Source organism: Pseudomonas sp. S12(2018) (assembly GCF_024355235.1).
Classification (GTDB): domain Bacteria; phylum Pseudomonadota; class Gammaproteobacteria; order Pseudomonadales; family Pseudomonadaceae; genus Aquipseudomonas; species Aquipseudomonas palmensis.
Genome location: NZ_QLAD01000010.1, coordinates 184483 through 227106, shown reverse-complemented (window position 1 = coordinate 227106; position 42624 = coordinate 184483). Strand labels below are relative to the sequence as shown.

The 42624-nt window shown below is 67.5% G+C and carries 28 protein-coding genes; 17 read left to right on the top strand and 11 right to left on the bottom strand.

Annotated features, from left to right (window positions below; all coding sequences use genetic code 11):
- Positions 1-4582 (bottom strand): non-ribosomal peptide synthetase (locus DN388_RS22640; RefSeq protein ID WP_255002123.1); only part of this gene is annotated, 4582 nt, incomplete at its 3' end.
- 172 nt (positions 4583-4754) lie between these two features.
- Here DN388_RS22640 and DN388_RS22635 point away from each other — a divergent pair.
- From DN388_RS22635 to DN388_RS22595, 9 genes are all read left to right on the top strand, one after another.
- Positions 4755-5717, top strand: a complete 963-nt coding sequence (locus DN388_RS22635) for a siderophore-interacting protein (RefSeq protein ID WP_255002121.1) — start codon at positions 4755-4757, stop codon at positions 5715-5717.
- 198 nt (positions 5718-5915) lie between these two features.
- The gene (locus DN388_RS22630; protein WP_058542014.1) at positions 5916-7115 is read left to right on the top strand and encodes a PepSY domain-containing protein; all 1200 of its coding nucleotides are present in this window, start codon (positions 5916-5918) and stop codon (positions 7113-7115) included.
- The gene (locus tag DN388_RS22625) at positions 7112-7651 is read left to right on the top strand and encodes a thiamine pyrophosphate-binding protein (RefSeq protein WP_078480229.1); all 540 of its coding nucleotides are present in this window, start codon (positions 7112-7114) and stop codon (positions 7649-7651) included. Before DN388_RS22630 ends, DN388_RS22625 begins: the two co-directional genes overlap by 4 nt.
- Complete coding sequence (locus tag DN388_RS22620; RefSeq protein ID WP_043862411.1) at positions 7651-7989, top strand: hypothetical protein; 339 nt, start codon at positions 7651-7653, stop codon at positions 7987-7989. The genes DN388_RS22625 and DN388_RS22620 overlap by 1 nt, the downstream gene beginning before the upstream one ends.
- Complete coding sequence (locus DN388_RS22615; RefSeq protein WP_054915566.1) at positions 7986-8564, top strand: DUF6162 family protein; 579 nt, start codon at positions 7986-7988, stop codon at positions 8562-8564. The genes DN388_RS22620 and DN388_RS22615 overlap by 4 nt, the downstream gene beginning before the upstream one ends.
- A gap of 35 nt (positions 8565-8599) precedes the next feature.
- Complete coding sequence (locus DN388_RS22610; RefSeq protein ID WP_043862409.1) at positions 8600-9526, top strand: metal ABC transporter substrate-binding protein; 927 nt, start codon at positions 8600-8602, stop codon at positions 9524-9526.
- Positions 9523-10284, top strand: a complete 762-nt coding sequence (locus DN388_RS22605; RefSeq protein ID WP_058542016.1) for a metal ABC transporter ATP-binding protein — start codon at positions 9523-9525, stop codon at positions 10282-10284. The genes DN388_RS22610 and DN388_RS22605 overlap by 4 nt, the downstream gene beginning before the upstream one ends.
- Positions 10284-11183 (top strand): metal ABC transporter permease, encoded by a 900-nt coding sequence (locus tag DN388_RS22600; RefSeq protein WP_043862407.1) that lies wholly within the window; start codon positions 10284-10286, stop codon positions 11181-11183. Before DN388_RS22605 ends, DN388_RS22600 begins: the two co-directional genes overlap by 1 nt.
- The gene (locus DN388_RS22595; protein ID WP_255002119.1) at positions 11180-12088 is read left to right on the top strand and encodes a metal ABC transporter solute-binding protein, Zn/Mn family; all 909 of its coding nucleotides are present in this window, start codon (positions 11180-11182) and stop codon (positions 12086-12088) included. The genes DN388_RS22600 and DN388_RS22595 overlap by 4 nt, the downstream gene beginning before the upstream one ends.
- A 75-nt stretch (positions 12089-12163) precedes the next feature.
- On the opposite strand, the gene DN388_RS22590 is transcribed toward DN388_RS22595, so the two are convergent.
- Complete coding sequence (locus DN388_RS22590) at positions 12164-13690, bottom strand: MFS transporter (protein WP_255002118.1); 1527 nt, start codon at positions 13688-13690, stop codon at positions 12164-12166.
- Between the two features lie 214 nt (positions 13691-13904).
- Here DN388_RS22590 and DN388_RS22585 point away from each other — a divergent pair, with 214 nt between their 5' ends.
- Complete coding sequence (locus DN388_RS22585; protein WP_255002117.1) at positions 13905-14777, top strand: LysR family transcriptional regulator; 873 nt, start codon at positions 13905-13907, stop codon at positions 14775-14777.
- Between the two features lie 15 nt (positions 14778-14792).
- Here DN388_RS22585 and DN388_RS22580 read toward each other — a convergent pair whose 3' ends face one another.
- The 4 genes from DN388_RS22580 to DN388_RS22565 form a co-directional block, all read right to left on the bottom strand.
- A complete protein-coding gene (locus DN388_RS22580; RefSeq protein WP_213607239.1) occupies positions 14793-16205 on the bottom strand; it encodes an aspartate aminotransferase family protein in 1413 nt (470 codons plus the stop codon).
- 125 nt (positions 16206-16330) lie between these two features.
- Positions 16331-16804, bottom strand: a complete 474-nt coding sequence (locus DN388_RS22575; RefSeq protein WP_255002116.1) for a GNAT family N-acetyltransferase — start codon at positions 16802-16804, stop codon at positions 16331-16333.
- Between the two features lie 68 nt (positions 16805-16872).
- Positions 16873-18204 (bottom strand): ATP-binding protein, encoded by a 1332-nt coding sequence (locus tag DN388_RS22570; protein WP_255002115.1) that lies wholly within the window; start codon positions 18202-18204, stop codon positions 16873-16875.
- Positions 18201-18884, bottom strand: a complete 684-nt coding sequence (locus DN388_RS22565) for a response regulator (protein ID WP_043862400.1) — start codon at positions 18882-18884, stop codon at positions 18201-18203. The genes DN388_RS22570 and DN388_RS22565 overlap by 4 nt, the downstream gene beginning before the upstream one ends.
- A gap of 175 nt (positions 18885-19059) precedes the next feature.
- Between DN388_RS22565 and dsbD the strand changes: the two genes are divergently transcribed.
- Genes dsbD through dsbG form a run of 3 tightly spaced genes read left to right on the top strand, consistent with a single transcriptional unit; the run spans position 19060 to position 22375 of the window.
- Positions 19060-20778, top strand: coding sequence for a protein-disulfide reductase DsbD (gene dsbD / locus DN388_RS22560; RefSeq protein WP_255002114.1), 1719 nt, complete (start codon positions 19060-19062; stop codon positions 20776-20778).
- Positions 20778-21623 carry a TlpA disulfide reductase family protein gene (locus tag DN388_RS22555; protein WP_043862398.1) on the top strand — a complete coding sequence of 282 codons (846 nt, stop codon included), beginning with the start codon at positions 20778-20780 and terminating at the stop codon, positions 21621-21623. Before dsbD ends, DN388_RS22555 begins: the two co-directional genes overlap by 1 nt.
- Complete coding sequence (dsbG, locus tag DN388_RS22550; RefSeq protein WP_255002113.1) at positions 21620-22375, top strand: thiol:disulfide interchange protein DsbG; 756 nt, start codon at positions 21620-21622, stop codon at positions 22373-22375. Before DN388_RS22555 ends, dsbG begins: the two co-directional genes overlap by 4 nt.
- 153 nt (positions 22376-22528) lie before the next feature.
- Here the strand turns inward: dsbG and DN388_RS22545 are convergent, their stop codons facing one another.
- Positions 22529-23902 (bottom strand): sodium:proton antiporter, encoded by a 1374-nt coding sequence (locus tag DN388_RS22545; protein ID WP_229590412.1) that lies wholly within the window; start codon positions 23900-23902, stop codon positions 22529-22531.
- A gap of 160 nt (positions 23903-24062) precedes the next feature.
- Complete coding sequence (locus DN388_RS22540) at positions 24063-37013, bottom strand: non-ribosomal peptide synthetase (protein ID WP_255002112.1); 12951 nt, start codon at positions 37011-37013, stop codon at positions 24063-24065.
- Between the two features lie 329 nt (positions 37014-37342).
- Here DN388_RS22540 and DN388_RS22535 point away from each other — a divergent pair, with 329 nt between their 5' ends.
- A complete protein-coding gene (locus DN388_RS22535) occupies positions 37343-37882 on the top strand; it encodes an RNA polymerase factor sigma-70 (RefSeq protein ID WP_043862395.1) in 540 nt (179 codons plus the stop codon).
- Between the two features lie 145 nt (positions 37883-38027).
- Here the strand turns inward: DN388_RS22535 and DN388_RS22530 are convergent, their stop codons facing one another.
- Together DN388_RS22530 and DN388_RS22525 are read right to left on the bottom strand one after the other, a co-directional pair.
- Positions 38028-39041, bottom strand: a complete 1014-nt coding sequence (locus DN388_RS22530; protein ID WP_255002111.1) for a GNAT family N-acetyltransferase — start codon at positions 39039-39041, stop codon at positions 38028-38030.
- Positions 39042-39106: 65 nt separating this feature from the next.
- Positions 39107-39862, bottom strand: coding sequence for an ABC transporter substrate-binding protein (locus DN388_RS22525; RefSeq protein ID WP_255002128.1), 756 nt, complete (start codon positions 39860-39862; stop codon positions 39107-39109).
- Positions 39863-40051: 189 nt separating this feature from the next.
- Between DN388_RS22525 and DN388_RS22520 the strand changes: the two genes are divergently transcribed.
- Together DN388_RS22520 and DN388_RS22515 are read left to right on the top strand one after the other, a co-directional pair.
- The gene (locus DN388_RS22520; RefSeq protein ID WP_043862393.1) at positions 40052-40603 is read left to right on the top strand and encodes an exonuclease domain-containing protein; all 552 of its coding nucleotides are present in this window, start codon (positions 40052-40054) and stop codon (positions 40601-40603) included.
- 70 nt (positions 40604-40673) lie between these two features.
- Complete coding sequence (locus DN388_RS22515; protein ID WP_043862392.1) at positions 40674-40958, top strand: pyrimidine/purine nucleoside phosphorylase; 285 nt, start codon at positions 40674-40676, stop codon at positions 40956-40958.
- 81 nt (positions 40959-41039) lie between these two features.
- Here the strand turns inward: DN388_RS22515 and DN388_RS22510 are convergent, their stop codons facing one another.
- Positions 41040-41729 carry an alpha/beta family hydrolase gene (locus DN388_RS22510; RefSeq protein ID WP_255002110.1) on the bottom strand — a complete coding sequence of 230 codons (690 nt, stop codon included), beginning with the start codon at positions 41727-41729 and terminating at the stop codon, positions 41040-41042.
- A gap of 49 nt (positions 41730-41778) precedes the next feature.
- Here DN388_RS22510 and DN388_RS22505 point away from each other — a divergent pair.
- The coding region (locus DN388_RS22505) for a cbb3-type cytochrome c oxidase subunit I (RefSeq protein ID WP_254506387.1) at positions 41779-42624 on the top strand (846 nt) is incomplete at its 3' end.

Here is a 42624-nt window from a genome sequence, read left to right as displayed (position 1 = left end):
GGTCGGTGGCGTAGACCAGAATCGCCGAAAGGCCATCGGCCGTTTCCGTGGTGTCCAGCGTCAGGTCGAACTGTGCAGTGTGGTTGTCCCAGTCCAGACGCTCCACCTCCAGGCCCGGCAGTCGCTCGATGGCGCGCAGTTCACCGGCATCTTCGCTGTGGTGGTTGAACAGCACCTGGAACAGCGGGCTGTGTGACAGGCTGCGGCCCGGTTCCAGGGCTTCCACCAGTTGCTCGAACGGCAGGTCCTGGTGGGCCTGGGCCTGCAGGGTGGTCTGGCGCACCTGCTGCAGCAGTTCGGCGAACGACAGATCGGCACCAATCCTCGCCTCCAGCACCAGCGTATTGACGAAGAAGCCGATCAGGCGCTCGGTTTCAAGACGGTTGCGGCTGGCCACCGGCACCCCGACCCGCACCTGCGCCTGGCCGCTATAGCGGTGCAGCAGGGTCTGGAACGAAGCGAGCAACAGCATGAACGGGGTCACTCCTTCGCGCTGGGAAAGCGCGCGCAGGCCACGGGCCAGTGCGGCATCGAGCACGATATCCAGCTTCGCGCCCTTGAAGCTGCGCGTGGCCGGCCGCGGTCGATCGCTCGGCAGCTCCAGCACCGGCTGCTCGCCGCCCAGTTGCCGGCACCAGTAATCGAGCTGGCGCTCGCGCTCGCCGGCCTCCATCCACTGGCGCTGCCACTGGGCAAAGTCGGCGTACTGGATCGGCAGGGCCGGCAACTGAACTTCGCGCCCCTGGCTGTAGCCCGCATACAAGGCGATCAGCTCGTCGACCATCACCTGCATCGACCAGCCATCGGAAACGATATGGTGCTGAACCAGTACCAACACATGGTCTTGCGCCGCCAGCCGCAGCAGCCTGACCCGCAGCAGCGGCCCCTGGTCCAGGGCAAACAGGCGGCCGTTCTGGGCCTCGATACAAGCCTGGATCTGCGCCGCCGGATCGTCCCCTGCATACAGCACCTGGAGGTCGATATCGACACGGGCCTGCTCGGCAATCAGCTGACGCGGCTCGCCCTGCACCTCGACGAATGTGGTGCGCAGGCTTTCGTGCCGCGCCAGCAGGCTGTCGAAACTGCGCTGCAGCGCCGCAACGTCCAGCGCCCCGCGCAGGCGCAGGGCGGCCGGCAGGTGATAGGCACTGCTCTGCGGATCCAGCTGCCAGAGGAACCACTGGCGCTCCTGGGCATACGACAGCGGCAATGGCCGGCCGCGCTCGACACAGGTGAACGGGGGCTCGCCGGCGGCCTGCCGCCCCCCCAGCGCTGCCACGAAGTCGCCCAGCCGGCTGCGCTCGAAAAGGGTACGCAAGGCAACCTCCAGCCCCAGCACCTGACGCACCCGCGACACCACCTGGGTGGCCAGCAACGAGTGCCCGCCGATCTCGAAGAACGCATCGTCCAGCCCTACCCGCTCCAGCTTGAGCACGTCCTGCCAGATCGCCGCCACCTGTTGTTCCAACGCGCTTTGCGGCGCCACGTAGGTGTGCTGGGCCTGGCTGGCATCGACCGGTGGCAGGGCCTTGCGGTCCAGCTTGCCGTTGGGGCTCAGCGGCAAACGTTCAAGAAACAGCAGGTACGCCGGCACCATGTAGGCGGGCAGCACCGCGCGCAAGTGTACGCCGATCGCTTCGCGCAACGCCGCCTGGGCCTGCGCCTCCAGTGCCTGGCGGCTGTCGCCGGGCACCACATAGGCAACCAGCTGCAGGCCGTCGGCAGCGGGCTGGGCCAGCACCACCGCCTCGCGAATGCCCGGTTGTTCGAGCAGGCGCGCCTCGACTTCGCCCAACTCGATGCGAAACCCGCGAATCTTGACCTGATGGTCGATACGCCCGGCGTACTCGAGCACCCCTTCGGCATTGAAGCGGGCCAGGTCGCCACTGCGGTACAGGCGCCCACCCGGCTGCGCGGCGAACGGGTCGGGGATGAAACGCTCGGCCGTCAGGCCCGGGCGGTTGAAGTAGCCACGGGCGAGCAACTCGCCGCCGATCACCAGCTCCCCCACCACCCCCACCGGCGTCGGTGCGCCGCTTGCATCCAGCACATGGAGGCTGCGCCCGCCGAGCACCCGACCGATCGGCATGCTCAACGGGGTGCTGCGCACACCGCTGACATAATCATCGCATTCGAGGGTGGTGACACAGACCGTGGCCTCGGTGGGGCCATAGGTGTTGAGCAGCGCCACCTGCGACAATCCGGCCTGGCGCCACGCTGCCACCCCTTCAGGTGGCATTGCCTCGCCGCCGATGTGCACGCGCCTGAGCTTGCCGTAATCGCGTGGGCCAGCGGCGGCAAAGTCCTTGGCCAGCAGGTTCCAGTAGGCGGTGGACAGGTCGGAAACGCTGACCTGCTTGTCGATGACCTCGTGGTAGTAGCGTTCGCTGTCCCAGAGTTCCTGGCCGCGCAGCACCACGGCAGCGCCGCAGATCAGCGCAGGGTAGAACTGCTCGACGAAGGCATCGAAGTTGAAGGTGGCAAACTGCAGGATCCGGTCGTCCGGCCCGAGCCTGGAGAACTCACGCGCGACCTGCGCATGCCCGGCCAGCGCCAGGTGGCTGATGCCCACCCCCTTGGGGCGCCCGGTGGAGCCGGAGGTGAACATCACATACGCCAGGTTGTGCGCATGGGCGGTATTGGCCAGGTCGCTGGCGTCGAGCTGGCGCCAGGCCGCATCCTGGTCCAGGCACAGGCTGCGCACCCCGCACGGCAGGCCCAGGCGCGCCAGCAACGGGGTCTGGGTCAGCACCAGCGGCGTGGCGCTGTCCTCGATCATGCACAGCAGGCGGTCCTGCGGGTACTGCGGGTCCAGCGGCACATAGGCGCCACCGGCCTTGAGCACCGCCAGCAGCCCGACGATCATGTCGATGCCGCGCTCCACCGCGATGCCGACCGGCACCTCCGGCCCTACCCCGCACGCCACCAGGTGGCGCGCCAGGCGGTTGGCACGCTGGTTGAGCTCGGCATAGCTCAGTTGCGTCGACTCGAAGATCAGCGCCAGGGCCTGCGGGCGCTGCGCCACCTGCGCCTCGAAACGCTGGTGCACGCGCAGGTCGGGACAGGTCAGCGGTGCACGCCCCCATTGCTCGAGCAGACACTCGCGCTCCTCGCTCGAGAGTAACGCCAGTTCGTCGAGGCGACACGTCGGGGTGGCGACCACGGCCTGCAGCAGGGCCACCCAGTGGCGTGCCATGCGCTCGATGGTCGCGGCCTTGAACAGGTCGCTGGCATAGGTCCAGGCCACCTGCAACTGGCCGCCCTGCTCGTAGGTGTCCAGGCTCAGGTCGAACTCGGTGGTACGGCTGCGCCAGTCGAGCATCGACAGTTGCAGGCCCCCAGCCAGCCTGAGCGCGGACACATCGGCCACGTGCGGCTGGTGGTTGAACATCACCTGGAACAACGGCGAATGGCTCAGGCTGCGCTCCAGTTGCAACCCTTCGACCAGGCGCTCGAATGGCAGGTCCTGGTGCGACTGCGCGCCGCTCACTGTGTCGCGGGTAGCCTGCAGCAACTCGAGAAAACTCATGTGCCCTGCCAGCGGGGTGCGCAACACCTGGGTATTGATGAAGAAGCCGACCAGGCCTTCCAGCTCGCTGCGATTGCGGTTGGCCACGGGGCTGCCGAAGCGCACGTCGGTCTGCCCGGTGTAGCGATAGAGCAGCACGTTGAAGACCGCCAGCAGCACCATGAACAACGACACGTTGTGTTGCCGGGCAAAGCCACGCACCTGCTCGGCCAGCCCTGCGTCCAGCGTCAGGCAATGGCGCTCGCCGTCGAAGCTGGGCGACGAGGGGCGCGGGCAATCGAGCGGCAGTTCCAGCACCGGATGCTCGTCGCCGAGTTTTTCACGCCAGTACGCCAGTTGCCGAGCCTGCTCGCCGGCCTCCAGCCAGCGACGCTGCCACAGGCCGTAGTCGGCATACTGGATCGGCAGCGCCTCGAACTGCGGCGCAAGGCCTTGGGCACAGGCGTCATAGCTGCGCGCGAACTCGTCGATCAGGATATTCATCGACCAGCCATCGGCGACGATGTGATGCAAGGTCAGCAACAGCACGTGCGCCTGTTCATCCAGCTTGAGCAGGCGCAGGCGCAGCAGCGGGCCCTGTGCCAGATCGAATGCACGCAGCGACTCCTGCTGCGCCTCGTTCTGCACCCGCGCTTCACGCGCAGCGGCCGGCACCGCGCTCAGGTCCAGTTGCTCCAGGCGCACCGCATGCTCCAACGGCACCTGCTGCACGCTGCCATCGGTCTGCGAGCGGAACACCGTGCGCAGCACCTCGTGACGCGCCACCAGCAGGCTGAACGCACGCTCCAGGGCCGCCACATCCAGCACGCCGTTCAGGCGTACCGCACCCGGCAGGTTGTAGGCGCCGCTGTGCGGGTCCAGCTGCCACAGAAACCACATGCGCTGCTGCGCATAGGACAACGCCTGGCGGTCCGGCACCTGGACCCCGGCAGGAATCGGGAACTGCGAAAAGTCCAGGCCTTCCTTGCTCAGGGCCTGCAGAAACAGGCTGCGCTTTTCCGGCGCCAGCTCGATGAAACGACAGGCCAGTTGGAGGGACTTCTCAGCATTCATCGAATGGTTTCCGTGCAGGGTGGATAGCGGGCAGCGCCCCGGTTATCCCTACGAAACGGATACACCCCAGGAAAAATTAAACACCGCCACGGCCCCCGTTCATTGCTCGCGGCTAAATCAGCCGTGCCGCTAGCCGTCTATCTATGGAACCCGTAGCAAGAAGGTGCATGCCATGACTTCCGCCTCCTCCCTGACCCGCGCCGTCGGGCGCGGCCTGCGCAAGCTGGCCGGCGCACAGCCCGAGCGCGCCTACCGCCTGTTCGATGTCACCCTCAAGCAACGCATCCAACTGAGCCCGTCGCTGAGCCGCCTGGTGTTCACCGGCCCGGACGTGGCCCGGATGCACACCCTGGCTGCCGATCAACGGGTCAAGCTGTTCTTCCCCGCCGCCGACGGCAGCCCGCCCAAACTGCCCAACGACCTGCACTGGAACGAAGCCCGCCGCGCCCTGGCCGAGGCCAGCCGCCCGCCCATGCGCACCTACACCATCCGTGCCCTGCGCCGCGAACAGGCCGAGGTGGATATCGATTTCGTACTGCACGGGGTCAACGGCCCCGCCTCGGCCTGGGCCACCCACGCCCGCACGGGCGACCGTCTGCAGATCCTGGCACCCAACCTGGACTTCGCCGGCGACCCCGGGGGCTACGAATGGAACCCGCCCGCTGGGGTGCGCAACATTCTGCTGGTGGGCGATGAAACCGCCTTGCCAGCCATTGCCGGCATTCTCGAAACCCTCGCCGGGCAAGATGACCCGCCCCAGGTCGAAGCCTATGTAGAGGTGCCGCTGCAACAGGACTGCCTGGCCCTGCGCTGCAATGCCAGCACCACCTTGCACTGGCTGCCACGCGACCAGCAACAGCGTATCCAGGGCCAGGCCATGGTGCATGCCGTGACCCAGCTGGCCACCCTGCCCGCCAGACGCCCGCCCGCCGACACGCGCCTCGAGGAGGTGGACATCGACCAGCAGATCCTCTGGGAACGTGCCAGCGCCAGCCACCAGAGCTTCTACGCCTGGGTGGCCGGGGAATCGGCTGCGGTGATGCAGATCCGGCGCTTTCTGATCAATGAACAGGGCCTGGACCGCAACGCGCTGACCCTGATGGGCTACTGGCGCGCCGGCCGCACGTTCGAGTAGGACCGCAGGCGTTTTCCAGGGCTCCGGGCGGCAGGCCGGGAGCCTTGGAAACATTTGCTTGCATTTTTTAGTGCAGGATTTCTGCTTCTCATTCGTCCTAACAATTACCACTGCACCCTTTCGAGCGAGCCTGAGCCCAGACACCCCGTGCTCCGGAACCTCATGCTCACCACACTCCGAATCGAAGTTGCCTGCCCAATGTCGAAAAAGTCACGTTCAAAACTCTGGTTTCTGGTCCACAGCTGGCTAGCCCTGCCGATCTGGTTCTTCGTGCTGATCGTCTGCTTCACCGGGACGCTGGCCGTGGTCAGCCAGGAAATCGTCTGGCTGGCGCAGCCCGAGGTCCGCGCCTCCAAACCCGACGGCGACCCGCCGATGCTGGGCTTCGACCAGGTGCGCGCCGCCGTCGAGGCCGCGCAGCCGGGGGTGTATGTCAGCACCATCGTGCGCCCGGACGAATCGCATTTCGCCCTGACCGTCAGCGTCACCTACCCCGACTCGCGCTCCACCACGCTCTACGTCAACCCGTACACCGGGGTGGTCCAGGGCGAGGCGGCGCAGTTCAACTTCCAGGCCTTTACCCGCGCCCTGCACGGCTGGTGGCTGGTGCCGTTCACCAATGGCTACAGCTGGGGCTGGTACCTGGTGTCGCTGCTGGGGCTGCCGATGCTGGCCTCGCTGGTCACCGGGCTGGTGGTGTACAAGCGCTTCTGGAAGGGCTTTCTCAAGCCGACCCTGCGCCTGAAGCACGGTGCGCGGATTTTCTGGGGCGACTTCCACCGCCTGAGCGGGATCTGGTCGATCTGGTTCATCGCGGTCATCTCGATCACCGGTACCTGGTTCCTGATCCAGGCGATTCTGTTCGACAACCAGATCTCGATTTCCAGCAACCAGGTGCTGCCGGTGATCGCCCGCGAGAACGTGCCCACCGCGCCCGCCGGCCAGCCGGCCCCGGTGCTGAGCCTGGATGCCATCGAAAAGATCGCCATCGACAAGATCCCGGGGCTGGACGTGAGCTTCATCAGCCTGCCGAGCAACGCCTACAGCCACACCGAAGTGGGTGGGCGCAGCTGGTACCCGCTGATGTTCCAGACCGCATCGGTCAACCCCTACAGTGGCGTGGTCGAGGCCCATGAGCTGCTGTCCGACCGCAGCAAGCTCGAATTCGTCACCGAGTCGATGCGCCCGTTGCATACCGGCGATTTCGGCGGTATCTGGATCAAGCTGATCTGGTTCGTGTTCGGCCTGCTGCTGAGCATGATGGTGCTCAGCGGCCTGCTGATCTGGACCAAGCGCACCGCCATCGCCACGGCCACCGCCCTCAAGCGCAGCGAAAAACCGGCACGCGCCAAGCGCGCCGCCGCTGCCACCCCTACCCCTTCGGAGAGCCAGGCATGAGCAAGGCAATTGCTGCACAACCGCCTTCGCGCCTGCGCCAGTTCTGGCTGAAATGGCGTTTTCACATCAACATACTGCTGTTGCTGGTACCGCTGGGTTTCATGCCCAAGTACTTTGCCGATGCGGCGCTGTTTCGCGGCGACGTGGGCCTGGGCGAGCGCGAGATCGGCGAGGTCCAGGTCGGCCCCTGGAGCCTGAAGCTGGCCGAGCTGCGCAACGAGGCGCCGCGCCAGGACGGGCCGGCCGGCTACATGAAGAGCTTCAACGCCAGCCTGTGCGAAGCCTGTATCCCACAGGTCAAGGCCACCTACCTGCGTATCGGCAAGCCGCGCAGCCTGCGCGCCGCCGGCGGAATCTTCTTCGGTTCCCCTTACCGCATGGGCGCCACGGTGCCGGTGCCGCTCAAGACCAGCCCCGACGCCGAACTGTGGGTGACCATGGAAGGCTGGGACGGCAGCATGCACCAGGGTTCGGTCCCGCTCAGCAAGGCCTCGCCAAGCACTGTCGCCTGGCTTCAAAAACAAGGAGGCAAATGATGCCTGTTTCTGACCTGCTGCGTCGCCTGGGTGGCGCGGCACTGCTCACTTCGCTCGCCACCTTCAGCAACCTGGCGCTGGCCCACAACCCGATCTGCGAATGCAAGCAGATCGAAGGCGGCCAGATCCAGTGCACCGGCGGCTTTTCCGACGGCAGCGGCGCCCCCGGCGTAACCCTCGACGTGATCGGCTACGACGAAAGCATCCTGGTGCCCGGCAAGCTGGGCGAAGACTCCAAGCTCACCTTCAAGCGCCCCGATGCCGAGTTCTACGTGCTGTTCGACGCAGGCCCCGGTCATGTGGTGGAAATCGACCAGGCCGACATCGAGGCACCATGAGCACCCCGACCACGACCCAGACCATCCGCCCGGCCGGTGCCGGCCATGAAACGCTGTACGTGCTGCTGTTCTGCGCCCTGGTGCTGCTGGTGGCCGGCGCGGTGGTCAGCTGGCGCGGCGAAACCACCGAAACCAGCGAAGTGGCGGCCCATCAGTTCGATGCGCGCCGCGACCTCACGGCCGGCGAGCAAGGGGTGTACGCCGACCTGCGGGTTACCCTGGAGGAGATCCAGCTGCGTCAGCAGGAAGAACAGCGCCTGCCCACCCCGGCCGAGCTGGATGCCGAGGGCTACGCCCCGTTCGCCCGCGACGCCAGCGCCGTGAGCCGTGGCGGCCACACCTGGCAGTTGCTCGAAGGCGGCGCCTACCTGGGGCTCAGCCAGGCCAGCGAAGTGGCCGGCTCGTTCCTGATGCGCCTGGGCGCACAGCCCGACAGCCCGGCCGATATCTGGCTCAACCGCAGCACCGACCTCACCGCCCCCCACGACCTCAGCGACGCCGCCTTGAGCGCTGCGGGCTGGCAACAGGTCGTCGCGCAATTCGATGCCGGGGTCACTCGCCAGCATCGGCACTGAACCCACGGATACACCTGAGAGAAGACCGCCTGCCCATGTCTATTTCATCGTTTCTGGTCAACCGCCGACGCATCCTGGCCGGCGTGCTCGCCCTGTGCCTGGCGCCCCTGGCGCACGCCGAAGAGGCCAAGCGCCTGCGTATCGGCATCACCCTGCACCCCTACTACAGCTACGTGGCCAACATCGTCGGCGACAAGGCCGAGGTGGTGCCGCTGATTCCGGCAGGCTTCAACCCGCACGCCTACGAGCCACGCGCCGAGGACATCAAGCGCATCGGCACGCTGGACGTGGTGGTGCTCAACGGCGTGGGGCATGACGATTTTGCCGACCGCATGATCGAGGCCAGCGAAAAGCCTGGCGTGGCCACCATCGAGGCCAACGCCAACGTGCCGCTGCTGGCGGCCACCGGCATCGCCGCACGCGGCGCGGGCAAGGTGGTCAACCCGCACACCTTCCTGTCGATAAGCGCCTCGATCGCCCAGGTCAACAACATCGCCCGCGAGCTGGGCAAGCTCGACCCGGCCAACGCCAAGGCCTACACCGCCAATGCCCGCGCCTATGGCAAGCGCCTGCGCCAGCTGCGTGCCGAGGCCCTGGCCAAGCTCACCAGCGCGCCCAATGCCGACCTGCGCGTGGCCACCGTGCACGCGGCCTACGACTACCTGCTGCGTGAATTCGGCCTGGAAGTCACCGCCGTGGTCGAGCCCGCCCATGGCATCGAACCGAGCCCCAGCCAGCTGAAGAAGACCATCAACCAGCTGCGCGACCTGGACGTGAAGGTGATCTTCTCGGAGCTCGACTTCCCGTCCACCTATGTGGACACCATCCAGCGTGAGTCCGGTGTGCGCCTGTACCCGCTGTCGCACATCTCCTACGGCGACTACAGCGCCGAAAAGTACGAAAAGGAGATGACCAGCAACCTCGATACCGTGGTGCGCGCGATCCAGGAGGCCGGGGCATGAGCGCCATCGAGCCGATCACCCTTGCCAGCCAGGGCCCCGGCGTGGAGTTCGACGCCGTGGGCCTGACCCTGGGCCGCACCACCATCCTCGACCAGGTGAGCTTCAAGGTGCGCCCTGGCAGCGTGCATGCGCTGGTGGGGCCCAACGGCGGCGGAAAGAGTTCGCTGATCAAGACCCTGCTCGGCCAGATGCCCCACCACGGCCGCCTGAACCTGCACTGGGCCGGCGCCCCCGGTTGCATCGGCTACGTGCCGCAGGCCCTGGAATTCGACCGTGGCCTGCCGATGACCGTGGACGACTTCATGGCCGCCATGTGCCAGCGCCGCCCGGCGTTCCTGGGGCTGTCGCGCCACTACGCAGCGAGCATCGGCCAGGCGCTGGAGCGCGTGGGCATGCAGGACAAGCGCAAGCGGCGCATGGGCGCCCTCTCCGGCGGCGAGCGCCAGCGCGTGCTGCTGGCCCAGGGGCTGATTCCGGCGCCGCAACTGCTGGTGCTGGACGAACCGATGTCGGCGCTGGATGAAGCCGGCATCCGCATCTTCGAACAACTGCTGCTGGACTGGCGCGCCAGCGGCACCACCGTGCTGTGGATCGAACACGACCTGGAGGCGGTGAAACGCCTGGCCGACCACGTCACCGGCCTCAACCGGCGCATCCTGTTCGACGCGCCGCCCGAGCAGGCCCTGCGCCCGGAGGCGCTGTTGCAACTGTTTTCCACCCACCCGCGCAGCGCTGCGGTGACCGGGAGCCACGCCTGATGAACTATGAAGAATTTCGCCTGATGATCCAGGGCCTGGCGTCCTCGGGCTACCTGCCCGAAGCCCTGGCCTATGGCTTCGTGGTCAACGCGCTGCTCGCCGGCCTGCTGATCGGGCCGGTGCTGGGCGGGCTGGGCACGCTGGTGGTGGTCAAGCGCTTTGCGTTCTTCTCCGAGGCGGTGGGCCACGCGGCCCTGACCGGTGTGGCCATCGGCATCCTGCTCGGCGAACCCTATACCGGCCCCTACGGCAGCCTGTTCGGCTATTGCCTGCTGTTCGGCGTGCTGCTCAACTACCTGCGCAACCGCACCGGGCTGGCCCCGGACACCCTGATCGGGGTGTTCCTGTCGGTGTCGCTGGCGCTGGGCGCAAGCCTGCTGCTGATACTGGCGGGCAAGATCAACGTGCACATCCTGGAGAACGTGCTGTTCGGCTCGGTGCTGACGGTCAACGGCAACGACCTGCTGGTGCTGGCCATCGTCGGCGCGCTGGTGCTGGGCCTGAGCCTGCCGCTGTACAACCGCATCATGCTGGCCAGCTTCAACCCGCAGCTGGCGGCAGTGCGCGGGGTGGCAGTGAAGACCCTGGACTACCTGTTCGTGGTGCTGGTGACGCTGATCACCGTGGCCGCGGTGAAGGTCATCGGCGCGATCCTGGTGGGCGCACTGCTGGTGATCCCGGCCGCTGCCGCCCGCCTGCTGAGCCAGTCGCTCAAGGGGTTTTTCTGGACCTCGGTGGTGATCGCCACCCTCAGCACCCTGAGCGGCATCCTGCTGCCGATCGTGTTCGACCTGCCGTTGCCTTCGGGCGCCGCGATCATCCTGGTCGCCGGCATGGCCTTCGCCCTGGCCGCCATCGCCCGTGGCACCCTGCCCAGCCTGAAAGGAAACATCGGATGAAGCCGACATTTCGCCAACTGACCCTGGTACTGGCCCTGAGCGGCGCCTTCAGTGTTGCCGCACAGGCCGCCGAAGCCGCGCGCCCGGTGCAGGTACTGGCGTCCCTGCCCATCACCTACGGCCTTGGCCAGTTGCTGCTCAACGGCAGCGAGGTGAAGCTGCAACGCGCCGCCGCGGCCAACCTGCCCGGCTCGCGCCAGACCGCCTACTTCAGCGGGCGTGGGGCGCCGGCCCTGCAGAAGCTGGCCGTGAACGCCGATGCGGTGATCGGCCTGCGCTCGGTATGGGCGGACGACCCGCTGTACCCGATGGCGCGGCGCAGCAATATCCGCATCGTTGAAGTGGATGCCGCACGCCCGGTGGATGGCAGCCTGCCCGGCATTGCGGTGCAGCCGGGGGCGCCAAAGGACGGCCTGAACAGCCAGCCGTGGCTGTCGAGCAACAACCTGGGGCGCATGGCCGACGTGACCGCCGCCGACCTGGTGCGCCTGGCGCCGGCCGCCAAGCCGAAAATCGAGGCCAACCTGGCCACGCTCAAGCAGCAGTTGCTCAAGCTCAGTGCCGACAGCGAAGCGCGCCTGGGCGAAGTCGACAACCTCAGCGTGGTAAGCCTGTCGGAGCGCTTCGGTTACCTGATCGGCGGGCTGAACCTGGAGCAGGTGGCCTACAGCGTACCCGCCGAAGACCAGTGGACCCCCGAGGCACTGCAACAACTGACCGCCCTGCTCAAGGACAACGACGTGGCGCTGGTGCTCGACCACCGCCAGCCGAGCGAGGCGGTAGCTGCGGCAGTCGCCAAGGCCGGCAGCCGCCTGCTGGTGCTGGAGGGCGGGGGCGAAAACCCGGTGAGCGAACTGCAGGGCAGTATCGATGAAGTGATCAAGGCACTCGCCGCGAAGGCCTGAAGGTCGGCAAAAACAAAGCCCCAGTGCGCAACGCCTGGGGCTTTTCAGTTGCGCCGAACGCCAGCGTGCGCACGATCAGCGCGCCGGCAGCGGTTGCGGCACCGGCAGCGGCCTGCCAAGCAGCACACCGACCACCACGGCGAACACCAGCGCCGCCACCCCGGCGCTTTGCAGCACCGTCTCGAAGCCGCCGATGAAGGCGTGCTGCGCCAGCGGCGCGAGGGTTTCGCGCAGTGCCGGGTCGACCATAGCCAGCGCTGCCGGCAGGTCACCGGCGGCAACCCGGGTGGCCATGTCGCCGACCTTGTCCAGTTGCCCAGGCGCCACCCCTGCCACCGCCTCGCGCAGCAACTGCCCGCTGCGCGCCGCCAGGATGCCGCCCAGAATGCCGATGGCCAGCACGATCGCGCCAAAGCGCGTGGTAGTGCTCAGGCCCGAGGCCATGCCGGTGCGCTCGCGCGGCACGCAGGCCATGATGTTCTTCTGCGTGTCGCCGTTGAGCAGCCCGGCCCCGGCGCCCAGCACGATGCTGGCCAGGGCGAAGCTCAGGTAGCCGCCATAGCTGGCCGCCGCGCCGCACAGCAGGTTGCCCGCGCCCACCAGCAGCAGGCCCAGGGCGAACACATGGGCGCTGCTCAGCCGCGCCGACAGGCGCATGCCCAGGCGCGGGGTCAGCAGCATCGCCAGGGCAAACGGCAGCATGCCCGCGCCGGCGGCCAGGGCCGACAGTTGCAGGCCGTTCTGCAGGTACAGCGGCAGCAGGGTCATCATCACCTGGGCGCAGGCGGCGTAGGCGAACATGCCCAGCAATGCACCGATGAAGCGTGCGCTGCGCATCAGTTGCAGGTCGATCATCGGCCGCGCCTGGTTGCGCTCCACCAGAATGAACAGGCCGAACAGGAACGCTGCGATCACCAGGCGCCCCAGGGTCTGGGCACTGCCCCAGCCGACCTGGTTGGCATCGATCAGCGCCCAGATCAGGTAGCCCAGGCTGCCGGCGAAGGTCAGGCTGCCAAACGGGTCCAGCCGCGCAGCGGCGCTGTCGCGGGACTCCTCGACACTGCGCCGCACCATCACCGCCAGCACCGCCACCAGCGGCAGGTTGATGTAGAAGATCCAGCGCCAGCCCAGGGTGCTGGCGATCAGCCCGCCCAGCAGCGGCGCGAAGGTGATGGTCGCGCCCATGCACGCGCCCCAGAACGCCCAGGCCCGCATGCGCGCCTCGGGCTCGTGGAAGCGGTGGCCGATGGCAGCCAGTGCCGAGGTCAGCAGCAACGCCGCGCCCACGCCCTTGGCGGCCCGTGCGATGTCGAGGAACACCAGGGTGGGCGCCGCGCCGCAGGCCAGCGAGGCGAGGCCGAACAGGCCCAGGCCCAGTTGCAGCATGCGCCGGCGCCCGAAGCGGTCGGCCAGGCTGCCGGCGGGCAGCAGCAGCGCGGCGAAGGCCAGCAGGTAGGCGCTGACCACCCATTCGATGTCGGCGAACGAGCCGGACAGGTCGCGGGCGATGCTCGGCAGGCTGACGGCGACGATATTGGTGTCGAGAATGATCAGGGCGCACACGGCCGAAGCCGTGAACAGGGTGAAACGGGCGGAGGACATTGCAAGGCTCCCGTGCAAGGCGATCTGGGGCCAGTGTCGCGGTGTCCGAGCAGGCTGCCGCGACAGGGCCGGTGTAGCCACCGGATGCTCATAGGCGCAGCGGCTTTGCCGCCACGTCACGCATCTTGTAGTGTTACTACACATTACCGCCGCAACGGCCTGGCCTTGTTAGCCAGGATCGCCTGCGTCATTAGCCTGCAGCTAACGAGACCCCATGGAAATCCGCCATTTCCGCTATTTTCTCAGCGTCGCCCGCCTCGGCCACTTCACCCGCGCCGCCGAGCAACTGGGCATCGCCCCGCCGACCCTGAGCCGGCAGATCCAGGACATGGAAAGGCAGCTGGGCGTGCGCCTGTTCGAGCGCAGCCAGCGCGAGGTGTGCCTGACCGCCGCCGGCGAGGCGCTGCTGCCCGAGGCCGAACAGGCGGTGCACCAGTTCGATGCCGCGCAGCTGGGCGCACAACGGGCCGGGCGCGGTGACGTGGGGCGTATCGAGTTGGGGTATGTGGCCTCGGCGGCCTTTTCGGGGCTGCTCCAGCAGCAGGTGACGCGCTTCAGCCAGTCGCACCCGGGGGTGGTGCTGAACATCCGCGAGCAACCCATGGCCGAGTCCCCCGCGCTGGTGCGTGACGGTGTGCTGGATATCGCCTACGTGCGCACGCCGATGGACCTGCCCGACGAACTGGTCGCGATGGACCTGCACGAAGAAGGCTTTGTCCTGGCCCTGCCGGCCAGCTCGCGGTTGAACGAGCTGCCGCAGATCATGGCCGCACGCCTGGCCACCGAAACCTTCATCTTGCCCGAGCAGATCTCCGGCACCCTGGCCGTCGCCGCCCAGGGTGGCTTCGTGCCGCGCCTGGGGCCGCAGCCGGGTAGCCTGGTGGCGGTCATCACCCTGGTTTCGCTGGGCCAGGGCGTGGCGCTGGTGCCCGAGTCGGTGCTGCAACACATCACCCTGCCGCAGGTCAGCTACCGGCGCATCGCCGACAGCCAACCCACCTCGTGCCTCACCGTGCTGCATCGGCGTTTCGAGAAGGCGCCCGCGGTGATGCGCTACATCGAGGCCCTGCGCACCGGCCAGGGCTGATCGCACCCGCGCGCCTTACAGACGCTGCAGGGCCGCCGGCACGGCGCGGGCGAAGCGCTCGGCCACGTCGTCCACCTGCGCGGCGGTAATGATCAGCGGCGGCAGAAAGCGCACCACGCAACCGTTGCGCCCACCCAGTTCGATGATCAGCCCGCGCTTGAGGCATTCGTTCTGGATCAGCGAGGCCAGCTTGCCGAACCCCGGCGCATGCCCCAGCGCATCGGCGGCCCCTTGCGGGTCCACCACCTCGACGCCGAGCATCAGCCCGCGACCGCGAATGTCGCCCAGTTGCGGGAAGTCGCGCTGCAGCACCGCCAGGTGCTCGCACAGCCGTGCGCCCATGGCCTCGGCGTGGGCAGCCACGTCGTGTTCCTTGAGATAACGCATCACCGCCGAGCCTGCAGCCATGGCCATCTGGTTGCCACGGAAGGTGCCGGCGTGGGCGCCCGGCAGCCATGTGTCGAGCCAGTCGCGGTACACCACCACTGCCAGCGGCAGGCTGCCGCCGATGGCCTTGGACAGCACCACCACGTCCGGCACGATGCCGGCGTGCTCGAAGGCGAACATCCTGCCGGTGCGGGCAAAGCCGCTCTGGATCTCGTCGACGATCAGCGCCACGCCCGCCTGCTCGGTGATGCGCCGCACGCCGCGCAGCCAGTCGAGGTCGGCCGGGATCATGCCACCCTCGCCCTGCACCACCTCGACGATCACCGCCGCCGGCAACTGCACGCCGCCTTCGGGGTCGCTCAGCAGGTTTTCCAGGTAGCGCAGGTTGACCTGCACGCCCTGCTCGCCGCCCAGCCCGAACGGGCAGCGGTAGTCGTAGGGGTATGGCAGGAACTGAACGCCGTTGCCCAGCAGCGCGCCCATCGGTTTCTTCGGCCCCAGGCTGCCCATCAGGCTCAGCGCGCCCAGGCTCATGCCGTGGTAGCCGCCCTGGAACGACAGCACCGTGCTGCGCCCGGTGGCAGTGCGTACCAGCTTGAGCGCGGCCTCCACCGCATCGGTGCCGGTCGGCCCGCAGAACTGGATCCGGGCCTGGGCGCTGAAGGCCGGTGGCAGCAGGCCGAACAGGTCCTGCACGAACTGGTCCTTAACCGGCGTGGTCAGGTCCAGGGTATGCAGCGGCAGGCCGTCGGCCAGCACCTGCTGGATCGCCTCGATCACCACCGGGTGGTTGTGGCCCAGGGCCAGGGTGCCGGCGCCGGCCAGGCAGTCGATGAACTGGCGGCCCTCGACGTCTTCGACGTAAAGCCCCTGGGCACGCTTGAGCGCCAGCGGAATGCGCCGCGGGTAACTGCGTGCATTGGACTCTTGCTGCTTCTGTCGCGTCAGCAGCGGCGAATCTTCGAAGTGATAAAGCGTTTCGCCAGGCTCGTCGGCTGAAGAAGCCGGCTGTGCCTGGGCAAGGCAGGTAGCGACTGACATCGGAAGTAACCCTCGCAAGCAAGCGGATGGTCCCGCCACGCGCCGATGGCCAGCGTTGTGTCGGGATGTGTACTCGCTTGAAAGACGCACCGACGCCCTGCGGATTTAGCGCGCGGGGCGGTCTTCTAGAAGGTTTTGTGCATCAGTTGCAGGTGCAGGCCATGAAATCCCAGCGCCTCACCGCTGGGCGAATAACCCAGGCGTGCGAAAAAATCCTGGGCCGAGGCGGTGCTGTACAGCGATGCATGGGTACAGCCCCAGCGGCGCAAGGCGTGTTCCAGGTCCAGCACCAGTGCCCGACCGATGCCATGCCCGGTGTAGTCGCGCTGCACGAAGCACTGGCAGATCTCGCCGCTGCGCAAGGCCAGCGCGGTAGCCACCGGGCGACCCTGCCAGCGCCCCAGGTTCAGGTACAGGGCCGGGTCGCCCAGCCAGTCGGTGATCTGCGCACGCTGCTTGCTGCGCGACCAGGCGTCGATCACCTGCAGGTCACCGTGATAGTCCTGGTCGGCTGCGGTGGCGATGCTCTGCTGCATCAGCCGCTCGATCAGGGCGGCCTCGGCCGGCCGGGCCCTGGCAATGCGAATCCGTTCGTCCATGAGTGCTCCCTGGTGCTGTGCGGTCCACACCTTACGGGGGCGACCGGCGCCTGACGAGGCCGGCGGGGTTACATTTGATGTGCACGCAACGGCATCTGCAGCAACACGCGCAAGCCGTCGGCGTGGCTGTCGAACGTCAGCGAGCAGGCGCAGCGCTGCACGATCGCCTGCACGATCGCCAGGCCCAGGCCACAGCCTTCGCTGTGGCCATTGCGCCAGAAACGCTGGGTCACATGCTGCAGGTTCTGTGCATCGATGCCCGGCCCATGGTCGCGTACCAGAAAGCCCACGGTGTTCGCCTCGACCTGAACCTGCAGCTCCACCGGCGCATCGGCGGCGCTGTGGCGCAGGGCGTTGTCCAGCAGGTTGCGCAAGGCCGCCACCGCCAGCGCCGCGGGCATGTCGGGAAACACCTGGGTCGCCGGCGCCGCAGCCTGCAGCACGATGCGCCGGTTGTCGCCCAGGCCCGCATCCTGGATGGCCTGGCGGGCGATCTGCTCGGCGCTGTACTGCACGCCATCATCGAACGACAGGCTGCCCTCCACCCGCGCCAGCAACAGCAGCTGCTCCAGGGTACGGTGCAGGCGATCGGCGCCCTGCTCGGCATGCTCCAGGGCCTGCTCACGCACCTTGCCATCGGTCATGCGGGCCACTTGCAGGTGGGTCTTGATCGCCGTCAGCGGGCTGCGCAGCTCATGCGCGGCATCGCCGGTCAGGCGCCGTTCGCGCTCGATGGTCTGGCCGATGCGCTGGAACAGCTGGTTCTGGGTTTCGAGCAATGGCTGCAATTCGCTGGGCAGGGCACGCACCTGCAACGGCTCCAGCGAGTCGGGGCTGCGCCTGCGCAGCGCGTCGCGCATGCGGTTGAGCGGCGCCAGGCCCTTGCCCACCCCCAGCCACAGCAGCCCGAGGCTACCCAGCAACGCCACCAGCACAGGGGCCGAGGCCGCCAGCAGGATCGAGCGGTTCAGCGCCTCGCGCTCCAGGTGCCGGTCGGCAGTTGTGATGCGCACATCACCGCGTGCATAGGTGAAGCTGCGCCACAGTGCGCCATCGATCATCTGGTCGTGAAAGCCGCTGCGCTGATCGTCGAGGGTCTGGTCGGCATGGTTGTGGCTGCGCGCCAGGATCTCGCCGCGCAGCGAGCTAACCTGGCAGGCCATGCCATCGGGGATGCTGAACTGGTCGGTGCTCAGGCGCGTGCCCTCGCCCTTGCTGGTCAGCGGCTGCGGCAACTGGTCGATCAGCCCGGCGACCATGCGCGCCGACGCCACCAGGCGCTGGTCGAGGGAGAACATCATCTGCTGACGCAGGTCGCACAGCATCCACGTCGCGGCCAGGGCCCAGATCAGGATGAAGGCAGTGCCCAGAATCAGGCTCAGGCGCAGGCGCAGGCTCATCGTTGCAACGCCTGCGGCACCTGGGCCGGCCCCAGGCGATAACCCAGGCCGCGCACGGTCTCGACGATGCCGTTGCCCAGCTTGCGGCGCAGGTGATGGATGTGCACGTTCAGGGCATTGCTTTCGACCTCGTCGCCAAAGCCGTAGACGCTGTCCTTGAGCTGCTCGCTGGACAACACCCGGCCGCGGTTCTGCAGCAGGGCCTGGAGCAGCGCCTGTTCGCGGCGCGACAGGTCCACCGGCTGACCGGCCAGGTGCGCTTCGCAGCTGGAGGGGTCGAAGCTCAGCGGGCCGTGTTCGATGACGTTGACACAGCGCCCGGCCACGCGGCGCAGCAGGGTGTGCAGGCGCGCGGCCAGCTCGCGCAGATCGAAGGGTTTGAGCAGGTAGTCGTCGGCGCCGGCCTGCAGCCCGTCGACCCGGTCGGTGACCGCATCGCGCGCGGTCAGGATCAGCACCGGCAGGCTGTGGCCCTGCTGGCGCAGGCGTTGCAGCAGCTTGAGGCCGTCTTCGTCGGGCAGCCCCAGGTCCAGCACCATCACGTCGAAATGCGCGGCCTGCAGCATCGCCCGCGCCGCACTGGCGCTGGCCACGCGGTCGACGGTCAGGCCCTGGGCACTCAGGCCGGCAATGATGCCGCTGGCGATCAGGTCATCGTCTTCACAGAGCAGTACGTGCATGGGGCGGGCTCGGTCGTTGGCAGAAAGGCCCAGTGGGCCACAGGCGGATTAACCGGGGATTATGCCGCGCCCAGGCGCACACGTCGCCTGCGAGGCGACGGCTGCCCATCGGTTAACCCTGGGTTAATCCATGCCGGTCAGTCTTGCGGGCTTATCGCACTGCCAAGGCGTCGACATGCGCGTATTTCTGCTAGCCCTGCTGTGGCTGTTCAGTTCGCTGAGCCAGGCCCAGCCCTTCAACAACCCTTTTGCCCAGAGCGAATTCCTGCCCGTGGAAAAGGCCTTCGTGTTCAGCAGCGAGCGCCTGCCCTCGGGGCAGATGCGCCTGCACTGGCAGATCAGCGACGGCTACTACCTGTACCAGAAGCGTCTGAAGTTCGATGGCCTGGCCCCCGAGGCGGTACCACCATTGCCGCCGGCCCTGCCCCACAGCGACGAGTACTTCGGCGAAACCCAGGTGTACCGCGGCGAACTCGAGCTGCTGATACCGGCCAACGCCACCGGCCAGTTGCGCATGGGCTGGCAGGGCTGTGCCGACGCGGGGCTGTGCTACCCGCCCCAAACCAGCCCGGTCGACCTGGGCGGGCAGGCCGCAGGCGCCGAGCAGGCCAGCGACCAGGCCCTGGCCGGCAGCCTCGGCGAACACCCGCTGGCCTGGAGCCTGCTGGCATTCTTCGGCCTGGGACTGCTGCTGGCCTTTACCCCCTGTTCGTTGCCGATGCTGCCGATCCTGGCCGGGCTGGTAATGGGCAACGGCGCCAGCACCCGCCGCGGGCTGGTGCTGGCAGGCGCCTACGTGCTGAGCATGGCGCTGGTGTATGCCGCCCTGGGCGTGGTCGCCGCACTGCTTGGCGCCAGCCTGCAGGCATGGCTGCAGCATCCTTGGCTGCTGGGCAGCCTGGCCGCGCTGTTCGTGCTGCTGGCCCTGCCGATGTTCGGCGCCTTCGAGCTGCAGCTGCCCACCTTCGTGCGCGACCGCCTGGAGCGCGCAGGCCGCAACACCCGTGGCGGCAATCTGTATGGCGCGGTACTGCTGGGGGCCTTGTCGGGCCTGCTGATGGGGCCGTGCATGACCGCCCCGCTGGCCGGCGCGCTGCTGTACATCGCGCAGAGCGGCAATGCCGTGCATGGCGCGCTGGTGCTGTTCAGCCTGGGGCTGGGCATGGGCCTGCCGCTGTTGCTGCTGGTGACCGTGGGCAACCGCTACCTGCCACGTCCGGGGGCCTGGATGAACCGGGTCAAGGCGGTGTTCGGCTTCGTGTTCCTGGGCATGGCGTTGTACACCCTGCGCGCGGTGCTCGACCCTGCGCTGTGGCTGGGCCTGTGCGGGGCCTGGCTGATTGCGCTGGCCTGGGGCGCCTGGTCCGCGGTCCACACCCTGCGCGCCCTGCAACCGGCCGTGCTGCTGGCGGGCCTGTGGGGCGTCTTGCTGGTGGTGGGCGCGGCCGGTGGCGCGAGCAACCTGCTGCAGCCCCTGCAACCCTATGCCGGTGGCACCGGCAATGCCGTGGCTGCGCCCCACGCCGACGCCTTCACCACGGTGCGCACCCCGGCCGAGCTGCAGGCGCAGCTGGACGCCGCCAAGGCCCAGGGGCAGTGGGTGTTCCTGGATTACTACGCCGACTGGTGCGTGTCGTGCAAAGTCATGGAAAAACAGGTGTTCGCCCGCCCCGACGTGCTCGCCGCGCTGGAAGGCGTGCGCCTGGTACGCCTGGACGTGACCGCCGATGCCCCGGCCAGCCAGCAGCTGCTGCAGCGCTACCAGGTGCCCGGCCCGCCGAGCATGCTGTGGATCGGCCCCGAGGGCGACGAGCGCCGGGCCAGGCGCATCACCGGTGAAGTCAACGCCGCCACCTTCCTGCAACACTGGACCGCCACCCGGAGCCAAGGCTGATGCTGACCGTTAACCTGGGCCCCCTGACCATCGCCCTCGACCACCTGCTGCTGCTCTGCGCCCTGGGCCTGGCCACGCTGGTGGGCTGGCGGGTGGCCAGGCGCGGCGGCGACAACCCCGAGGCCGCACTGTTTCGCCTGTTCCTGCTCGGCCTGCTGTGCGCCCGGCTGGGGTTCGTGGCGCGCTACTGGTCGATGTATGCCGAAGACCCGGTGCAGATCATCGACATCCGCGATGGCGGCTTTTTGCCCTGGGCCGGCCTGGTGGCGGTGCTGCTGGGGGCGGCCTGGTACGCCTGGCGCCAGGCGAGCCTGCGCCGGCCACTGGGCTGGGGCCTGTTCAGCGGCGCGCTGTTCTGGCTGCTGGCCAGCTGGGCCAGCCACCTCTACGAACAGGGCACGCAACTGCCGGACCTGGCCCTGCGCGATGCCCAGGGCCATTCGGTGGCGCTGCACAGCCACCGCGGCCGGCCGTTGGTGATCAACCTGTGGGCCACCTGGTGCCCGCCGTGCCGGCGCGAGATGCCGGTGCTGCAACAGGCCCAGCATGATTATCCGGACGTGACCTTCCTGTTCGTCAACCAGGGCGAAACCCCGCAGATCGTCACCAACTTCCTGGCCACCACCGGCCTGAACCTGTCCCATGTACTGTTCGATACCGGTGGCCAGCTGGCCCAGCAGGTCGGCTCCATGGCGCTGCCCACCACCCTGTTCTACGACGCCGAGGGGCGCCTGGTGGGCAGCCACCTGGGGGAGCTGTCCCGTGCCAGCCTGCGCCATGCCCTCGAATCCTTCGACCGCGATACCGCGCTCGCTCCCACCGTTCCAGCAAGGACGACACCATGAAAGTTTCCGCCATTACCCTCGCCCTGGGCATGTTCGCCACCCAACTGGCCGTCGCCGAAGAATTGCCCAAGGCTGTGCAGCAGATCGAGGCCAAGGGCGCCAAGGTCACCGGCAGCTTCGATGCGCCCAATGGCCTGAAAGGCTATGCCGCGCAGTTCCAGAACCGTGGCGTGGCCCTGTACCTGACCCCGGACGGCAAGCACGTGCTGGTTGGCAGCCTGTTCGACGAACAGGGCCAGGACCTGAGCGAGGCGCCGCTGGAGAAGCTGGTGTATGCACCCATGGCCAAGCAGGTGTGGGCCAAGCTCGACAAGACCGCGTGGATTGCCGATGGCAAGGCCGATGCACCGCGGGTGGTGTACCTGTTCAGCGACCCCAACTGCCCGTACTGCAACATGTTCTGGCAGCAGGCACGGCCGTGGGTGGACTCGGACAAGGTGCAGTTGCGCCACATCATGGTCGGCATCATCCGCGCCGACAGCCCGGCCAAGTCGGCCGCGTTGCTGGCCAGCGCCGACCCGCAGAAGGCCTTGCAGGCCCATGAAAGCGCGGGCAAGGCCAGCACCCTCAAGCCGCTGGCGAAGATTCCGGCGCAGGTGCAGGCCAAGCTGGATGCGAACCTGGCGCTGATGGAGGAGCTGGGATTGTCGGCTACGCCGGCGATCTTCTACCTGGATGACAAGGGGCAGTTGCAGACCCAGCAGGGTGCGCCGCGGCCAGAGATGTTGGGGAAGATACTGGGCAAGCGCTGAGACTCACCACGCCAACAGATATCTGAAGCCGGGCACCAGGGCTGGCGATGCAAATCCCACAGGCCATGGCCTGCAGGATCGGTGTTGTCAGCCTTGTATGTTCGGCCGAAGATCGCAGTAGGGCCATCATGGCCTTTGGGGGTTGGGGTGGCGCTACAGCATCACCAGCGTCAACACCACCAGCAACGGCAACAGCACCGCACACGACCACGCCATGTACCCGAAGAAGCTCGGCATCTTCACCCCGCGCTGCTCGGCTATCGCCTTGACCATGAAGTTCGGCGCGTTGCCAATGTAGGTCATCGCACCCATGAACACCGAACCCATGGAGATCGCCAGCAAGGTCTGCGGCATGCGCTCCATCAACACCTGCGCATCCCCAGCCGCCATGTTGAAGAACAACAAATAGGTCGGCGCATTGTCCAGGAAGCTCGACAAGGTCCCGCTCAACCAGAAGTACATGCTGTCGATCGGCTCGCCCTGCGCACCACTCACGCTCGCCACCAACCACGCCAACTGGCCGTCACTGCCGGCCCGCAATATCGCAATCACCGGGGCAATGGTGAGAAAGATGCCCGCAAACAACTTGGCCACCTCGACGATCGGCCCCCAGTCGAACTCGTTGGCAACCCGCAGGCCGCGCGGGGTGAACCACAACGACAGCAAGGCCAGTACCACCAGCAGGCCGTCACGCAACAGGTTCTGCACCTCGACCCGAGTGCCCATCAGCTCGACGCCAATCCCCGGTTTCCAGAGGCCCGACATCAATACCGCCAGCACCACGCCCGCCAACAGCAGGAAGTTGCGCTTGCCCAGCAGGCGCAACGGCGCATCCGGCGTCGGGTCTTCGGCCAGCATCTCGTTTTCGCGGCGATAGTAGTAGCGGTCGATCAGGTAGAACACGCCCAGCAACGGCACCGCCAGCAGCACCACCGGCAAGGCCATGTGCTGCAGGGTCCAGGCAAAGCTCACACCCTTGAGAAAACCCAGGAACAACGGCGGGTCGCCCAACGGGGTCAGGCCGCCGCCGACGTTGGCCACCAGAAAGATGAAGAACACCACCACGTGCGCGGTGTGCTTGCGGTTGTCGTTGGCACGCAGCAGCGGGCGGATCAGCAACATCGCCGCCCCCGTGGTGCCCATCACCGAGGCCAGCACCGCCCCCAGCGCCAGCAACCGCGTGTTGAGCCACGGCGAGCCATGCAGGTTGCCCTCCACCACGATCCCGCCCGAAATGGTGAACAGCGCAAACAGCAGGATGATGAACGGCAGGTACTCGGCCAGCAGTACGTGCACGCCCAGCCCCAGGCTGGCGTGCCAGCCGAAGGCAAAGCAGAACGGCAGCGCGAACAGCAGCGTCCAGCCCAGGGTGATCTTGCCGAAATGGTGATGCCACAGCGGTGCGGCCACGATGGGCAGCAAGGCGATGCTCAGCAGGATGCCGGCAAACGGCACGCCCCACAGCAGGCCCATGCGCGCGCCATCGACCTCGGCGGCGCTGGCGATGCCCGGCAGGCACAGCAACAAGAGGGCCGCCAGCAGCGACAGACAGGAACAACCACGAAACAAAGCAGGGAAAAGGCGCATCGATACCGACCGTGTGCAGATGAACAGCAGCGCGCCAGCCCGAAGGCTGGCGCGCATGAGCGAAGCATGGATGCTAAACCAAAATGCCCCGCTCGGCTGCCTACAACGCCTCCAGCGAAGCCATCAGGTCACTCAGCCGGTCGACCTTGTCGTCGCTCAGCACCGTGGCCTCGAGGCCCTCCACATAGATCGCCAGTTCCTCCACGCTGCTGCATTCGAACATGGCCCGCAGCGGCACGTTCAGTTGCAGCACCTTCTGCACCCGCGAAGCAATCTGGGTGGCCAGCAGCGAATGCCCGCCCAACTCGAAGAAGTTGTCGCGCACCCCCACCCGCTCGACCTTGAGCACATCGGCCCAGATGTCAGCAAGTTGCTGCTCCAGTTCACTGCGCGGCGCCAGGTAGGCCTGGCTGTGCTGCTGGCCGAACTCGATGGCCGGCAGCGCCTTGCGGTCGAGCTTGCCGTTGGCGTTGCGCGGCAACTCGGCCAGCCACGCCCAGTGCAGCGGCACCATGTACTCCGGCAGTTCGGCGCGCAGGCGCTGGCGAACCTGTTCCAGCAATGGCGCCGTGTCGGCACGGCTGTCGGCCGCCACCAGGTAGCCGACAAGGTGCTTGCCGTTGGCACCCTCCTGCACGCCCACCGCCGCGTCACGCACCTGGACCTGTTCATGCAGACGTGCCTCGATTTCGCCCAGTTCGATGCGGTAGCCGCGAATCTTCACCTGGTGATCGATGCGCCCCACGTACTCCAGCACCCCGTCGGCACGCCGGCGTGCCAGGTCGCCGGTGCGGTACAGACGCTCGCCCGGGGCGCCGAACGGGTGCGGGATGAACGCCTGGGCCGTGCGCAGCGGATCGCCCACGTAGCCGCGCCCTACCCCGGTGCCGGCCACGCACAGCTCGCCCACCGCGCCCAGCGGCACCAGCTCGTGATCTTCACCGAACAGGTACAGGCGGTTGTTGTCGGTCGGCGTGCCGATCGGCAGGTAGCTGCCCTGGGTGGAGGCCGCATCGACGCGGAAGAACGCCACGTCATCGGAGCACTCGGCCGGGCCGTAGGCATTCACCAGGCCGACCTGCGGGTAGCGCTCCAGCCACTGCCAGGCCAGCTCCGGCGGCATCGCCTCGCCGGTGGGCAGCATCCAGCGCAGGCCGCTCAGGTGCTGGCGCTCGTTGACCAGCATGCCCTGGATCAGCGACGGCACGCTTTCGAGCACCGTGATGCCGGCGGCCTGCACATGCTCCAGCAGCCCTTGCGGATCGTGCGCGATGGCATTGGGCACGATCGCCACCTGCGCGCCGAACAGCGGCGCGGCAAGGAACTGCCACACCGAGATATCGAAGCTCTGCGAGGCGGTCTGCGCGATCACGTCCGCTTCGCCCAGTTGCAGGTACGGCACCTTGCTCAGCTGGTTGTTGAGCATGCCGCGCTGCTCGACCATCACGCCCTTGGGCAGGCCGGTGGAGCCGGAGGTGTAGATCACGTAGGCGAGGTTCTCCGGCGCGCTGTAGATGCCCGGGTTGGCTTCGCTGCCGTCGCCGGCCTGAATGTCCTCCCACACCAGCAGGCGCGGCCGCCCGGCACACCCCAGTTCGTCGAGCAGGGCCTGTGCCTGGGCCAGGCAGGCCCGGGTGCAGACGATCACCGGGGTGCGGCTGAGCTCGACGATGCGTTGCAGACGCGCGCCGGGCAGGCCCGGGTCCAGCGGCAGGTAGCCGGCGCCGGCCTTGAAGCTGCCGACGATCATGCCCAGCAGCGCCAGCCCGCGCTCGGCCAGCAGTGCCACCGGCTGGTCGACCTGCACCCCGGCCGCCACCAGGGCATGCCCGAGGCGGTTGGCCTGGCAGTTCAGCTCGGCGTAGCTGCACTGCTGTTCGAGGCAGCGTGCGACCACCCGATCGGGATGCGCCGCCACCCTCGCCTCGAACAACGCCGCGTAGCTCTGCTGCAGCGGATAGGCATGCTCGCTGCGGTTGCAGTCCTGCAGCAGGAAGCGCTGTTCCTGCTCGCCCAGCAGTGCCAGCTGCGCCACATCGCCGTGCAAGCCCTCCATCAGCGCCAGCAGCAGGCGCTTGAATTCGCCCAGCAGGCGTTCGACGGTGGCGCGGTCGAAGTAGCGCTGGTCGAACGACAGGTGCAGGCCCAGGTCGTCGCCGGGGTAGCACACCGCCGTGAGCGGGAAGTTGGTGTGGGTGCGGCCCGAGTCGGAGGTTGCATTCAGGCTCTGGGCGCGGTCCAGCACCGCCACTTCGACCGGGGCGTTCTCGAACACGAACAGGCTGTCGAACAGCGGCTGGCCCTTGGGCAGTTCGCTGCATTCCTGGATGTTGACCAGCGGCAGGTACTCGTACTCGCGCACCTCCATGTTGCGTTCCAGCAGGCCCTGCAGCCACTGGCGCACCGAACACCGCTGGCCGGGGGCCGGCAGGGTGACACGCAGTGCGATGCTGTTGATGAACAGGCCCACGGTGTGCTGCATCTGCGGCAGGCTGACCGGGCGCCCGGCCACGGTCACGCCGAACACCACGTCACGCTCGCCGCTGAAGCGGCTGAGCACCAGCGCCCAGGCCGCCTGGGCGAAGGTGTTGACGGTCAGCTGATGGGCCTGGGCAAGCTCGCGCAGGCGTACCCCGTCCTCCACCGCCAGGCGCGTGTAGCAGTCGCCCACCTGCATGCCGCCGTGATCGCCCGCGTGCTCGCGCAGCAGCGGGCGGTCGCTTGGAAGGTAGGTGGTGCGCTCGAAGCCCTGCAGGTTCTGCCGCCACCACTGGCGCGCCTCGTCCAGGCTCTGGTGCTGCAGCCAGCCGATGTAGTCGCGGTAGCGCGGCGGCGTCGCCAGCTGCGCCTCACGGCCCTCGCCCAGGGCCAGGTAGAGCTCGAAGAAGTCGTTCATCAGAAGCGAGCGGCACCAGGCATCGATGAGGATGTGGTGGTTGCTCATCATGAACCAGTACTGCGCCTGGCCCACGCGGATCAGGCGCAGGTGGAACGGCGCCTGCTGCAACAGCTCGAAACCGGCCTCGCGCTCCTGCTTGTGCAGGGCCTGCAGGCGTGCTTCGTGATCGGCCTGCGGGTCGGCGCTCCAGTCCTGATAGTCGATAGGCGTGGTGCCGGGCTTGTGAATGATCTGCAGCATGCCTTCGCCGGCATTCCAGCAGAACGAGGCGCGCAGGGCTTCGTGCCGCGCCACCACCGCCTGCCAGGCCTGGGCGAAGCGCTGCGGGTCGATCTCGCTGTTGATGCGGTAGCGGTCCTGCATGTAGTAGATGCCGGTGCCCGGTTCGAGCAGGGTGTGCAGCAGCATGCCCTCCTGCATCGGGGTCAGCGGGTACACGTCCTCGATCTGCGCGGCGGGCACCGGCAGGCTGTCGATCTGTGCCTGGGTCAGGCGCGCCAGCGGGAAGTCCGACGGCGTGAAGCTGCCGTTGGCGTCATCCAGGCAATGGACGATCAGGCTCGCCAGCTCGCCGAGGTAGGCGCGGGCCAGCTCTTCGATGGTCTGGGTGTCGTAGCGCTCGCGGCTGAAGCTCCAGCGCAGCTGCAACTGGCCGCCGTACACCTGGCCGTCGACGCTCAGCCAGTTGGGCAGCGGTGCGTCGAGGTCGTGGGCCAGGCCCGCGGGTTCGTCCACCGGCTGATACAGCGCCGCACTGCCGAACTGCTGGTCGAACTGGCCCAGGTAGTTGAAGGTGATGCGCGCCTGGGGCAGCGCAGCCATGGCTTCGCGGGTGGCGTCATCGGCCAGGTAGCGCAGTACCCCATACCCCAGGCCCTTGTGCGGCACGCTGCGCAGTTGCTCCTTGATCGCCTTGATCGAGGCCGCCTGCCCGGCGGCCTCCTCGATGTTCAGCGGGCTCAGGCGCAGCGGGTAGGCGCTGGTGAACCAGCCGACGCTGCGGCTCAGGTCGATCTCGTCGAACAGGGTCTCGCGGCCATGCCCTTCGAGCTGCACCAGCACCGAGGTATCGCCGCTCCAGCGGCACAGCACCCGGGCCAGCGCGGTCAGCAACAGGTCGTTGACCTGGGTGCGGTAGGCCGCGGGGGCCTGCTGCAGCAACTGGCGCGTCTGCCCCTGGCTCAGTTGCACGCTGACGGTGTGCGCCTGGCGGTGCAGGTTGGCACCCTGGGGGTGGTCGCACGGCAGCTCGCGGGTGGCGGCACTGAGCTGCGCCTGCCACCAGTGCTGCTCGTCACGCAGCGAGTCGCTGCCGGCATAGGTGGCCAGGCGTGCGGCCCAGTGGCTCATCGCGCTGGTCTTGGCTGCCAGCGGCTGGCCACGGTACAGCGCCTGCAGGTCTTCGAGCAGCACGCGCCACGACACGCCATCCACCACCAGGTGATGGATCGCCAGCAGCAGGCGCTGGGCGCCCTGCCCGTCCTCCACCAGCAGCGCACGCAGCAGCGGGCCGTCGGCGAGGTCGAGGCTGCGCTGCACATCGCTGTACAGGGCCTGGCAATCCTGCAGATCGGCCACCGAAGCCTGCCACAGCAGTGCGCGCGTATCGGCCGGGGCGTAGCTGGCGCGGCCCTCGCAAAAGCGCAGGCGCAGTGCATCGTGATGCGCCACCAGCGCCTGCAGGGCCTGTTCCAGCGCGTCGCCGGCCAGGCGTTCGGCAGGCGCCAGCAGCACGGCCTGGTTCCAGTGCTGCGGTTGCACCACGTCGCTGTCGAAGAACCAGTGCTGGATCGGCGTGAGCGCTGCGGCGCCGCTGAGCGGGCCCTGTTCGATCAACGTGGCCTGGCTGCGGCTGACCACCGTGGCCAGGGTCTGCACGGTCTGCTGCTGGAACAGGTCGCGGGCGCTGAAGTGCAGGCCCAGCTGGCGGGCGCGGCTGACCACCTGGATCGACAGGATCGAGTCGCCGCCCAGTTCGAAGAAGTTGTCCTGCAGGCCCACGCGCTCGACGTTGAGCACATCGCACCAGATCGCGGCCAGTTGCTGCTCCACCTCGCTGCGCGGCGCCTCGTAGTGCTCGCGGCCCTGCTCCCTGTCCGGCAGCGGCAACGCGTGACGGTCGAGCTTGCCGTTGCCGGTCAGCGGCATCTGATCCAGCAGCACCAGGTGGGCGGGCACCATGTAGTCGGGCAGGTTCACCCGCAGTTGCGCCTTGAGGCTGTCGCGCAGCGCCGCCTGCTGTTCGGCGCCGGCCTGTGCCTGCTCGCACACCAGGTAGGCAGCCAGTTGCTTGCCGCCGGGCATGTCCAGCGCCAGCACCACGGCCTCGCGCACGTCGGCATGTTCCAGCAGGCGGCTTTCGATCTCACCCAGTTCGATACGGAAGCCGCGGATCTTCACCTGATGGTCGATACGCCCCATGTACTCCACCAGCCCGTCGGCGCGCTGGCGCACCAGGTCGCCGGTGCGGTACAGGCGCCCGCCCCGCTGGCTGAAAGGGTCGGCGACGAAGCGTTCGGCGCTCAGCCCAGGTCGATCATGGTAGCCCTGGGCCAGGCCTGCGCCACCGATGTACAGCTCGCCAATGGCGCCCTGCGGCAGCAGCGCCAGGTCGGCATCGAGGATGTACGCCACGCGGGCGCCGATCACCCGGCCGATCGGCACACTGCCGGCGCCCGCTTCAAGGGCCGGTGGTGCCAGGCAGGCCAGCGGCATCACCACGGTTTCGGTGGGGCCGTAGGCATTGAAGAACTGCGCCGGCTTGAACGCCTCGCGAATGCGTTGCAGGTGCTCGCCGGTCAGGGCTTCGCCGCCGGTGATGCACAGACGCACCGGCAGCTGTTCGTCGCGGCTGGCCAGCCATTGCGCCAGCTGGCTGCCGTAGCTCGGCGTGAATCCCAGCACGCTGACCTGCTGCTGGCGGATCAGCGTGCAGATTTCCTCGGCGCCCCACTGCCCCTGGGCGCGCAGCACCACCCGTGCGCCGTTGAGCAATGGCACCAGCAGGCGCTCGGTGGCCGCGTCGAAGTTGATCGAATAGAAGTGCAGCTCGCAGTCGTCGCTGCGCATGCCGAACGCCTCGATCACCGCCAGGCAGTGCATGGCGATCTCGCCATGGCTGACCACCACGCCCTTGGGCTTGCCGGTGGAGCCGGAGGTGTAGATCAGGTAGGCCTGATGGCCCGGCAGGCTGAGTGACGGCAAGGCCTCGGCGCTGTAGCCGTGCAGCGCCGCCGCGTCGTCGTCCAGGCACCAGCGGGCCACGCCGGGCGGCAGCTCGCCCAGCCTGTCGAACAGCGCGCGCTGGCCCAGCAGCAGGCCGATGCCGCTGTCCTGGATCATGTACTGCAGGCGTTCGAGGGGGTATTCCGGGTCCAGCGGCACGTAGGCGCCGCCGGCCTTGAGGATCGCCAGCAGGCCGATCACCAGCTGCGCCGAACGCTCCAGCGCCAGGCCCACCCGCACCTGCGGGCCCACGCCACGTTCGCGCAGCACCCGCGCCAGGCGGTTGGCCCGGGCATCGAGCTGGGCGTAGCTCAGGTGTTCGCCGGCAAAGGTCAGTGCCAGTGCATCCGGTGTGCGCTGGGCCTGTGCACTGAACAGGTCATGCACGGTGCGGTTCAGGCCCGGCGCTGCGGGGTCGCCGGCCAGGTTGTCGAACAGGGCCTGGCGCTCGCCCTGGCCCAGCAGCGGCAGTTCGCACAGGCGTTGCTGCGGGTCGGCCAGCAAGGCGTCGAGCAACCGCTGCCAGTGCGCCGCCATGCGCGCGATGCGCGGCGCGTCGAACAGGTCGCAACTGTAGGTCAGGCAGCAGCCCAGGCGACGGTCGAGGTCGGTGACTTCCAGGTTGAGGTCGAACTTGGTCGCCCGGGCGTCGTTGACCAGGTACTCCACCTGCATGCCGGCCAGTTGGCGGCTCTGCTGGAATTCCCAGCGCTGCACGTTGCACATCACCTGGAACAGCGGGTTGTAGGCGGCGCTGCGCGGTGGCTGCAAGGCTTCGACCAGGTGGTCGAACGGCAGGTCCTGGTGCGACTGGCCGTCGATCACGGTCTGGCGCACCTGCTCGATCAGGTCGGCCACGCGCATCTGCCCGTCCAGCTGGCAACGCAGCACCTGGGTGTTGAGGAAGGCGCCGATCAGCCCCTCGCTTTCCGGGCGGATGCGGTTGGCCACCGGTGCGCCGATGCGCAGGTCGGTCTGCCCGCTGTAGCGGTACAGCAACAGCGCCAGGGTGGCGGTCATGGTCATGAACAGGGTCAGGCCATGCTCGGCATTGAAGGCGCGCACCCTGGCGGCCAGCTCATCGCTCAGGTCGAAGCGGTACAGCTCGCCGCGGTGGCTCTGCACCGCCGGGCGCGGGCGATCGGCGGGCAATTCCAGCACCGGGTGTTCATCGCCCAGCTGTGCGCGCCAGTAGTCCAGCTGGCGCTGGCGCTCGCCGGCCTCCAGCCACTGGCGCTGCCACACGCTGTAGTCCAGGTACTGCACCGGCAGCGGTTCGAGCGGCGAATCGCGGTCGTCCAGAAACGCTTCGTACAGCTCGCCCAGCTCGCGGGCAAAGATGTCCATGGCCCAGCCTTCGGTGACGATGTGGTGCAGGGTGAGCACGAAGTAGTGCTCCTGCTCGCCGGCCTTGACCAGGCAGGCACGCAGCAGCGGGCCGGTCTCCAGGTCGAACGGCTGGTGCGCCTGCTCGTCGGCCAGGGCCTGCAGGCGCTGCTGGCGCTGCGCCTGGTCGTGGGCCGAAAAGTCCAGCCAGTTCATCACCAGCCCGGTGTCGGGCGAAACGGCCTGGTACGGTACGCCATCGATGCTCGGGAAGGTGGTGCGCAGGGTTTCGTGGCGCACGATCAGCGCCTGCAGGGCCTGTTCGAAGCGGCTGACGTCCAGCACCCCGCACAGGCGCGCCATGCCGCCGACGTTGTAGGCCGGGCTGTCCGGCTCCATCTGCCAGAGGAACCACATGCGCTGCTGCGAGTACGACAGCGGCACCGGCTGGCTGCGGTCGATGCGCGTTATTTCGCCTTGCAGGTTGTGCTGCCCGGCCAGTTGCAGGGCCTCGATGCGCGCGGCGAAGGCGCCCAGCGCGCTGGCTTCGAACAGGGTGCGCAGCGGCAGTTCGACGTCGCAGGCCTGGCGCGTGCGGGCGATGATCTGGGTGGCCAGCAGCGAGTGCCCGCCGAGGGCGAAGAAGTCATCGTCCAGGCCGACCCGCGCCAGGCCCAGCACATCGCACCAGATGGCGGCGATCTGCTGTTGCAGCGGCGTGACCGGGGCAACATGCACGCGCTGCTGCCAGCTCGGCTCGGGCAGCGCCTTGCGGTCGAGCTTGCCACTGGGGCCCAGCGGCATCTGCGCCAGGTGCACCAGTTGCGCGGGCACCATGTAGGGCGGCAATTGCGCCGCCAGTGCGCTCAGCAATGCTTCGCCGCAGTCGTGCGCGTGGGTGTAGTAGCCGACCAGTTGCGGGCCGGCCGCCGTGTCGCGTACCAGCACCACGGCCTGCTCCACGCCCGGCTGGGCCAGCAGGCAGGCCTGCACCTCTTCGGGCTCTACACGAAAACCGCGCAGTTTGACCTGCTGGTCGATGCGGCCCAGGTATTCCAGTGCCCCCAGGTCGGCCAGCCAGCGCGCACGGTCGCCGCTGCGGTACAGGCGCTGGCCGTCGGCGCCGGGCACGAAGCGTTCGGCGGTGAGGCCCGGCCGGCCCAGGTAGCCACGGGCCAGGCCCGCACCGCCCAGGCACAGCTCACCGGGCACCCCCACAGGCGAAAGCGCCAGTTCCTCATCGAGCACCTGGCACTGCACGTTGGCCAGGGGCCGGCCGATGGGCGAGCGCAGGCCGTCTTCACGGCGGCAGTGCCAGTGGGTGACGTTGATCGCGGTTTCGGTCGGCCCATAGCGGTTGTGCAGTGCCACGTGCGGCAGTACCTGCAGCACACGGTCGCGCAGCGCCGCCGGCAACGCCTCGCCGCCGGAGAACACCCGGCGCAGGCTGGTACAGGCGGCCGCCAGGGGCTCCTGCACGAACACCTGCAACAGCGGCGGCACGAAGTGCAGCGTGGTCACGCCATGCTGCTGCACCAGTTCGGCGATGCGCTGCGGGTCGCGGTGCTCGCCGGGGCCGGCCAGCACCAGCGTGCAGCCCTGGGCCAGCGGCCAGAAGCATTCCCACACCGACACGTCGAAGCTGATCGGGGCTTTTTGCAGCAGCACGTCGTGGTCGTCCAGCGCATAGGTGGCCTGCATCCAGTGCAGGCGCTCGGCCAGGGCCGCATGGGTGTTGCCCACGCCCTTGGGCTGGCCGGTGGAGCCGGAGGTGTAGATCACGTAGGCCAGGCTGTCACCGTGCAGGTGCAGGCCCGGCGCCTGGCTGGGCCAGTTGTCCAGGTGCAGGGTGTCCATGGCGATGGTACTCACGCCCTCGACCTGGGGCAGGCGTTCGAGCACCTCGCTGTGGCTGAGCAGCAGGCTTGCGCCGCAGTCGGCGAGCATGTAGGCCAGGCGCTCGGCCGGGTAGTCGACGTCCAGCGGCACGTAGGCACCACCGGCCTTGAGAATCGCCAGCAGGCCCACCAGCAGCTGCGGCGAACGCTCGGCGGCAATCGCCACGCACACGTCCGGGCCCACGCCCTTGTCGCGCAGGTAATGGGCCAGGCGGTTGGCCTGGGTGTGCAGGCTCGCGTAGTCCAGGCTGCCGCCGGCCCATACCAGCGCGGTGCGCTGCGGGGTGCTGCGCGCCTGTTCGTTGAGTTGCTCCACCAGCCACTGGCCGGGGGCCGCTGCCGGGGCCTGGCCCCAGTCGAGCAGTTGGGCGCGGCCCGGGGCGTCGAGCAGGTTCAGCTCGGCCAGCGGCAGCTGCGGCGCGCTGCTCACCTGCTGCAGCAGGCTGACCAGTTGCGCGGCCAGGCGCTCGATGCTGGCAGCGTCGAACAGCTCGTCGGCATAGTCGAAGGAAAGGCTGATGCGGCCCTGGTGGTCTTCTTCGCTGTGCAGTTGCAGGTCGAACTTGGCCTCGCGGCTGTGCCACGCCAGTTCGTCGGCCAACAGCCCCGGCAGGCGGCGCAAGGCGCCGAGGTCGCGCTGCTGGTGGTTGAACATGACCTGGAACAGGCCCTGCTCGCGGGCCTCGGGGAAGGCTTCGACCAACTGCTCGAACGGCAGGTCCTGGTTGGCCTGGGCTTCAAGGGTGCGCTGGCGCACCTGGGCCAGCAAGGCACTGAAGGGCTGGCGCGGGTCAAGCTCGGCACGCAGCACCTGGGGGTTGATGAAGAAGCCGACCAGGCCCTGGATTTCCAGGCGCGGGCGGTTGGCATTGGGCACGCCGACGCGGATGTCGCGCTGGCCGCTGTAGCGGTGCAGCAGGGTTTGCAAGGCCGCCAGCAACAGCATGAACAGGCTGGCATCGTGGGCCTGGGCCACCTGGCGCAGTGCAGTGCCCAGCGCCGGCTCAAGACGCAGGCTCAGGCGCGTGGCGCTGTTGCGCTGCTGCACCGAGCGCGGGTGATCGGTGGGCAGGTCGAGCACCGGCTGCGCATCGCCGAGCAAGGCCTTCCAGTAGGCGAGCTGGCGGGTACTTTCCCCCTGGGCCAGCCACTGGCGCTGCCAGCTGGCATAGTCGGCGTAATGCACCGGCAACGTATTCAGTCGCGCCTGCTGGCCCTGGCAGGCGGCGGCATACAGGCGCGCGAATTCGTCCAGCAGAATGTTCATCGACCAACCGTCGGCGATGATGTGGTGCAGGGTCACCCACAGCTGATGGGTTTCGTTGTCCTGGCGTACCAGGGTGACCCGCAGCAGCGGCCCGCGCTCCAGGTCGAAGGGTTGGCGCGCCTCGTCTTCGCGCAACTGCTGAACGCGGGCCGGGGTTTCGTGCCCCAGGTCCAGGCTGCGCACCTGCAACGCCAGGTTCGCCAGCACGCGCTGCACCGGTTGCCCGTGGTGGTCGGCAAACACCGTGCGCAGCGCTTCATGGCGGGCCACCAGCGCCTGGAAGCTGCTGCGCAGCGCGGCCTCGTCCAGTTCGCCGCGCAGGCGCAGGCCACCCGGGATGTTGTAGGCCGCACTGCCAGGCTCCAGTTGCCACAGCAGCCACAGCCGGGCCTGGGCCAGCGATTGCGGCAGCGCCTGTTCCCGGGGCAATTGCGCGATGGCGCCCTGGGCCACCCCGCCGTCGATGTGCAGGCGGGCCACCTGGGCAGTGAAGCCTGCCAGGGTCGGCGCTTCGAACAGCAGGCTCAGGCTCAGTTCCAGCCCCAGTTCGTCACGCAGGCGCGCCGTGAGCTGGGTGGCGGCGATGGAGTTGCCGCCGAGCAGGAAGAAGTGATCGTCGTCGCCCACCTCGGCCACGTTCAGTTGCTCGCACCACAGCCGCGCGATCAGCGCCTGCAACCCGTCGCCGCTCGGCGCCGCGTGGCGTGCGGCAGGCGCCTGGGCCTCCGGGAAGCGGGCGTAGCAGTCCAGGCTGCCATCGTGCAGGCGCAGGCGGCAGGCCGAACGCTGCAACTTGCCGCTGGAGGTCTTGGGCAACGCACCGGGGTTGAGCAGCAGCACCACCGCCGGGGCCTGCTGGCAGGCATCGGCGATGACCTGGCGCAGGGTGCGGATCAGGCTCGCCGGCTCGATGACCTTCTGCACGTTGCGGCTGATCTCTACCGCGATGCCGATGCCCTCCTCGCCCTGGTCGTCGACGGCGAACACCGCCACGCGGCCCTTGCGCAGCACGTCGACCTCGCGCTCCAGGGTCTTTTCCAGGTCCTGCGGGTAGAGGTTGTGCCCGCGCACGATGAGCATGTCCTTCAGGCGCCCGGTGACGAACAGTTCGCCGTCACGCATGAAGCCCAGGTCGCCGGTGCGCAGCCAGGTGCGCCCGCCGTGCTCGACGAAGGTCTTTGCGCTGGCCTCGGGGTTGCGCCAGTAACCGTGGGCGATGCTCGGGCCGGCGGCCCAGATCTCGCCCACCTGGTTGTCGCCCAGCACAGCCAGGGTGTGCGGTTCGACGACCTGCACCGCGTGCAGCGGCTGGCTGAAGCCGCAGCTCATCTGCACGCTGCCCTCGCCTGCTTCGGCGCGGTTGTGCGCCAGTGCCGCGCTGTCCAGCGCCAGCGCGGGGATACCGCCGCCGCGCACGCTGCCACTGACGAACAGAGTGGCTTCGGCCAGGCCGTAGCTGGCGAAGAAACTCGAGGGCACGAAACCGCACGCGGCGAATTTGTCGGCAAAGCTGTCGAGGCTGTCCTGGCGGATCGGCTCGGAGCCCGAATAGGCCACGCGCCAGCAGCTCAGGTCGAGGCTGGCCAGCGCCGCACTGCTGACGCGCTCGTTGCACAGGCGGTAGGCGAAGTCCGGCCCGCCGCTGATGGTGCCGCGGTAATCGCTGATCGCCTGCAGCCAGCGCTGCGGCCGCGCCAGGAAGTAGGCCGGGGCCATCAGCACGCAGGGCACGCCGCTGAAGATCGGTTGCAGCAGGCCGCCGATCAGGCCCATGTCGTGGTACAGCGGCAGCCAGCTGACGATCACGTCGTCGGGGTTCACGTCGATACCGAAGCCGTGGCGGATCAGCACTTCGTTGGCCACAAGGTTGCCGTGGCTGACCTGCACGCCCTTGGGCAGCGCGGTGGAGCCGGAGGTGTACTGCAGAAAGGCGATGTCGTCCGGCTTGAGCGACGGGGCCTGCCACTGCTCGCCCAGGCCGGCGTCGAGGTAATCGACGCTGAGCAGCTGCGGCGCATCCTCGCCCTTGAGTGCATCCAGGGCCAGCAGGCTGTTGTGCAGGTTGTCGACGGTCAGCAGCAGGCGCGGCTGGGCGTCCTCGATGATCGACAGCAGGCGGGCCTGGTGGTGGGTGCGCGAGGATTCCGGCGGATAGGCCGGCACGGCGATCACCCCGGCATACAGGCAGCCGAAGAACGCGGCGACGTAGTCCGGGCCACTGGGGAACAGCAGGATCGCGCGGTCGCCCGGCACCGCACGCGCCTGCAATGCGGCGGCGATGCTGCATGCACGCAGGTGCAGGTCACGGTAGCTGAGCACGGCCTGGTCGCGGGCGTCTTCGGCGAGAAAGCGCAAGGCCACCCGCTCAGGGGTCAGCGCAGCACGCTGGGTGAGGGCCTGGACCAGCGTAACCGGGAGTTCGAAGGCGTCCGTCATGGAAAGTTCCTGCCAGTGTCTGTACGTGAAAATCGGCATCGCGGGGCGCAGGGAGCCGGGTGTTCGGGCACCGGCACACGCCCTTCAGGGGCCGAGGATGTACACAGGGGAACGGATGAACGGGTGAAATAATTAGGCGCCACTGTGGCGCGGCGACAGGTGATTTTCGAAGCGGATCACGGGGTGGTGCTTAGAACCAAAAAACAGTTTGAAGTATTACTTTTCGCATTTGACAATAATTATCATTAAGAATAGCTTGTCGCACGTCGTAGGAAGCATCTCCTCGCGGAGTGCTTCGCTTCCCTCTTCGAGAACAAGGTGAAATTTCCATGGCGGAACAACTGTCCACAAGTAAGTGCGATTCACCGTTACTCCAAGCGTTCGTCGACAATCGCAGCATTCTGGTGAAAATTGCCGCCCGGATCACCGGGTGTCGCTCACGCGCCGAGGATGTCGTGCAGGACGCTTTCTTCCGGCTCAGTGCAGCCCCGCAGATCACCTCGTCGTTCAAGGCGCAGTTGAGCTACCTGTTCCAGATCGTGCGCAACCTGGCCATCGACCATTACCGCAAGCAGGCGATGGAGCTGAAGTATTCCGGCAGCGAAGAGGAAGGTCTGAATGTGGTCATCCATGGTGCCTCGCCCGAAGCCACGCACATCAATTTCGCGACGCTTGAGCACATTGCCGATGCGCTGAGCGAGCTGCCGCAGCGCACCCGCTATGCGTTCGAGATGTACCGCCTGCATGGCGTGCCGCAGAAAGACATCGCCAAGGAGCTTGGCGTGTCGCCGACCCTGGTGAACTTCATGATTCGCGATGCGCTGGTGCATTGCCGCAAGGTGTCGCTGGCGCGGGGTGAGGTGGCCTGAAGGGGCCACCCTGCACCGCTGCTGCCCTGCAGGAGCCGGCGTTGCCGGCGATCCTCCCTCCAGGCCAGATGCCGGGTGTCCGGCAGCACGAGCGCCTTGTGCTGGTTCGCCGGCAACGCCGGCTCCCCCAGGATCGGGTGCCGGCCTACACCAGCCTGCAGCGCTCGAAGAAGCGCTCGCGTCCCAGGATCATCAGCGCCGCACGCTTGTGCGGAAAGTCGAATTCCTTCTCGCAGTGAAAGCACTGGTCGTGCATGTAGCCGATCATCTTGGCATTGTCGGCCCGAGGCTCGGCCACCACGCGCTGGGTGCGCGGGTCGTCCAGGAACAGGTAGTGCACCAGCGCCGACAGCCAGCTGGCCACCTTGTGCGGCCCGCGGTGCGTCTGCTCCCCTACCAGCATGTGAATGCCGCGGTCGTAGTCGTCGGCCGCATAGAACGGTGCAATCCGGTCCTCCTTGGCCCAGTAGGCTTCGAAGTAGGCAAACGGCTGGTCGTCGAAGCAGCCGATCAGGGTCAGTGTGTGCGGGTCGGCCTCAAGCTTGCTCAGGTAGTCGCGGTGCTGTTCGAGGCTGCCGCCCTCCTGCCAGAAGCTCAGCACCCGCGGGTTGTTCTGCCAACGGTTGAAGCGCTCCAGGTCGTGGTCGATTTCCAGGGTCCGTAACGAGATCCACGCCCCCAGCCGCGCATCGAAGCGCCGATACACTTCCCCCCGCGGCTTGGGCGCACGGCGCGGATGACGCTTGCCGGCACTGATCTGCATCTGCTGCGGGTACACGCCCGACAGCGATTCGCCCAGCCACGGTTGCGGCAACTGCCAGAACAGCGTGCGCTCGCAGCGGTAGCGCCCCGCCTGTTCGTCGGCCACCAGCAGGCCGCTGGCCAGTGCCGCCTCGGGCACCTGCGCCAGATGCCAGCACAGGCGCTGACACCCCGGATCGCGGGAAAACAGCCAGTAGCACGCGGCCCACAACGCCTGCTGTGGGCGCTCGGGGCAGGTGTATTGCAGGTGCACGTCAAGGTCATCACCGCGCTCCAGACGCAGGCGCACCAATGGCGTGTCTTCGAGCACCAGGCTCAGGTGGCAGTCGGTTTCATCGGCGCTGAGGCTGCGCCAGCGCGGCAGGGACAACGCGCAGGGTGCGGTATCGGAAGGCATGGTCTTGGGCTCACGAAGTGGAAGAGACAATCTCACTGCTGTTGACGTGAAAACCGTGGGCGAATTTAGGGCGAATGGGCCGCGCTGACACCGATCTGGTAAGGCCCGAAGATGTCCTGCAACTGGCCGTTCTCGTGCAGTTGCTGCAACAGACGGGCAAAGGCCTCGCCACTGATCGGTGCCTGGGGACGCAGCAGTGCGTAATGGTGATAGGTCTGGTCGGTACGCTCGGAGGCCAGGAACTGGCCTCGGTAATCCTCGTGGCGCGCCAGAAAGTCGTACAGGTACGAACGGGTCACCAAGGCCACGTCGGCGCGGTCGCGCTGCACCATCATCAGGTTGCTGTCGTGGGAATAGGTCAGGGTGGCGCCGAATGTTTGCTGCAGGTACCTGGCGTCGGCATTGAAACCGGCGAAGGCGTAGTGATAGCCGCTGTACAACGCCAGGCGCTTGCCCTGCAGGCTGTCGAAGTAACCCTGGCCGCGGCCTTCGATATTGTGCGTGACGAAGACTTCGGCATCTTCGAGGCCGAGATCGACCTTGACGAAGTCGATGCCTTTCCAGCCCCAGTCAGGGTTTTCGAAGATCGCCATGTCGATGCGACCCTCGTTGAAGTCGCGAAAGCGTCGCGGTATGGAGGTGGGCACCAGCGTGAAATGGTAGGTGTCCTGAAGCGCGTTCAAGGCCTGGATCAACTGCGCCAGCAGGCCGCTGCCGGTATCGCGTTCGGGATTGACGGTGTACGGCGGAAAGTGCGCTGCGCCGATCCTGATCTGCTCCTGGGCACACGCCGGTGTGGTCAGCCACGCCAACGCGAGCATCGACAGGGAGAGCACGACCTGTGGCAGTGACGCTGAACTCAAGGCAACACACTCTTAACGGGTTCGCGCCTAAACTAGGCGTTTTCCTACGCTTGCACAACTGGCAGAACCATCAGGCAAATGGCCACGGGATACCGCACAGGCCACAGATTGGCTACGCTCAGGCGAGTATCTGTCAAGGAGCCTGCCATGGGCCACTGGTTGGTGATCGACCTGGAAGCTACCACCGACGAGGGTGGCTGGCCGATCGAAGACATGGAAATCATCGAGATCGGCGCCAGCCTGGTCAACCGCGAAGGCCGCGAGGTGGACCACTTCCAGCGCTTCGTCAAACCCCGGCGGCGCCCGCTGCTGACTCCCTTTTGCCGTGAGCTGACGCATATCGCCCAGGCGGACATCGACGCCGCCGCCTCCTTTGCCAAGGTGTGGGACGGGTTCGAGCACTGGCTGCAGCATCAGCAGGCGCACCTGCAGGGCTGGGTCAGCTGGGGCGACTACGATCGCCGCCAGCTGCTGCAGGAATGGCAGGTGCACCAGGTGCACAGCCTGCTGGCCGACACCTGCCACCTCAACCTCAAGCAGCGCTTCGCCAAGGCCCGCCACCTGAAACGCCCGCCCGGGCTCAAGGGCGCGCTGGCCCTGGCCGGGCTGCAGTTTGTCGGGCAGCAGCACCGCGCCCTGGAAGATGCGCGCAATACCGCACGCCTGCTGCCGCTGAGCCTGCCGGCCCAGGGCGCCTGAAAGCGGATGACGCCACCGGGAGGCTTGGGCATACTGGCCAGCCCTTTTTTGCCCCTTTCAGGAGTCGCCCATGTTTAAGGTCAACGAGTACTTTGATGGCACGGTCAAGTCGATCGCCTTCACCAGCGCCGAAGGCCCGGCCACTGTCGGCGTGATGGCCCCGGGCGAGTACGAGTTCGGTACGGCCAAGCGCGAGATCATGCACGTGGTGTCCGGCGCCCTGATCGTCAAGCTGCCGGGCAGCGACAACTGGGAAACCTTTACCGCCGGCAGCCAGTTCAATGTGCCGGCCGACAGCAAGTTCCAGCTGCAGGTGAAGGTCGATACCGCCTACCTGTGCGAATACCGCGACTGATTCAAAGGCTTCGCCGACAAGGCCGGCTCCTGTAGGGGACTGCGGTCGTTGCAGGAGCCGGCCTTGCCGGCGAAGCGGCCATCAGCGTAAAAACGCCACGATGCTGTCCGCCGCCGCCCCCAGGTGGTGCGCATGGCTGAACCCCGAGACCTTCAGCGGCTTCAAGTCATGATCCCCTGCCACCAGCCAGCACAGCTCGATGGCTGACGACAGTGCATACCCCTCCACCGTCTCGCGATTGCCCAGCGCATCACGCTCGCCCTGCACGATCAGGGTTGGCGTCTTCAGTTCGGCCAGGTGCGCCACCCGCGGCTTCTCGGGCTTGCCTGCGGCATAGAACGGATACCCCAGGCACACCAGCGCATCCACCCCCAGTTCGTCCGCCACCAGGCTGGCCATGCGCCCGCCCATGGACTTGCCGCCGATCACCAGTGGCCCAGCGACCAATGGTCGCACCTGGGCCACCACTTCGCGCCAGCAGTCGAGCAGGCGAGCCTGGGGGTTTGGCGGCCTTCTGCCACCATCGAGCCGGCGCTGGGCCATGTAGGGAAACTCGAAGCGCAGTACCGCCAGCCCTTGCGCGGCAAGCCTCTGCGCCATGTCGGTCATGAACGCGCTGTCCATGGGTGCGCCCGCGCCGTGGGCCAGGATCAGGCACCCCAGGGGCGACGCATCTGCCTGATTTTGCGGGGCATCGTACAACCAGCCGCGTTGTTCGACCCACTGCGCCCATTGATCCCCGTCAATACCGGCCACTTGCCCATTACTCATGCTTGCCTCGCTGTTTAGCCTGCCTATAACCGTGGATGGGAACCCATACATGAACACAACCAGCAGTACCGCCTACAACTACCAGGTGGTCCGCCAATTCGCCATTATGACGGTGGTGTGGGGAATCGTCGGGATGGGGCTCGGCGTTTTTCTCGCCGCGCAGCTCGTCTGGCCTTCACTCAACTTCGACCTCCCGTGGACCAGCTTCGGGCGCCTGCGCCCCTTGCACACCAACGCGGTGATCTTCGCCTTCGGGGGCTGTGCACTGTTCGCCGCCTCCTACTACTCGGTACAGCGTACCTGCCAGACCGTGCTGTTCTCGCCACGCCTTGCCGCCTTTACCTTCTGGGGCTGGCAACTGGTGATCGTGCTCGCGGCCGTCAGCCTGCCGCTGGGTTATACCAGCTCCAAGGAATACGCCGAACTGGAATGGCCGATCGACATCCTGATCACCATCGTCTGGGTGGCCTACGCCGTGGTGTTCTTCGGCACCCTGATGAAGCGCACCACCAAGCACATCTACGTGGGCAACTGGTTCTTCGGTGCGTTCATCATCACCGTGGCGATCCTGCATATCGTCAACAACCTGGAAATCCCGGTCAGCCTGACCAAGTCGTACTCGCTGTACGGCGGCGCCACCGACGCGATGGTGCAATGGTGGTACGGCCACAACGCCGTAGGCTTCTTCCTGACCGCAGGCTTCCTGGGCATGATGTACTACTTCGTGCCCAAGCAGGCCGAGCGCCCGGTGTACTCGTATCGCCTGTCGATCGTGCACTTCTGGGCCCTGATCACCCTGTACATCTGGGCCGGCCCGCACCACCTGCACTACACCGCCCTGCCCGACTGGGCGCAGTCGCTGGGCATGGTGATGTCGCTGATCCTGCTGGCGCCC

What these genes read in the sequence shown, in the direction of transcription:
- DN388_RS22635 (WP_255002121.1), top strand. Translation starts at nt 4,755, where the DNA reads ATGACTTCCGCCTCCTCCCTGACCCGCGCCGTCGGGCGCGGCCTGCGC.
- DN388_RS22630 (WP_058542014.1), top strand. Translation starts at nt 5,916, where the DNA reads ATGTCGAAAAAGTCACGTTCAAAACTCTGGTTTCTGGTCCACAGCTGG.
- DN388_RS22625 (WP_078480229.1), top strand. Translation starts at nt 7,112, where the DNA reads ATGAGCAAGGCAATTGCTGCACAACCGCCTTCGCGCCTGCGCCAGTTC.
- DN388_RS22620 (WP_043862411.1), top strand. Translation starts at nt 7,651, where the DNA reads ATGCCTGTTTCTGACCTGCTGCGTCGCCTGGGTGGCGCGGCACTGCTC.
- DN388_RS22615 (WP_054915566.1), top strand. Translation starts at nt 7,986, where the DNA reads ATGAGCACCCCGACCACGACCCAGACCATCCGCCCGGCCGGTGCCGGC.
- DN388_RS22610 (WP_043862409.1), top strand. Translation starts at nt 8,600, where the DNA reads ATGTCTATTTCATCGTTTCTGGTCAACCGCCGACGCATCCTGGCCGGC.
- DN388_RS22605 (WP_058542016.1), top strand. Translation starts at nt 9,523, where the DNA reads ATGAGCGCCATCGAGCCGATCACCCTTGCCAGCCAGGGCCCCGGCGTG.
- DN388_RS22600 (WP_043862407.1), top strand. Translation starts at nt 10,284, where the DNA reads ATGAACTATGAAGAATTTCGCCTGATGATCCAGGGCCTGGCGTCCTCG.
- DN388_RS22595 (WP_255002119.1), top strand. Translation starts at nt 11,180, where the DNA reads ATGAAGCCGACATTTCGCCAACTGACCCTGGTACTGGCCCTGAGCGGC.
- DN388_RS22590 (WP_255002118.1), bottom strand. Translation starts at nt 13,690, where the DNA reads ATGTCCTCCGCCCGTTTCACCCTGTTCACGGCTTCGGCCGTGTGCGCC.
- DN388_RS22585 (WP_255002117.1), top strand. Translation starts at nt 13,905, where the DNA reads ATGGAAATCCGCCATTTCCGCTATTTTCTCAGCGTCGCCCGCCTCGGC.
- DN388_RS22580 (WP_213607239.1), bottom strand. Translation starts at nt 16,205, where the DNA reads ATGTCAGTCGCTACCTGCCTTGCCCAGGCACAGCCGGCTTCTTCAGCC.
- DN388_RS22575 (WP_255002116.1), bottom strand. Translation starts at nt 16,804, where the DNA reads ATGGACGAACGGATTCGCATTGCCAGGGCCCGGCCGGCCGAGGCCGCC.
- DN388_RS22570 (WP_255002115.1), bottom strand. Translation starts at nt 18,204, where the DNA reads ATGAGCCTGCGCCTGCGCCTGAGCCTGATTCTGGGCACTGCCTTCATC.
- DN388_RS22565 (WP_043862400.1), bottom strand. Translation starts at nt 18,884, where the DNA reads ATGCACGTACTGCTCTGTGAAGACGATGACCTGATCGCCAGCGGCATC.
- dsbD (WP_255002114.1), top strand. Translation starts at nt 19,060, where the DNA reads ATGCGCGTATTTCTGCTAGCCCTGCTGTGGCTGTTCAGTTCGCTGAGC.
- DN388_RS22555 (WP_043862398.1), top strand. Translation starts at nt 20,778, where the DNA reads ATGCTGACCGTTAACCTGGGCCCCCTGACCATCGCCCTCGACCACCTG.
- dsbG (WP_255002113.1), top strand. Translation starts at nt 21,620, where the DNA reads ATGAAAGTTTCCGCCATTACCCTCGCCCTGGGCATGTTCGCCACCCAA.
- DN388_RS22540 (WP_255002112.1), bottom strand. Translation starts at nt 37,013, where the DNA reads ATGACGGACGCCTTCGAACTCCCGGTTACGCTGGTCCAGGCCCTCACC.
- DN388_RS22535 (WP_043862395.1), top strand. Translation starts at nt 37,343, where the DNA reads ATGGCGGAACAACTGTCCACAAGTAAGTGCGATTCACCGTTACTCCAA.
- DN388_RS22530 (WP_255002111.1), bottom strand. Translation starts at nt 39,041, where the DNA reads ATGCCTTCCGATACCGCACCCTGCGCGTTGTCCCTGCCGCGCTGGCGC.
- DN388_RS22525 (WP_255002128.1), bottom strand. Translation starts at nt 39,862, where the DNA reads ATGCTCGCGTTGGCGTGGCTGACCACACCGGCGTGTGCCCAGGAGCAG.
- DN388_RS22520 (WP_043862393.1), top strand. Translation starts at nt 40,052, where the DNA reads ATGGGCCACTGGTTGGTGATCGACCTGGAAGCTACCACCGACGAGGGT.
- DN388_RS22515 (WP_043862392.1), top strand. Translation starts at nt 40,674, where the DNA reads ATGTTTAAGGTCAACGAGTACTTTGATGGCACGGTCAAGTCGATCGCC.
- DN388_RS22510 (WP_255002110.1), bottom strand. Translation starts at nt 41,729, where the DNA reads ATGAGTAATGGGCAAGTGGCCGGTATTGACGGGGATCAATGGGCGCAG.